At 65.6% G+C, this 54,629-nt stretch carries 55 protein-coding genes (1 of these 55 running past the window's edge); 23 read left to right on the top strand and 32 right to left on the bottom strand.

The genetic code is table 11. From position 1 onward, the window contains the following. Positions 1 to 1,052, bottom strand: partial view of an NAD(P)/FAD-dependent oxidoreductase gene (locus ACP16H_RS19140; protein ID WP_425073849.1) — the 5' portion only. 154 nt of this gene lie to the left of the window's left edge; the window shows 1,052 of its 1,206 coding nt (coding positions 1–1,052); its start codon is at positions 1,050 to 1,052; its stop codon lies off the left edge, out of view. A 102-nt stretch (positions 1,053 to 1,154) separates the two neighbouring features. Between ACP16H_RS19140 and ACP16H_RS19135 the strand changes: the two genes are divergently transcribed. Next, complete coding sequence (locus ACP16H_RS19135) at positions 1,155 to 1,643, top strand: peroxiredoxin (protein ID WP_425073848.1); 489 nt, start codon at positions 1,155 to 1,157, stop codon at positions 1,641 to 1,643. A 209-nt stretch (positions 1,644 to 1,852) separates the two neighbouring features. On the opposite strand, the gene ACP16H_RS19130 is transcribed toward ACP16H_RS19135, so the two are convergent. Next, entirely contained in the window at positions 1,853 to 2,365 is a 513-nt protein-coding gene (locus ACP16H_RS19130; protein ID WP_425073847.1) for an N-acetyltransferase family protein, read from the bottom strand. Between the two features lie 149 nt (positions 2,366 to 2,514). Between ACP16H_RS19130 and creD the strand changes: the two genes are divergently transcribed. After that, a complete protein-coding gene (gene creD, locus ACP16H_RS19125; RefSeq protein ID WP_425073846.1) occupies positions 2,515 to 3,984 on the top strand; it encodes a cell envelope integrity protein CreD in 1,470 nt (489 codons plus the stop codon). Positions 3,985 to 4,050: 66 nt separating this feature from the next. Here the strand turns inward: creD and ACP16H_RS19120 are convergent, their stop codons facing one another. From ACP16H_RS19120 to ACP16H_RS19110, 3 genes are read right to left on the bottom strand one after another with little or no spacing between them, the layout of a single operon-like run. Then, a complete protein-coding gene (locus ACP16H_RS19120) occupies positions 4,051 to 4,356 on the bottom strand; it encodes a hypothetical protein (RefSeq protein ID WP_425073845.1) in 306 nt (101 codons plus the stop codon). Between the two features lie 2 nt (positions 4,357 to 4,358). Continuing rightward, a complete protein-coding gene (locus ACP16H_RS19115) occupies positions 4,359 to 4,793 on the bottom strand; it encodes a hypothetical protein (protein ID WP_425073844.1) in 435 nt (144 codons plus the stop codon). Continuing rightward, on the bottom strand, positions 4,781 to 5,185 hold the full coding sequence (locus tag ACP16H_RS19110) for a hypothetical protein (RefSeq protein ID WP_425073843.1): 405 nt from the start codon (positions 5,183 to 5,185) through the stop codon (positions 4,781 to 4,783). Before ACP16H_RS19110 ends, ACP16H_RS19115 begins: the two co-directional genes overlap by 13 nt. A 104-nt stretch (positions 5,186 to 5,289) precedes the next feature. Between ACP16H_RS19110 and ACP16H_RS19105 the strand changes: the two genes are divergently transcribed. The 3 genes from ACP16H_RS19105 to ACP16H_RS19095 all read left to right on the top strand — a co-directional run bounded on the left by ACP16H_RS19105 (position 5,290) and on the right by ACP16H_RS19095 (position 7,945). After that, positions 5,290 to 5,850 (top strand): type 1 glutamine amidotransferase domain-containing protein, encoded by a 561-nt coding sequence (locus ACP16H_RS19105; protein ID WP_425073842.1) that lies wholly within the window; start codon positions 5,290 to 5,292, stop codon positions 5,848 to 5,850. A 220-nt stretch (positions 5,851 to 6,070) separates the two neighbouring features. Further along, positions 6,071 to 6,976 carry a LysR family transcriptional regulator gene (locus tag ACP16H_RS19100; protein ID WP_425073841.1) on the top strand — a complete coding sequence of 302 codons (906 nt, stop codon included), beginning with the start codon at positions 6,071 to 6,073 and terminating at the stop codon, positions 6,974 to 6,976. 228 nt (positions 6,977 to 7,204) lie between these two features. After that, positions 7,205 to 7,945 (top strand): metallophosphoesterase family protein, encoded by a 741-nt coding sequence (locus tag ACP16H_RS19095; RefSeq protein WP_425073840.1) that lies wholly within the window; start codon positions 7,205 to 7,207, stop codon positions 7,943 to 7,945. Here ACP16H_RS19095 and ACP16H_RS19090 read toward each other — a convergent pair. From ACP16H_RS19090 to ACP16H_RS19075, 4 genes are read right to left on the bottom strand one after another with little or no spacing between them, the layout of a single operon-like run. Beyond that, complete coding sequence (locus tag ACP16H_RS19090) at positions 7,942 to 8,859, bottom strand: OmpA family protein (RefSeq protein ID WP_425073839.1); 918 nt, start codon at positions 8,857 to 8,859, stop codon at positions 7,942 to 7,944. The two genes, ACP16H_RS19095 and ACP16H_RS19090, sit on opposite strands and share 4 nt — an antisense overlap. Further along, positions 8,831 to 9,400, bottom strand: a complete 570-nt coding sequence (locus ACP16H_RS19085) for a peroxidase-related enzyme (protein WP_425073838.1) — start codon at positions 9,398 to 9,400, stop codon at positions 8,831 to 8,833. Before ACP16H_RS19085 ends, ACP16H_RS19090 begins: the two co-directional genes overlap by 29 nt. Further along, entirely contained in the window at positions 9,397 to 10,155 is a 759-nt protein-coding gene (locus tag ACP16H_RS19080) for a GNAT family N-acetyltransferase (protein ID WP_425073837.1), read from the bottom strand. The genes ACP16H_RS19085 and ACP16H_RS19080 overlap by 4 nt, the downstream gene beginning before the upstream one ends. Positions 10,156 to 10,158: 3 nt before the next feature. Further along, entirely contained in the window at positions 10,159 to 10,881 is a 723-nt protein-coding gene (locus ACP16H_RS19075) for a competence/damage-inducible protein A (RefSeq protein WP_425073836.1), read from the bottom strand. A gap of 78 nt (positions 10,882 to 10,959) precedes the next feature. On the opposite strand from ACP16H_RS19075, the gene sfsA reads away from it, so the two are divergent. Further along, positions 10,960 to 11,670 carry a DNA/RNA nuclease SfsA gene (gene sfsA / locus ACP16H_RS19070; protein ID WP_425073835.1) on the top strand — a complete coding sequence of 237 codons (711 nt, stop codon included), beginning with the start codon at positions 10,960 to 10,962 and terminating at the stop codon, positions 11,668 to 11,670. Positions 11,671 to 11,783: 113 nt separating this feature from the next. Here sfsA and ACP16H_RS19065 read toward each other — a convergent pair whose 3' ends face one another. Then, complete coding sequence (locus tag ACP16H_RS19065) at positions 11,784 to 12,704, bottom strand: manganese-dependent inorganic pyrophosphatase (RefSeq protein WP_425073834.1); 921 nt, start codon at positions 12,702 to 12,704, stop codon at positions 11,784 to 11,786. Positions 12,705 to 13,021: 317 nt separating this feature from the next. Between ACP16H_RS19065 and ACP16H_RS19060 the strand changes: the two genes are divergently transcribed. Both ACP16H_RS19060 and ACP16H_RS19055 read left to right on the top strand, forming a co-directional pair. Further along, positions 13,022 to 13,264 carry a hypothetical protein gene (locus ACP16H_RS19060; RefSeq protein WP_425073833.1) on the top strand — a complete coding sequence of 81 codons (243 nt, stop codon included), beginning with the start codon at positions 13,022 to 13,024 and terminating at the stop codon, positions 13,262 to 13,264. After that, positions 13,242 to 13,655 carry a hypothetical protein gene (locus tag ACP16H_RS19055; protein WP_425073832.1) on the top strand — a complete coding sequence of 138 codons (414 nt, stop codon included), beginning with the start codon at positions 13,242 to 13,244 and terminating at the stop codon, positions 13,653 to 13,655. Before ACP16H_RS19060 ends, ACP16H_RS19055 begins: the two co-directional genes overlap by 23 nt. Positions 13,656 to 13,717: 62 nt before the next feature. Here ACP16H_RS19055 and ACP16H_RS19050 read toward each other — a convergent pair whose 3' ends face one another. Next, positions 13,718 to 14,866 carry an alkane 1-monooxygenase gene (locus ACP16H_RS19050; RefSeq protein WP_425073888.1) on the bottom strand — a complete coding sequence of 383 codons (1,149 nt, stop codon included), beginning with the start codon at positions 14,864 to 14,866 and terminating at the stop codon, positions 13,718 to 13,720. Between the two features lie 84 nt (positions 14,867 to 14,950). Then, the gene (gene mutY / locus ACP16H_RS19045) at positions 14,951 to 16,006 is read right to left on the bottom strand and encodes an A/G-specific adenine glycosylase (protein WP_425073831.1); all 1,056 of its coding nucleotides are present in this window, start codon (positions 16,004 to 16,006) and stop codon (positions 14,951 to 14,953) included. A 90-nt stretch (positions 16,007 to 16,096) separates the two neighbouring features. Between mutY and ACP16H_RS19040 the strand changes: the two genes are divergently transcribed. From ACP16H_RS19040 to ACP16H_RS19030, 3 genes are read left to right on the top strand one after another with little or no spacing between them, the layout of a single operon-like run. Further along, positions 16,097 to 16,651, top strand: coding sequence for a DUF721 domain-containing protein (locus ACP16H_RS19040; RefSeq protein ID WP_425073830.1), 555 nt, complete (start codon positions 16,097 to 16,099; stop codon positions 16,649 to 16,651). Between the two features lie 16 nt (positions 16,652 to 16,667). Further along, positions 16,668 to 17,375, top strand: a complete 708-nt coding sequence (locus tag ACP16H_RS19035) for a DsbA family protein (RefSeq protein WP_425073829.1) — start codon at positions 16,668 to 16,670, stop codon at positions 17,373 to 17,375. Further along, on the top strand, positions 17,372 to 18,499 hold the full coding sequence (locus ACP16H_RS19030; RefSeq protein ID WP_425073828.1) for a CaiB/BaiF CoA transferase family protein: 1,128 nt from the start codon (positions 17,372 to 17,374) through the stop codon (positions 18,497 to 18,499). The genes ACP16H_RS19035 and ACP16H_RS19030 overlap by 4 nt, the downstream gene beginning before the upstream one ends. Before the next feature lie 220 nt (positions 18,500 to 18,719). Here ACP16H_RS19030 and ACP16H_RS19025 read toward each other — a convergent pair whose 3' ends face one another. Next, entirely contained in the window at positions 18,720 to 19,754 is a 1,035-nt protein-coding gene (locus tag ACP16H_RS19025; RefSeq protein WP_425073827.1) for a TRAP transporter substrate-binding protein, read from the bottom strand. Between the two features lie 246 nt (positions 19,755 to 20,000). On the opposite strand from ACP16H_RS19025, the gene ACP16H_RS19020 reads away from it, so the two are divergent. The 3 genes from ACP16H_RS19020 (at position 20,001) to ACP16H_RS19010 (ending at position 22,790) form a co-directional block, all read left to right on the top strand. Next, positions 20,001 to 20,969: an MBL fold metallo-hydrolase gene (locus tag ACP16H_RS19020; protein WP_425073826.1), complete on the top strand. Its 969-nt coding sequence runs from the start codon at positions 20,001 to 20,003 to the stop codon at positions 20,967 to 20,969. 90 nt (positions 20,970 to 21,059) lie between these two features. Then, on the top strand, positions 21,060 to 21,761 hold the full coding sequence (locus ACP16H_RS19015; RefSeq protein ID WP_425073825.1) for a vWA domain-containing protein: 702 nt from the start codon (positions 21,060 to 21,062) through the stop codon (positions 21,759 to 21,761). 402 nt (positions 21,762 to 22,163) lie between these two features. Then, positions 22,164 to 22,790: a hypothetical protein gene (locus tag ACP16H_RS19010; RefSeq protein WP_425073824.1), complete on the top strand. Its 627-nt coding sequence runs from the start codon at positions 22,164 to 22,166 to the stop codon at positions 22,788 to 22,790. Between the two features lie 167 nt (positions 22,791 to 22,957). Here ACP16H_RS19010 and ACP16H_RS19005 read toward each other — a convergent pair whose 3' ends face one another. From ACP16H_RS19005 to ACP16H_RS18950, 12 genes are all read right to left on the bottom strand, one after another. Further along, the gene (locus tag ACP16H_RS19005; RefSeq protein ID WP_425073823.1) at positions 22,958 to 24,043 is read right to left on the bottom strand and encodes a BMP family ABC transporter substrate-binding protein; all 1,086 of its coding nucleotides are present in this window, start codon (positions 24,041 to 24,043) and stop codon (positions 22,958 to 22,960) included. Beyond that, positions 24,040 to 24,807 (bottom strand): ion transporter, encoded by a 768-nt coding sequence (locus tag ACP16H_RS19000; RefSeq protein WP_425073822.1) that lies wholly within the window; start codon positions 24,805 to 24,807, stop codon positions 24,040 to 24,042. Before ACP16H_RS19000 ends, ACP16H_RS19005 begins: the two co-directional genes overlap by 4 nt. Continuing rightward, entirely contained in the window at positions 24,804 to 25,727 is a 924-nt protein-coding gene (locus ACP16H_RS18995) for an ABC transporter permease (RefSeq protein ID WP_425073821.1), read from the bottom strand. Before ACP16H_RS18995 ends, ACP16H_RS19000 begins: the two co-directional genes overlap by 4 nt. 121 nt (positions 25,728 to 25,848) lie before the next feature. Then, on the bottom strand, positions 25,849 to 26,934 hold the full coding sequence (locus tag ACP16H_RS18990) for an ABC transporter permease (protein ID WP_425073820.1): 1,086 nt from the start codon (positions 26,932 to 26,934) through the stop codon (positions 25,849 to 25,851). A 30-nt stretch (positions 26,935 to 26,964) separates the two neighbouring features. Next, on the bottom strand, positions 26,965 to 28,482 hold the full coding sequence (locus ACP16H_RS18985; RefSeq protein WP_425073819.1) for an ABC transporter ATP-binding protein: 1,518 nt from the start codon (positions 28,480 to 28,482) through the stop codon (positions 26,965 to 26,967). Next, positions 28,449 to 29,381 (bottom strand): xanthine dehydrogenase accessory protein XdhC, encoded by a 933-nt coding sequence (gene xdhC / locus ACP16H_RS18980; RefSeq protein WP_425073818.1) that lies wholly within the window; start codon positions 29,379 to 29,381, stop codon positions 28,449 to 28,451. The genes ACP16H_RS18985 and xdhC overlap by 34 nt, the downstream gene beginning before the upstream one ends. Then, positions 29,378 to 31,810 (bottom strand): xanthine dehydrogenase molybdopterin binding subunit, encoded by a 2,433-nt coding sequence (gene xdhB / locus ACP16H_RS18975; protein ID WP_425073817.1) that lies wholly within the window; start codon positions 31,808 to 31,810, stop codon positions 29,378 to 29,380. The genes xdhC and xdhB overlap by 4 nt, the downstream gene beginning before the upstream one ends. Continuing rightward, on the bottom strand, positions 31,807 to 33,165 hold the full coding sequence (locus ACP16H_RS18970; RefSeq protein ID WP_425073816.1) for a xanthine dehydrogenase small subunit: 1,359 nt from the start codon (positions 33,163 to 33,165) through the stop codon (positions 31,807 to 31,809). Before ACP16H_RS18970 ends, xdhB begins: the two co-directional genes overlap by 4 nt. A 207-nt stretch (positions 33,166 to 33,372) precedes the next feature. Further along, positions 33,373 to 33,855: an SRPBCC family protein gene (locus tag ACP16H_RS18965; protein ID WP_425073815.1), complete on the bottom strand. Its 483-nt coding sequence runs from the start codon at positions 33,853 to 33,855 to the stop codon at positions 33,373 to 33,375. A 22-nt stretch (positions 33,856 to 33,877) separates the two neighbouring features. Then, positions 33,878 to 34,333 carry an SRPBCC family protein gene (locus ACP16H_RS18960; RefSeq protein WP_425073814.1) on the bottom strand — a complete coding sequence of 152 codons (456 nt, stop codon included), beginning with the start codon at positions 34,331 to 34,333 and terminating at the stop codon, positions 33,878 to 33,880. Next, positions 34,330 to 34,662 carry an ArsR/SmtB family transcription factor gene (locus ACP16H_RS18955; RefSeq protein WP_425073813.1) on the bottom strand — a complete coding sequence of 111 codons (333 nt, stop codon included), beginning with the start codon at positions 34,660 to 34,662 and terminating at the stop codon, positions 34,330 to 34,332. Before ACP16H_RS18955 ends, ACP16H_RS18960 begins: the two co-directional genes overlap by 4 nt. Positions 34,663 to 34,729: 67 nt before the next feature. After that, entirely contained in the window at positions 34,730 to 35,332 is a 603-nt protein-coding gene (locus ACP16H_RS18950) for a MarR family winged helix-turn-helix transcriptional regulator (protein WP_425073812.1), read from the bottom strand. A gap of 171 nt (positions 35,333 to 35,503) precedes the next feature. Between ACP16H_RS18950 and ACP16H_RS18945 the strand changes: the two genes are divergently transcribed. Next, on the top strand, positions 35,504 to 37,012 hold the full coding sequence (locus ACP16H_RS18945) for an MDR family MFS transporter (RefSeq protein WP_425073811.1): 1,509 nt from the start codon (positions 35,504 to 35,506) through the stop codon (positions 37,010 to 37,012). A 6-nt stretch (positions 37,013 to 37,018) separates the two neighbouring features. Here the strand turns inward: ACP16H_RS18945 and ACP16H_RS18940 are convergent, their stop codons facing one another. Beyond that, positions 37,019 to 37,981 (bottom strand): alpha/beta fold hydrolase, encoded by a 963-nt coding sequence (locus ACP16H_RS18940; RefSeq protein ID WP_425073810.1) that lies wholly within the window; start codon positions 37,979 to 37,981, stop codon positions 37,019 to 37,021. A gap of 157 nt (positions 37,982 to 38,138) precedes the next feature. On the opposite strand from ACP16H_RS18940, the gene dnaE reads away from it, so the two are divergent. From dnaE to ACP16H_RS18925, 3 genes are all read left to right on the top strand, one after another. Then, positions 38,139 to 41,645 (top strand): DNA polymerase III subunit alpha, encoded by a 3,507-nt coding sequence (dnaE, locus tag ACP16H_RS18935; protein WP_425073809.1) that lies wholly within the window; start codon positions 38,139 to 38,141, stop codon positions 41,643 to 41,645. A gap of 102 nt (positions 41,646 to 41,747) precedes the next feature. Beyond that, on the top strand, positions 41,748 to 43,007 hold the full coding sequence (locus tag ACP16H_RS18930; protein ID WP_425073808.1) for a hypothetical protein: 1,260 nt from the start codon (positions 41,748 to 41,750) through the stop codon (positions 43,005 to 43,007). Between the two features lie 137 nt (positions 43,008 to 43,144). Continuing rightward, on the top strand, positions 43,145 to 44,194 hold the full coding sequence (locus ACP16H_RS18925; RefSeq protein WP_425073807.1) for a potassium channel family protein: 1,050 nt from the start codon (positions 43,145 to 43,147) through the stop codon (positions 44,192 to 44,194). Positions 44,195 to 44,394: 200 nt separating this feature from the next. Here the strand turns inward: ACP16H_RS18925 and ACP16H_RS18920 are convergent, their stop codons facing one another. Continuing rightward, positions 44,395 to 44,610, bottom strand: a complete 216-nt coding sequence (locus tag ACP16H_RS18920; protein WP_425073806.1) for a SlyX family protein — start codon at positions 44,608 to 44,610, stop codon at positions 44,395 to 44,397. A gap of 158 nt (positions 44,611 to 44,768) precedes the next feature. Between ACP16H_RS18920 and hisS the strand changes: the two genes are divergently transcribed. From hisS to hisG, 3 genes are read left to right on the top strand one after another with little or no spacing between them, the layout of a single operon-like run. Continuing rightward, a complete protein-coding gene (hisS, locus tag ACP16H_RS18915; RefSeq protein WP_425073805.1) occupies positions 44,769 to 46,241 on the top strand; it encodes a histidine--tRNA ligase in 1,473 nt (490 codons plus the stop codon). After that, positions 46,238 to 47,344, top strand: coding sequence for an ATP phosphoribosyltransferase regulatory subunit (locus tag ACP16H_RS18910; RefSeq protein ID WP_425073804.1), 1,107 nt, complete (start codon positions 46,238 to 46,240; stop codon positions 47,342 to 47,344). Before hisS ends, ACP16H_RS18910 begins: the two co-directional genes overlap by 4 nt. Next, positions 47,341 to 48,036: an ATP phosphoribosyltransferase gene (hisG, locus tag ACP16H_RS18905; RefSeq protein ID WP_425073803.1), complete on the top strand. Its 696-nt coding sequence runs from the start codon at positions 47,341 to 47,343 to the stop codon at positions 48,034 to 48,036. The genes ACP16H_RS18910 and hisG overlap by 4 nt, the downstream gene beginning before the upstream one ends. Before the next feature lie 36 nt (positions 48,037 to 48,072). Here hisG and yghU read toward each other — a convergent pair whose 3' ends face one another. Beyond that, positions 48,073 to 48,909, bottom strand: coding sequence for a glutathione-dependent disulfide-bond oxidoreductase (gene yghU, locus ACP16H_RS18900; RefSeq protein ID WP_425073802.1), 837 nt, complete (start codon positions 48,907 to 48,909; stop codon positions 48,073 to 48,075). A 57-nt stretch (positions 48,910 to 48,966) separates the two neighbouring features. On the opposite strand from yghU, the gene ACP16H_RS18895 reads away from it, so the two are divergent. Further along, complete coding sequence (locus tag ACP16H_RS18895) at positions 48,967 to 49,428, top strand: YdcF family protein (protein WP_425073801.1); 462 nt, start codon at positions 48,967 to 48,969, stop codon at positions 49,426 to 49,428. Between the two features lie 65 nt (positions 49,429 to 49,493). On the opposite strand, the gene ACP16H_RS18890 is transcribed toward ACP16H_RS18895, so the two are convergent. Continuing rightward, on the bottom strand, positions 49,494 to 49,922 hold the full coding sequence (locus ACP16H_RS18890; protein WP_425073800.1) for a DUF1489 family protein: 429 nt from the start codon (positions 49,920 to 49,922) through the stop codon (positions 49,494 to 49,496). Positions 49,923 to 50,252: 330 nt separating this feature from the next. Beyond that, positions 50,253 to 51,011, bottom strand: coding sequence for an SDR family oxidoreductase (locus tag ACP16H_RS18885; protein WP_425073799.1), 759 nt, complete (start codon positions 51,009 to 51,011; stop codon positions 50,253 to 50,255). A gap of 226 nt (positions 51,012 to 51,237) precedes the next feature. Between ACP16H_RS18885 and ACP16H_RS18880 the strand changes: the two genes are divergently transcribed. Then, positions 51,238 to 53,526 (top strand): adenosylcobalamin-dependent ribonucleoside-diphosphate reductase, encoded by a 2,289-nt coding sequence (locus ACP16H_RS18880; RefSeq protein ID WP_425073798.1) that lies wholly within the window; start codon positions 51,238 to 51,240, stop codon positions 53,524 to 53,526. Between the two features lie 191 nt (positions 53,527 to 53,717). On the opposite strand, the gene ACP16H_RS18875 is transcribed toward ACP16H_RS18880, so the two are convergent. Then, positions 53,718 to 54,164 carry a hypothetical protein gene (locus ACP16H_RS18875; RefSeq protein WP_425073797.1) on the bottom strand — a complete coding sequence of 149 codons (447 nt, stop codon included), beginning with the start codon at positions 54,162 to 54,164 and terminating at the stop codon, positions 53,718 to 53,720. An 85-nt stretch (positions 54,165 to 54,249) separates the two neighbouring features. Continuing rightward, positions 54,250 to 54,629, bottom strand: a 380-nt coding sequence (locus tag ACP16H_RS18870) for a transposase (RefSeq protein ID WP_425070187.1), incomplete at its 5' end; no start/stop codon positions are given.

Here is a 54,629-nt window from a genome sequence, read left to right as displayed (position 1 = left end):
CAATGCGACAGGGACTCGCCGTCCTGACGGGTGACGATGTTGTCATAGCCGGTGTTCAGCCCGGCGATTTGCAGTTTCACGTCGTATTGGTCGGACCAGAACCACGGTTTCGCGGTGTAGTCGCGGGTGGTCCCCATGATGTTGTCGGCCACCAGTTCACCCATGTCGATGGCGTTGCCAACGGATTCGAGGCGGATGCGGCCATCGCCATGCGGGAACGACGCGCAGTCGCCTGCGGCCCAGATGGCCGGGTCGGAGGTCTGGCCCTGCGCATTCACGGCGATGCCGTTGAGGATCTCCAGCCCGGCGGTTTCCGCCAGCGCCTGCGCCGGGGTGATGCCGACGCCGACGATGACCATATCCACGTCGAGGGTGGTGCCGTCGGCCAGTTCCGCGCCGGTGACGTGATCCTCACCGAGAAGGCGGACGAGGCCCGTGCCTTCGCGCAGATCGACGCCGTGGGATGTGTGGAGGTCGCGGAACCACGCGGAGGTTTCGGGCGCGGCCACGCGTTGCAGGATGCGGTCGGCGGCTTCGACCAGGGTGACGGTCAGTCCGAGCTTGGCGCAGACGGCGGCCGCTTCGAGGCCGATGTAGCCGCCGCCGACCACGAGGACCTTCTTGCCGGACACGCAGGCGGGGCACATGGCGTCCACGTCCGCCAGTGTGCGTACGCAGAAGACGCCGGCGAGGTCACCGCCGATGGCGGCGGGCAGGCGGCGCGGGATCGACCCGGTGCAGAGCGCGAGGTGGTCGTATGCGATGGCCTTGCCCCCGGCCATGACGGTCTTTGCGTCACGGTCGATGCCGGTCACCGTCTCGTTCAGGTGCAGGTCGATGCCGTTCTCGGGATAGTAGGTGGCGGGGCGCAGATAGAGGCGTTCCTCCTCCATTTCACCCAGCAGGTAGGCCTTGGACAGGGGCGGGCGCTGGTAGGGGGGAACGGGCTCGTCCCCGATCAGGGTGATGGCGCCATCAAAGCCCTTGGAGCGCAGACGCGCCACCAGCGAGGCAGCCGCCTGACCACCGCCCACAACAACGACCTTGCTCATGGTCCCTCTCCCTGATTTTGTGCCCACGCGGGGCCTGTTCCGAGTTAGCGCGCACACTAGGTAGGGCAGGCAGGAAACGCAATTCCAAGGAGGGACGGAAAGATGGCGATTTCACAGGGTGACATGCTGCCGGAGGCAACTCTGTTGCGTATTGGCGAAAACGGGCCCGAAGGCGTGGCGCTGGGCGACTTGGCGAAGGGGCGCAAGTTGGTGATCTTTGCGCTGCCGGGGGCCTATACCGGCACCTGCACCAACGCCCATGTGCCGTCGTTCATCGAGGCAAAGGACGGGTTCACGGCCAAGGGCGTGGACGAGATCATCTGTATCTCGGTCAATGACCCTTTCGTGATGGATTCGTGGTCGCGGCACACCGGAGCGGACAAGGCGGGGATCACCTTCCTTGCGGACAGCGAGGCGGTGTTCACCAAGGCGATGGGGATGGAGTTCACCGCGCCGCCTGCGGGGCTGATCGACCGCTCCAAGCGCTATGCGATGGTGGTCGAGGATGGCAAGGTGACCGCGCTGGCCGCCGAGGAGAACCCGGGCGTCTGCACCGTGTCCTGCGGGCCGGCGGTGCTGGACCTCGCCTGAGGCTTCTGAGGGTACGTCTGGGAGCTGCGGCCCTTTAGACACCGTCTGGGGGCTGCGCCCCCGGGCCCCCGGGGAAGCTGAGATCAAGGTGAAGGCGGGAGATCTGCTTCCCCTTCATCTTGATCCAAATACCTCGGGGGGGCGCGAGGGGGACCCCTCGACGGTGAGCCGGTGCCAAAGGCGCGACATGTTCAGGTCGGCGCCGTTTTTCACGCATACGGCGCGGGCCGGTCGTCCAGCGTCAGTTGCAGGAAGGCAAGGTCGAGCCATTGGCCGAACTTGCAACCGACCTGCGGCAGCAGGCCCACCTGTCGGAAACCCAGCGTTTCATGAAGCCGGATCGACGCGGTGTTCCCGGCCTCGATCCCGGCGACCATCGTGTGTTTGCCCAGGGCACGAGCGCGCGGGATGAGGGCCTGCATCAGGGCGCGGCCGATTCCTTTGCCCCGGCCCTCTGCCGCGACGTAGACCGAATGTTCGACCGTGTGGCGGTAGCCGTCGAAGGCGCGCCAGTCGCCGAAGGAGGCGTAGCCGAGCACGGTTTCACCCTCGGTTGCCACCAGGACCGGGTAGCCCGCGCGTCGCCTGTCCGCCAGCCATGCACGGCGGTTGTCCAGATCCACGGGTGTATCGTTCCAGATCGCCGTCGTCTGCAGGACCGCGTCGTTGTAGATCGTCAGGATGGCTGGGAGGTCACTCTCGACGGCGTCTCGGATCTGCATGGTCTGCCCCCTGTCATTGCCGGTCGGGTGTGTCCTGTTCGGCGGCGTCCCGCAAGGGGCGGATCTGCACGGTTCCTGCACGACCTTGCGTCGGCTTCTGCACATTTGGCGTGCGATACCCGTCAGGAAAGTCAGACAGGAGCATTCACATGCCACAGCCGCCGGAAACACCACGCCCCGCCGCACAGCCTCGGCCCTCGTCCCCCGGCAGGCGGTTCCTGACGGTCGGCTTCCTCACCCTTCTGATGTCCGTCCCCACCTTCTTTGCCGCCGAGATCGTTGGCGCGCGGGCGGAGTACCAGGAGGCCACTGCCGCGTCGGTCGGTGAGGAGTGGGGCGGGGCGCAGGTGCTGTCCGGCCCGATCATGGTGATCCCGGTCGAAACCACCGTGACGCGGATGGACACGCGCCCGCGCCTTGACCCGGAGACCGGCGCGCAATTGCTGGGAAAGGAGGGCAAGGCGCTGTTCGAGCGCTTCGAGGAGGTCGTCATCGAGCGCAGCGACCCCGTCTACCTGCTGCCCGAGACCTTCGACGCCGAGGTTTCGACCGAGACGCAGGAGCGCGCGCGCGGCATCTTTCGCGTGCCGGTCTATTCCGGTCGGTTGACGGCCAGTTTCGATTTTGCCCCCGAGGCGGCGGTGTCACAGATCGGGCCGAAGGATCGGCTGTTGTGGGGCGAGGCCGCCCTGCACATGACGGTCAGCGACAATCGCGGCCTGCGCGGCGTGGCGCGGCTGGAGGAGGGCGGCGCGGCACTGGCGCTGGAACCGATGGCGGATCGCGCCGGTCTGGTGGCGCTGATCGGCGACCCGCGCCAACGCGCGGCTTATGCCCTGACGCTGGGTCTGAACGGCGCGCAGCAGCTGATGCTGACGCCATTGGGGCGCGAGAGCCTTGTCAGCCTGACCGGCGACTGGCCGCATCCGTCCTTTGCCGGGGCCTTCCTGCCGGACAGTTCCGAGGTCACCGAGGACGGGTTCACCGCCCGCTGGACCATCCCGCATCTCGCGCGGTCCCTGCCGCAGGCGGGGCGGTCGGACCCGGACCCGGTGGCGCGGCGCGCGGCGGCCTTTGGTGTGTCCTACGTGACGCCGAATGACTTCTATCAAAAGGCATGGCGGGCGGCGCGCTACGGGATCCTTTTCGTCGGTCTGACCTTCCTGACGATCCTGCTGATGGACCGCACGTCGGACAGGCCCGCGCACCCGGTGCAATACCTGCTGGCGGGGCTGGCACAAACGACCTTTGTGCTGCTGATGGTCAGCTATGCCGAGGCGATCGGTTTCACCGCCGCTTACCTTCTGGCCGCAGGAGCGGTCATCGGGCTGCTGACCCTCTTCGGCTTTGTCGGGTTGAAGCTGGGGGTGCGGGCACTGGGGCTGGGCGCAGTTCTGTCGGTGGTCTACGCCGTGCTCTACGTCATCCTGCAAAGCGCCGATCACGCGCTGATCGCCGGATCGACCCTCGCCTTTGCCGCGCTGGCCCTGACCATGTTCGTCACCCGCGACGAGGACTGGCACGGGCCCGAGCGCGCCCCGAAAGGCCAGGGCCCCTTGCGCCGTTGGCTGGGTGCAACAGCGACTGACCCTGTGGTCGGGCCCTCGGCGCACCCGTGATGCGTCGACCTGACGGCGGGATCAGGCAGACCAGCCTGATCCTTTCGCGCCGAAGCAGTGCCGATGTCAGCGTGAGATGACTTCTGACACGGCGCGCAGAAGATTGCCCATACGCTCGAAATCCACGGCGGTGGCGGGCCGGGCATCAGAACGCATCAGTTCGACAAGCCCTTCGAGGTCATCCTCCAGAGAGCCGACTGGCAAAGGCTGCCCCGGCTCCTCGTAGACCGCGAACATCTCGTCCGTGGGCAAGGCGAGGTAAGCGTCGTTCTGAGCCAGATCCACGTCATGCAAACCGCGCTGCTTGTAGTCCTCGACCATGCGCTGCAGCAACACTGCCAGCGTCAGAAGGTTGATCCGGTCCGTCTGCATCTTCAGTTCCCCAATACCTCGAGAGCCTCGTTGATCTTGCGCAATTCACCTTCGTGCTTCGCGATCTGCTTTTCCAGAGCCCGCGCGCGTCCATCAAATATCTTCTGGCGCGCTTCGGGGGTTGGAGCGTTTCGATAGGTTCCCTTGTTGTCCATGGACAGGGGATCACGTTTCCATTGCTCCAGCTTCTGCATGTGCTCGTCGCGCAATTTCTCGTAGCTGCTGCGAGATTTCTCCAGCTTGTCGCGCGACTGTCCGCAATACGGGTTCTTCGGGTCGCAGGTCCGCCGCGCACCCTTGCCGCCTTTGTTTCCGGTGCCACCCTTTCCGGGCTTGGCGCTGTCCGGAACCTTGGGCTTGCGCCGGAATATCTTGCCTGCGTGCCGCAGTGCTGCTTTGCCGCCCTCGACGAGAATCCTGCCGATTACGCTCCACATTGCTCGGCCACCTCCCACAGGTCGATGGGCAACTGGTCAACGTCACCATACGTGGCCAAGTAGCGGCGATACTCTTCGCGGAATCCGGCATCCAGTGCCCAGCGCGTGTCGGTCTGGAAACACAGCAGGCAGTAGCACCAGATCGCGTAATCCCCTTCGAAGCCGAAATTGCGACAATCCTCGCGGCACGCGGCAAGTCGCGCGCGGCGCCGGTCCGCTGGCATCTCTGGCCCGCAGGCCGAAAGTTCGTCGTCGATGTCGGCAAACAGCCCGTCGCGGGCGCGTTCATCAAAGTCGCGAAACTGCTGGTCTGAAATCAACAGGGCCATTGTCACCACCGCCACCGAAAGAAGCACACCAAACAGACATGCAATCATGAGGAGAAAAATCAAGAACGGGAACCAAGGCGGTCCCCTCCCCGTTATGGCTCTGAAAGCGGAGCAGCGCCGACCCGGCCCGTCCTCTGCATGGTGAAACAACGAAGAGGAGAGACCCCATGACCGACATCGCAAATGCAAAGGTCCTGATCATTGCCACCAACGGCTTTGAGCAGTCCGAACTCGAATTCCCGCGCGACCAGCTGCGGGTGAAGGGTGCGACCGTCGAGGTGGCTACGCTGGACGGCAAGGCCATTAAAGGTTGGGAAGGCTCCGACTGGGGCCGAGAGGCAGAGGCCGATCTGAAGATCGCTGACGCGGATGCCACCCAGTATGACGCGCTGGTGCTGCCGGGCGGCCAGATGAACCCGGATCTGCTGCGGGTGGAGCCGGAGGCCATCGCGCTGATCAAGGCCTTTGCCGAGCAGGGCAAGGTGATCGCCGCCATCTGCCACGCACCGTGGCTGCTGATCGAGGCCGGTCTGGTGGCCGGTCGCGAGATGACCAGCTACACCTCGATCCGCACGGATCTGGAAAACGCCGGTGCCAAGGTGATGGACACCTCGGTCGTTGCCGATCAGGGCATCGTCACCTCGCGCAACCCCGACGACCTGAAGGACTTTGTGTCTAAGATTGTCGAGGAAATCGAGGAAGGTCAGCACAGCCGCAAGGCCGCCTGATCCCTTATGAACGTATAGAATAGGCACCATGTCCCCGCTTGGGTGCCTGTCCCGGCCCCCGCCCGTCCCCTCGGGTGGGGGTTTTTTTACACTCTGTTTCCGCGTTTCCCGCTGCGCCACGGTCACGGCAGAAACCTCAAGATTGTCCCCCCCGCGCCCGAATTCGGCCCTGATTCGACGTCATCCCTTGTCAGGACAAAGGAACGACGAGGAGACGGGAATGGATCGTCTTACGGAAATGGAGGCTTTCGCCACGGTGGTGGACCAGGGGGGGTTCACCGACGCGGCCAAGAAGATGGGGATTTCCAAGTCCGCTGTCTCGAAACACGTGTCCAGTCTGGAGGCGCGGCTTGGTGCCCGCCTGCTGAACCGCACGACGCGCCGCGTCTCGCCGACCGAGATCGGTCTGGCCTATTACGACCGCGCCCGTCGCGTCCTGAACGACGCCGGAGAGGCCGACGCGCTGGTGACCTCGATGCAGTCCGCCCCCTCGGGCCTGCTGAGGATCTCTGTCGCGACCGATTTCGGTGTGAACCACCTGTCGCCGGTGCTGGGCGAATTCCTTGCGGAATTCCCGGACATCACCGTGAACATGGTGCTGAACAACCGGTATGTCGAACTGATCTCCGAAGGGTTCGACATGGCCGTGCGCATCGGCGAGCTGGAAGACTCGACCCTGCGGGCCCGCAAGCTGACAGAGACCTGCAAGCGCATGATCGCCGCGCCCTCGTATTTCGAAAAATACGGCCGTCCGGGACGGATCGACGATCTGAACGAACATAAGCTGTTACATTATAGCAACCAGTCCTCCGGTAACGTCTGGAAGCTGACCGCGCCTTCGGGTGAAAAGCGCCAGGTGCGCACGGCGGGCTGGCTGACCGTGAACGATGGCCAGTCGCTGCTGAACGCCTGCATCGGTGGCCTCGGCATCGCCTACCTGCCGTCCTATCTATACCACGACGCGATGGAGGCCGGACTGGTCGAGGACGCCATGCCCGACTTGCCGATGGAGATGCAGGGCGTCTATGCCGTCTACCCGCCGGGTCGCTTCACCCAGCCCAAGGTTCGCGCCTTCATTGATTTCCTGGTCCATGCCTTCGCCGAGAAGGGCCCGGACAAATGGTAACGATATAACAGAATACCAAGGTGACGGGCGGATTTCGGATGCCCGCCCGTCGCGGTACTTCCCCGCCTGATGCTAGGCACCAACTGGCCCCCGCCGACAGAAGTCGACGGGGGTTCTTTTCGTTGTATGATATAGCGCTGCGTTTGCTGCGGCGTCCCAGCGGCGGGGTTCAGACTTGCCTTGCCGCGGCTGCCCGTGCCTGATGGTCGCAACCACAGGGAGCGCATCATGGATCCACTCGCCGTCATTGCCGACATTCACGGAAACGCCGACGCGCTGCACGCCGTGTTGTCGGATATCGCGGCGCGGGGTGTTCGTCGGATCGTGGCGTTGGGCGACCATCTTAGTGGTCCGTTGGCGGCACGGGAGTGCGCCGACCTGCTGATGGCGCGGCAGATCACCTGCATCCGGGGTAACCACGACCGCTACCTGACGGAACAGGCGCCGGAGGACATGATCCCCTCGGACCGTGTCGCGTTCGACCAGATCGGGCCGCATCACATGGACTGGCTGCGCGGGCTGCCGCCGAAGCTGCATCTGCCGGAGGGGATCTTCCTGTGCCACGGCACGCCGGAAAGCGACACGACCTACTGGCTGGACACCCTTGGCCCCGATGGCGAAGCGCAGCTGCGCCCGCGGGCCGAGATCGAGGCCATGGCCGTGGTTCGTGTCCCGCTGACTCTATGCGCGCACACGCATATTCCACGCCGTGTCGATCTGCCCGACGGGCGCGTCATCCTGAACCCCGGCAGCGTCGGCTGTCCGGGTTACACCGACGACCACCCCGTCCCGCATGTGATGGAGGCGGCGACCTCCGCCGCCTGTTACGCCATCGTCGAGCCGCGTGCGACGGGCTGGGCCAGCAGCTTTCACCACGTTCCCTATGACACCACCCGCATGGTCGCGCTTGCCCGCCAGCATGGCCGCGAGACCTGGGCGCGCGCCATCGGCACGGGCTGGGTGCGCTAGTCGGTGGAGAGCAGCACCGCCTCGACCCGGCGGTTGGCCTCGCGCCCTTGCTCGGTGAGGTTGGTGGCGACCGGGGCCATGTAGCCCGCGCCCTCGGCCTGCAACTGGGTTGCGGCGACGCCCTTGTCCGTCAGGTAGGCCACGGCGGCCTCGGCGCGCTTCAGCGACACGGCTCGGTTGGCCTGCAATGATCCGGTCGCATCGGTGTGCCCGACGATCATCACCCGACGGTTCGGGTTGGCCTTCAGGTATTGCGCCAGCGTGTCCAGCGATCCCACCGCCCCGCCGCCCAGCGCGGCAGAGCCCGAGGCAAAGATCACGTCCGGCAGCACGACATGGCCCTCGGCTTCCAGCGCTTCGGCCAGCCCGCGTGCCTCGGCAGGCATGACCACCGCCGCGGTGGTCTTGACCGCCGCTTTCACGCCGTTGCCGGCGCGCACGATCTGGACATAGCCGTCCCGCGCGCCCCGGCTGGCAAGCACGGACACGGCACCGTCAGGCGAACGCGCTGAAATGAAATGGTAATCGTCGAGCGAAACGTACATCTGCGGCGCCGGGACGACCAAGGTGTTGAACCGGAAGTCGAACCCACCGCAGGCCCGCGCCGCGCAGTCCAGCACGATCTCGTAGCCGCTGGCCGCAAGCGCATCGCGCAGCGGCTGAACCATCTGGAAGGCGCTCAGGTCAGAGTTCGGCACCCGCCAGGCTTCGACCTCGATCCGGCCCTCGATGCGCGCGGTTGGCATCCGCCCGTTCGTCCACGCCCCCGTCGGAAGCGCATAGGCACCGGGGTCCTGCACGGTGCTCAGCGTGCGTTCGGCGGATTTCGGCAGCGACAGGTCCTGCGCCGCCACTGGTTGAGCGAGCAGCAGCGCGACCAGTGCCTTACCGAGCCTGCGCGTGATACTCGTCATTCGGCCGCATGTCGGTGGCCGAGGCCACGCGATTGGTCATGTTGAAGAACCCCGCCACGTTGGCGATGTCCCAGATGTCACGGTCGCTGAAGCCCGCATCGCGCAGCGCCTCGCGGTCGTATTCGCCGATCTTGAAGGACTCGACGGTCATCTTCTCGGCGAAGGCCAGCATGGCGCGCTGACGGTGCGACAGGTCCGCCACCCGCCAGTTCATCACCATCATCTCGCCCAGCTTCGGATTCCCGGACAGCTGTCGCACCGCCGCGCCATGAGCCGTCAGGCAGTAGAAACACTTGTTCACCGAGCTGACCACCACCGCGATCATCTCGCGCTCAAGCTTGGACAGACCCGAGTCCGCCAGCATCAGGTCGTTGTACATGGCGGTGAAGGTGTTCAGCTTGTCGATGTCAAAGGCGTAGGCCTTCAGGACATTCGGCACCATGCCCAGCTTGTCTTGGCAGACATCGAAGTACTTCTGCGTCGGCTCCGGCAGCGGATCGACGGGGGAGAGGTTCAGGGCGGTGGGATTGGTGTCACTCACGTGTCGTCGCTTTCGGTATGAAGAATGCGGTAATGGTAACGCCCTGCCACGTCCATCTGCAACGAGGTATAAAGCGCACTGGCGGCATCGTTCCGAGCGGTGGCCGCGCAACTGATCCAGCGCGCGCCTTTGGACGCGGCCCAGATTGCCGCACAGCGCATCATCCAGCCGCCCAGACCCTTGCCGCGGTGCTCTTCCTTGATGTGCAGCGCGTGGACCATCGCCGTGTCGCCGTGGATGGCGCAGAACCCCGCGCCCGCCGGACGGTCGCTGACCCGCCCGAACAGGCCGGTCTTTGGCCCCGCCGCACGGTCCATCACCCGCTGGCGCGCCTCGCCGATCTCGCCGTCCTCCCAGATCTCGCGCATGATGGCGAGCGGTTCCCAGATGGCAAAGGCCGAGACGCGCGGCAGTTTCATGTCAGTCAGGCGGTCGATGGGCGCGAGCCAAAGCTGCGTCTCGTCGGCCTTTTCGTAGCCTTGGGAGTCCAAAGCGATGTCCAGCGTTTCGTCGCCGACGTTCATGTCCGGGCGGATCATGAACAACGGCTCCTGTCCCATCAGGCGCATGGCCGTCTCGGCGGCGGTCACATCGTCCACCCGCCAGGCATCGCGGGAGGTTGCAGCGGACACGCGCTTGCCGCCGCCGCGCCCCTCGCGCAGTGTCCAGGGGCCGGTATTCACCTTGGCCGCTGCGGGCCAGGTCGCGTCAAGCGTGTCGAAAAGGCGGGGCAGGTCGGGCTTGTTCTTGATCATGGCTCAGCCCGGGAACAACGCGTGAAGGCGCGTCATGGCCGCATCGAGGCGGCCCGCATCGGTGCCGCGCACCACGAGGTTCGTGCCGTAGACACCGTCCTTCTGAAACGGGTAGCTGCCGAATTGCAGGTCGCTGAATTCTTCTGCCAGCGCGCCGAGCGGCAGCGCTACCTCGCCCTCGCCACGCATCAGCCGCAGCGTTTGAGACAGGATCGGCGCGCCGCCGGTCAGGGTGGGCAGGAGGCTCGCCACCATGGCCTCGAACACGCTCGGGACGCCCGCCATCACATGCACGTTGCGCAGCGAAAACCCCGGCGCGGCAGAGACCGGGTTGTCGATCAGCGCCGCCCCGTCCGGGATGCGCGCCATGCGCAACCGCGCCTCGTTGAGCTCGGTGCCGGAGCGGTCGTAATGCGCCTGAAGGATCGCGCGGGCGTCGTCGCGCACGCTGATCGCCACGCCGAACGCCTCCGCCACGCAAGGCGCGGTGATATCGTCATGCGTCGGCCCGATCCCGCCCGAGGTCACCACGTGGTCATAGGCCTCCGCCAGCGCCTGCACCGCGCCGACGATGGCCGCGCGGTCGTCCGAGACCACGCGCACCTCCTTGAGGTCGATGCCGTGCCGGGTAAAGGCCTGCGCCAGATGGTGCATGTTGCTGTCGCGCGTCCGCCCGGACAGGATCTCGTCGCCGATCACCAGCATGGCGGCAGTGGGATTGGGCATGTCGGTCCTCCGTCCAGTCAGGCGCAACGGGCGCAAGAAACTTGCGCGTCTCGTTGGTTAACGTATAGGGCTCGCCTCATGCGCTTTCAAACACAACTGGTGCCTGCGACACTGATACGCCGCTACAAGCGGTTCCTGGCGGATTGCAGGCTGGACGACGGGCGCGAGATCACCGCCCATATCGCCAACCCCGGCTCCATGCTGGGCCTCGCCGCCGAAGGCCAGCGCATCTGGCTGGAACCCAACGACGACCCGAAGAAAAAGCTCAAATGGGCGTGGCGGCTGGTCGATCACGGGGCGGGCCATTTCACCGGCGTCGATACCGCCGCCGCCAACCGGGTGCTGAAAGAGGCGCTGATGGCGGGCGAAGTTTCGGGACTCGATGGCTACGCCAGCGTTAAACCGGAGCAGAAATACGGTGAAAACAGCCGCATCGACTTCCTGCTGACCGACCCCGGCAAACCCGACACCTACGTCGAGGTAAAATCCGTCACCCTCTCGCGCCAGCCCGGCCTTGCCGAATTCCCCGACAGCGTGACGGCGCGCGGGACGAAACACCTCGCCGAACTGGCCCAGGTCGCGCAGAAAGGCCACCGCGCGGTCATGCTTTACCTCATCCAGCGCACCGACGCGACACGCGTGACCCTCGCATCCGACATTGACCCGAAATATGCCACCGCCTTCACACAGGCCCGCACCGAGGGCGTCGAGGCGATGGCCCTCGCCTGCCGCCTGACCCCAGAGGCCATCACCCTCGCCGAACCGCTGCCCTTCATCGACCCGCAATAGAAAAGGGCCGCCTCGCAACACGCGACACGGCCCCTGCTTCTTCTTGGTACAAATATCTCCGGGGGCGAAGCCCAGGCTCGGGGGCAGAACCCCGGTCCGGCGGTCGGTCGGTATCAGACCTTCAGGTTCGGGATGATCTGCTTCTTGCGCGACATGATCCCCGGCAGCACCACGGTGTCACCGGTGACGGTCGCGCCAAAGGACTTCTCGGCCACGGTCTTCACCAGGTCGTTGGGCACCAGCAGGGTGGCTTCCTCGTTGAGGATGTCCACCACGAACAGCAGCACTTGGTCGGCGCCGTCTTCCTTGGCCACGTCGACCATGGACGCCATCAGGCTGTCCTTGCGATCCAGCACGGTCTTCGGCGCGGTGGTTTCCAGAACGGAGACGCGGAATTCCTTGCCGTCAACGGTGTATTCCTTGGAGTCCATGCGCAGCAGCTCGGCGTCCGAGAAGGCCGACACGTCGGACTTCGCTGCGAACATCTCGGCGGCGTAGTCGGCGATGTTCACGCCCAGATCGGCAGCGAGGCTCTCGGCCACGGCGCGGTCATGCGCGGTGGTGGTGGGCGAACGGAATTCCAGCGTGTCGGAGAGGATGCAGGTCAGCGCCGCGCCCTTGATCTCGCGGGGCGCTTTCGCCATGTCCTCGGCGCCGATCAGGTCGACCATGATGGTGGCGGTGCAGGCCAGCGGGCGCACGGTGATGTCGATCGGACCCTTGGTTTCCAGACCGCCGACCAGCTTGTGGTGGTCGATGATCGCGGTGATGTCGGCGGCGTTGATGCCTGCCGGCAGTTCCGCCGGGTTGTTGGTGTCGACGATCACGACCTTCTGGCCCTCGGCCACGTCGGCGATGATCTCGGGCTTGTCCAGACCCCAGTGCTGCAGCATGAAGGCCGCTTCGGTGTTCGGCTCGCCCAGCAGGACGGGCTTCGCATCGACGCCCTTGGAGTTCAAGTACCAGGCCCAGAAGATCGGGGAGCCGGTGGAATCGGTGTCGGGCGACTTGTGGCCGAAAACGAGCGTCGTCATGGTGGGTGTCCTCACGCGGGAAATGCAATCGCGCGCGCTATAGCGCTGCAACGCGGCGTTGTCACCCCGCAGCAAGCCGGGTGCGACTTAAGGGCCATGTCGTGGCCGCTTGACGGCGTTCATCCGCGCGACGACAGTCCGCCCGTCACCAAGGGTAAACGGTCATGAAATACGGCAAGGTCAAACCGGACACAGCGCTGCGGAATGTGCAGCAGCATCTCGCCAACCGCACCGTTGAGACGTAGTGGGCCCGCATCAGCAGCGCAATTGATCGCCGCATCGCCGGGACGACCGACTACATCGGCGGCCTGGCCTTCTTGGCGCACTTTCACCTGCTCAGCGCCCACGCCACGCAGACCTCTGCAACAGATCTGTCCCAGGTCGACTGGCAGGCATGGCGCACCGGGCTGGAACTGCGGCTTTTGGACCATCGCAGCACCCTTGCGTCCCAACGGGCTTGGCAACTGTCGTCTTACGCCGCCCTGTCGGGCCACCTGCAGCTGGTGCTTGGCCTGGCGCTGACGGGGGCGTGCAGCCATGGTTCCCGCAATGCTGCGTGACATGGCCACGGCCCTGCCCAAAGAGCTGGACCGGATGAACATGGGTCGCAAACCCGCGCCAGTCCGCTTTGGCATCCTCGGGCTGTTCCTCGACCACTTCGGCAGCCCGGTGCAACGCGCCTCCCTTTCCCCGGTCCCGGCAGACGTGCCCGAGGCCATCGCCCAGCGCATCACCTATTCCACCAGCAAGGGCGCTCAGGGCAACCTGCTGCCCGCCCCCGAAGGCGATCTGGTCCCGCTGGAACTGGTCTGGTTCAACGCCACCTTGCCCGAAGTTGCCCGCGACCCACAGCTGACGGCCATGGCCAACGCCATAGCGGCCACGCAGTATCCCGAGGAAGACCCGCGCTTCGTCGATCTCGACACCCGGCTGATCATCGAAGGCTATTGACGGGTCGAAGGCTTTTCGGACGAAAAGCCTTGGTGCGCGAAGAGCTTTCGTCGAAAGCTCTTCTACCGCGGAATGGGATGCTCGGCCTTGTTGTAAGGCCGCCAGTCGTCGATCTCGGGGTAATATTGCCGCCGCCACGCCCGGACCCTGGGGTTCATCACCCGTCGCCAGGCCGGCGGGATCATCGCGAACATCGCCATCAGCGGATAACCGAAGGGTAGCTGCGGCGCCTCGTCCTCGCCATAGGTCTGCAACAGGGGAAAGCGCCGGTCGGGTTTGTAGTGATGGTCGGAATGCCGCTGCAGATTTATCATCAGCCAGTTCGTTGCCCGATGCGAGGCGTTCCACGAATGGCGCGGCAGGACATGTTCGTACTTGCCATGGCCAAGGTATTTCCGCGTCAGACCGTAGTGTTCGACGTAGTTGACCACTTCCAGCTGCCAGATCGCGACGCCCGCCTGCACGAGGAACAGCCCCACACCGACCCACCCGCCCAAGGCCCAGGCCAGCCAGATCATCGCTGCCTGCAACGCCCAGTAGCGCCAGAACGGATTGGCATGATGCGTCCAGGGCATGTTGCGCCGCGCCAGAAGCTCCTTTTCGGCGCGAAAGGCCGAATGCCACGACTCCTTCAACACGCGCGGGTAAAATCGGTGGAAGCCTTCGTTGTACCGCGCCGTCACCGGATCGCGCGGGGTTCCGACGTAGCGGTGGTGCACCAGCAGATGCTCGGTGCGGAAATGCGAATACATCACCATCGCCAGCAGGATGTCCCCCAGCCAGCGTTCAAAGTTGTTGCGCTGGTGAAGCAACTCGTGCGCGTAGACGATGCCCACAGTGCCGGTCATCACCCCGGTGCCGAACATCACGCCAAAGGTCTCCCACCCGTTCAGGTCGGAGCGCGTGACGTACCAGATCAGCCCGAAGAGCGTGACGAACTGCACCGGCACCCAGACCTGCGTCAGCAGCTTGTACCAGAACAACTGGTCTTCAGAGGTCTCAAGGTCCGCATTGGCGCTGTTCAAACCGGTGGCGACGTCGATGGCCGTGAACAGGTACCACGTCGCCAGCGGCGTCAGCAGCACCCACCAGCCGCCCAGAATTGCCCCCAGCCAGACCAGCGGGATCAGCACGAAGGACAGGAAAAACGGCAGCGCGGCGGTCAGGCGCGCCACGCGGTCTGCCGGGATCGGCTGGGCATTGGGGATCATCGTCACTGCTCCGGTTTTCACCAGTATACCTCAGGGCGGAGCCTGACCCAAGACGCCCCCACGCGCTTTGCGTGAAATCAAGCCTCAGCCGCGCGCCAGATCGAAGGCCTTGCGCATCACCGTCGGCAGATCAGAGGGGCTGAAATCGGCCAGTTCGACGAATGCCCCGCGCTCCGGCACGCGTTCCATCGGCACCAGCGCGGTCTTGACCGTCAGGATCAGGTGGAAATGCGTAAACGTGTGGCGCGCCTCGCCTGCCACGGTCTTCCACTCGGCGCGGATCGGCGGGGCCTCCTGCGGGGCATCGACAGTCACGTCCAGCCAGTCTGTTCCCGGCCAACCCAGCATTCCGCCCAGCAGGCCTTTTTCAGGTCGCGTCTCCAAGAGCCACGCGCCATCCACGCGCCGCGCCAGATAGGCCGTCCCCCGCCGCACGGGTTTGCGGGCTTTCGGCGACTTCTTCGGCAGTTCCGCCGCCGTGCCCTCGGCCCAGGCCGAGCAGGACCGCCGCCAGGGGCACAGGCCGCAGGCCGGGCGCTTTGGCGTGCAGATCGTCGCGCCAAGGTCCATGACCGCCTGCGCGTAGTCGCCGGGCCGCTCGGAGGGCGTCAGCGCCGCAGCATAGGCGGTCAGGACCGGCTTCGCCGCAGGCAGGGGCGTGTGTTCGTCGTGCAAACGCGCCATGACCCGCTCGACGTTGCCGTCCACCACGGTCTGAGCGTCGTCAAAGGCAATGGCCGAGATCGCCGCCGCCGTATACGGCCCCACGCCCGGCAGTTTCAGCAATTCATCATGAACGGCAGGGAATGTGCCACCGTAGTCTTTTGCCACCACCCGCGCGCATTTAAGCAGGTTGCGCGCCCGCGCATAATAGCCAAGCCCCGCCCATGCTGCCATGACCTCGGCATCCTCTGCCGCCGCGAGCGCGCCGACCGTTGGCCAGCGCTCTGTAAAGGCGCGAAAATACTCCTTCACCGCTGCTACGGTCGTCTGTTGCAGCATGATCTCGGACATCCAGATCCGATAGGGATCGGGCATCACCCCGCGCGCGCGATCGGCGGGCGACACGCGCCACGGCAGGTCCCGCGCGTGGCGGTCGTACCAGTCGAGTAGGTCAGAGGCTTTGGCGGGGTCACGCAAGGGTGAGCATCCTGTCATCGATTGGGGGCTGGCGCGCCGGGATCGCGCCTTTACAATAGCGCCGCAACGAAGGAGTCAATCGGCGACCTCATGACCAAGCGCAAGACCACCACCTACGGCTTTGCCCGGGCAGAGAAACTGCTCTCGGGCCAGATCCGAAAGGCCTCGGAATCGCGTGGATTCGCCGAGAGCCGCGTGCTGACCCATTGGGAGGAGATCGTAGGCCCCGACCTTGCCGCCATGACCCGCCCGATCGAGGTGAAATACGGCCGTGTCCGGCTGGACGGCAAGACGCACAACGACTACGGCGCAAAGCTGGTCGTGCTGACCAAGGGGTCGTTCGCCCCCATCCTTGAAATGCGCAAGTCCGAGATCGTGCGGAAGATCAACGCCGTCTACGGCTTCGAGGCCGTCCGCCACGTCATCGTGACCCAGACCGCGCCCACCGGCTTTGCCGAGGGGCAGGCCAGTTTTGACCACCGCAAACCCAAGGCCCTTGAGCGCGCGCCGAAACCCGAAGCGGTGGCCGAGGCGCGTTCCCTGTCCGAAGGGGTGGGCGACGAGGGCCTGCGCGCGGCGCTTGAACGGCTGGGTGCAAACGTCATATCGAAGGCAGGACGGCCGCGGCCCGGTCCTGCGAAGTAACCAAGAGGCAAGATCCATGAACAAGTACCTGACGTCGGGCGCGGTTGCGCTGGCCCTGCTCGCAGGCGGCGCATTCTACATTACGCAGGGCGCTCAGACCGCCTCTAATGGCGCGATCACCCTGCCGGGTGCAGCCAATGCGCAGGAAAGCACGCCGAACGCCGAAGCCGGGACCGAAGTCGACCCCGCATCCGTGACCGAGATGGTCATGGGCGCTGAGGACGCGCCGATCACCGTGATCGAATACGCCTCCTACACCTGCCCGCATTGCGCCAATGCCAATGAAACCCTGATCCCCGAGCTGAAGAAGAATTACGTCGACACCGGCAAGGTGAAGTTCATCTACCGCGAGGTCTATTTCGACAAATACGGCATGTGGGGCTCGCTGGTCGCCCGCTGCGGTGGCCCCGAGAAGTTCTTTGGCATCACCGACATGATCTACAAGGCGCAAAAGACCATCCTTGCTCCCGCCCGCGAAGGCAACGACGAAGGTGTCGCCGAGGAACTGCGCAAGGTCGGCCGCATCGCCGGTGTCTCCAACGACGAGCTGAACGCCTGCCTGAACGACGGCGACAAGCTGCGCGCCCTGCTGACCTGGTTCCAGCAGAACGCTACCGCCGATGGCATCGACTCGACGCCGTCCTTCGTGATCGACGGGCAGAAGTATTCGAACATGAACTACGCGGATTTCTCGAAAATCCTGGACGACAAGCTCGGCCAATGACCTCGGCCCCGCGCGGCCCGCTTGCGGGCGTGAAAGTCATCGAACTGGCCCGCATCCTCGCGGGCCCGTTCGCCGGTCAGACCCTCGCGGACCTTGGCGCCGACGTGCTGAAGCTCGAAAGCCCCAAGGGGGACGACACCCGCCAATGGGGCCCGCCCTTCATTGATCGCGGAACCGAGGAAACGGCGGCCTATTTCCACTCCTGCAATCGCGGCAAACGCTCGGAGGTGGTGGATTTCACCACGCCCGAAGGCCAGGCGCGCGTGCGCGAACTGGTGGCGGACGCCGACATCCTGATCGAGAACTTCAAGGTCGGCGGGCTGGCGAAATATGGCCTCGACTACGCGTCGCTGAGCGACGTGAACCCCGCGCTGATCTACTGCTCGATCACCGGTTTCGGGCAGGACGGGCCGTATGCCCATCGCGCCGGGTACGACTACATCATCCAGGGGATGTCCGGTTTCATGTCGATCACCGGCGATCCAGACGGGATGCCGCAACGCGCGGGCGTGGCGATCACCGACCTGTTCACCGGGCTTTACAGCGTGTCGGGAATTCTCGCGGCGCTGCATCAGCGCCACGCCACGGGCAAGGGCCAGCACATCGACATGGCGCTGCTGGACTGCGCCGTTTCTGCCATGGCCAACCAGGCTCAGAACTACCTGTCCACCGGCACGCCCCCGGCGCGCACGGGCAACTATCACCCGAACCTGACGCCCTACCAAGTCTTCGAATGCGCCGACGGGCATATCATCATCGCCACGGGCAATGACGCGCAATACCAGCGCCTGACGCGCGTTTTGGGGATGGAGGAGATGGCCACCATGCCGGAATTCCTCACCAATGCCGCACGCATCGCTCACCGCGAGAAAATGACCGAACGCCTGACCTCCGGCACCCGCCAGCTGTCCAAGGACGCGCTGCTCGCCGCCTGCGAGGCCGAAGGCATCCCCGCCGGGCCGATCAACGACATGGCCGAGGTCTTTGCCGACCCGCAGGTCTTGGCGCGTGGCCTCCAGATCACCCCCGGCGGCATCCCGGGCGTGCGCGCGCCCTTCCGCTTCTCGGACGCGGAACTGGTGCTGGACACCCCGGCTCCGACGCTGGGAAGCCGTAACACATAAGGCGCGCGCCATCCGGCGCCCCCTGCTTCTTTGGTTTTACAAATACCCTCGGGGGTTCGGGGGCAGAGCCCCCGCCGCGCAAGGCGCGACAAACGACCGCTGTATCAGGGTCGAAGGGCTCCCGACGGATAGCCTGAGCAGCAAGCTCAGGCTATCCGTGCCAAGGAAAAGGGCCGCCCGCGATGCACGGACGGCCCGGAATGTTCAGGCGTTCAGAGGATCACGATCCCTGTCCGGCCTCTGCCTCCTGCACCATCATGCGGGCGTCGTCGACCAGCTGCTGGCCGGGCAGGCCCTTGCCGTCCATGTCGGCGATCCATTCCTGGATGACCTCGTCGCCGAGCGCCTTGACCTTGGCGGTCTCGTCCTCGGACAGGGTAGCGATCTGGTTGCCCGCCGCCTCCATCACCGCCTTGCCGTCCGCATCGCCGGTGTCATGCGCGCGACCCGCCCAGGCAGAGGTCTCCAGCCCCGAGTTCGCGTCGATCACCGCGCGCAGGTCGTCGGGCAGGCTCTCGTAGACGTCCTTGTTCATCGCCCAGATGAAGAAGAGGTTGTACAGCGACTTGTCGCCCGCCACGTCGGTGTGGCTGTCGGTCAGCTCGTCCAGTTTCAGCGAGGGCGACATTTCCCAGGTGATGACGCCCCCGTCGAGAACGCCCTTGGACAAGGCCTCGGGGAACTGGGGCACGGGCATGCCGATCGGCACGGCACCCAGCTTTTCCAGCAGCAGGGTGGCGGTGCGCGACGGGCCGCGCAGTTTCTTGCCCTGAAGGTCCTCGACCGTCTCCGGCGCGTCGCCCTTCAGGTGAATCAGCCCGCGGCCGTGCATGTGCGCCGCGATCAGGTGCACGTTTTCGAAGTCGTCCATCAGGTACTTCTGGGTGAAGTTCCACGCCGCGATCGAGGCTTCCTCACCGGATTTCGACACCATGAAGGGCAGTTCCAGCGCCTCGGTTTCCGGGAAGCGGCCCGCTTGGTAGCCGGGAATCACCCAGCCGCCGTCGATCACGCCATCCTGGATCAGGTCGAACTGCTCGGGCGCGGTGCCGCCCAGCTGCATGAAGGGGTTGATCTCGATCTTCAGGCGACCGCCGGATTCCTCTTCGACCTTCTTGGCCCAGGGCTCGATGAAATACTTCGGGTTCGCCGAGTTCGGCGAGACGAAGTGCTGGAAGCGCAGGGTCACCTCCTGCGCATGGGCCATGGACGCCAGGCCAAGTGCAAGGGCGGTGGTGAAAAACAGCTTGGTCATAGGGTCTCCTTCCCCCGTGGTGCTGCATCGCAGCGACAGGGCGGAAGTAATAAAGTTGCGCAGGCTGTACAAGAGAGGGAATGCCGTAGCGTCACACCCAAAGCTGCGCAAACTGTCGCATTTAGTGGACAAATGGTCGGTATGAGGGAATTTCTGCCGAGTTCTCCCCCCGTGCGGGTTTCGGTGGATTCCGCCGCGCCGCCTGCTACCATCGCATTCGAATACATGCATGAACGGGAGGTCTTCATGTCCATCATCCGACCCACACGCCGCGAGATCCTGACCATGGCCGCCGCAGCCCCTGCACTGGCGCTGCCTGCCATCACCCGCGCGCAGGCGCTTGGCGCGCCCGCCACCGGCAACCCGGCGCATTTTTCGTTCACCCTTGGGGAGGCCAAGCTGACAGTGGTGTCGGACGGGCGACTGGAAGTGCCCGCCAACGGTCTGGGGATCAACGCCGACCCCGAGGAGGTGAAGGCCTTCCTCGAAAGCTATTTCCTGTCGACCGAGACCAATTACAGCCACACCAACCACCTGGTGATCGAGATCGGCGATGCCAAGGTGCTGGTGGACGTGGGGTCGGGCGACCGGTTCCTGCCCACGGCGGGCGAGCTGATGACCAACCTCGAGGGTGCCGGTATCGACCCGGCCTCGATCACCCATGTGGTCATCACTCACGCGCACCCCGACCATGTCTGGGGCATCCGCGACGACTTCGACGAGGCGATCCTGCCCGACGCGCAGTACTTCATCGGCGCGGCAGAGCACGAATTCTGGTTGCAGGATGGTCTGGCGGCGCGGATGCCGGTGGAGATGCAGCAATTCGCCGTGGGGGCGGTGAACTCGCTCCAGACCGAGGGGGCGGATTGGCAGTTGCTGAACAATGACGGCGAGGTCGTTCCGGGCGTGCGGGTGATCGACACGCCGGGGCATACGCCGGGCCATGTGTCGGTGGTGGTCGAATCCAACGGTCAGCAGCTGATCGCGCTGGGTGACAGCATGAACCACGCCTACATGAATTTTGCCCGCCCCGGCTGGTACAACAATTTTGACATGAACGGCGATTTGACCGTGACCACGCGGGCAAGGCTGCTGGACATGGCGGCGACGGACCGGATGGCGGTGCTGGGCTACCATTTCCCGTTTCCGGGGGTGGGCCATGTGATGAAGGATGGAGATGCCTATCGCTTTGTCCCTGCTTTGTGGCAATGGTGAGAGGGTAGGGGGCGCAGCCCCCGCCGCCCCTGCAAAGCGCCCTGAGGGGCTTGGGGCGGGACAATGCCGGGGGCAGAACGGGAGGACGGGATGCGCCATGTGATCTTGGCCGGAGTTTTGGCCCTGTTGCCGGTGGTCGCCGGCGCGGGGGACGATTGCACCGAGGATGCGATGATCGTCTTCGATGGCTCCGGATCCATGGCCGAGATGGGGTTCAATGCCATCGGCGCGCCGCGCATCGGTGAAGCGCGGGACGCGGTGCGTCAGGCCCTGCCGCAGATCGCGGCGATGCGGCGGCTGGGCCTGGTAATCTATGGACCGTCCGGGGACCGGACCTGCCGCAACGTCGAGTTGAAGCTGGAACCGCAATGGCAGGCGGATGGGCCGATCATTGCGGAGGTCGAAGGGCTCGATCCGGCGGGTGGCACGGCCCTGACCGAGGCGGTGCGGCTTGCGGCGGAAACCCTGAAATATCGCGAGAAGCCCGGCGCGGTGGTGCTGGTCACGGATGGCAAGGAGACCTGTGGCGGGACACCTTGCCAGATGGCGGCCGAGTTCGCGCGGGAAGCACCGGGCCTGACGGTGCATGTGATCGGCTTCAAGGTGCGCGGCGATCATTGGGATTGGGGCAACCCGGAGGCTGAAGGCGTAAGCGTGGCGCGGTGTCTGGCCGAGGACACCGGCGGGCAATACGTCAATGCCGAGAGCGTGGACGAGCTGGTCGCGGCCTTGCGGGTGACGCTCGGGTGCAACGTTTTTGGTGCCTTGACGACTGATCCGCGCCTGCGCTGAGAACGGGTCTGAGGGCTATACAATAGTATTGATCGGCGCTGCTTTTCGGTAGTACGGTCAACTAAAGTGCCCCCGAAGGTTGATTCAGGCCCGAAGTTCGGAGGCTACGGCATTTGAAGACGACCATTGTGGATATCTGACCGGGGCATGTTCGGCGCCGGGTGTCGCGCGGGGCAGGGCCCGGCGCTGTGTTTCTCAGGGATCATGCAATGGACCCTCCCGTGCGCTTGTCGCGCTTGCGGGTCTGATTTGGGCGTTTGATCGCCCGGGCATTTGGATGACGCCCTCGCGAGGGGTGGGAAGATCGGAAGGACTGGATTTTGCAATGTCGCCCTGTCGGGAGCGACCGGGCGGAGCTTTGCCGGGTGCGCAGGTGGGCGACGGTCTGTGCGGGAGGGCGTGATGAACCTTGGACGGTGGAGCAGGGCGCAATGGGAGCGGGTGCTTCCGGAGAAACCGGGGCGGGTGGTCTGGCCGCATCCTGACGGTGCAGGCCAAGTGAAACCGTCGAGGCTGGCGTCGATCGCGGCAGAGATCGACAAGGCGCTGGATGCCTTTTTCGACGGGGCGGGGTCCTGGCGGGTGACGCTGCACCTCGCGCTGGCACGGCGGCTGATACGGGGCGTGCCGGGCGATGGTGACCTTGATTTCCAGGCGTATGGCCGGGATCAGAGGCCGCAGATGCTGAACCTGCTGCGGGAGATCCAGGAGGTGCTGGAGATTCTGGCACAGGGCGACAAGGACGACATCCGCTGGAAGCTGCTGAACGCCCCGGAGGGGGAGGTTTGCCGGATAGACACGGGGATGGGGCCGGTGGGGCCGGGGTTCGACGGGCTTGTCGCCGCACTGGAGGCGGATCCGCGTGTCTGGGGCGTCGAGTGGGACAGCGGCTATCCCTACACGACGGGCGAAAGTTCCGGCACTGCGCATGTGCTGGCGGCGGAGGGCGCAACGGAGATGGGATTTGTCAGGGCGCAGTGTCTGGCAGCGGATTACCCGGAAATTTCGGGGCTGGTGGCGCGCAGGTAGGCTTGGCGCACGCAGGCTGGGCCCAAGTAGGCCGGGCGATGTCCTGGAAGGACATCGGAGCGGAAACTTTAAAAGTTTCCGGCGGGTCCCCGTGGATGCGGGGAGGACAATGAAAAACGCCCCCGCAAGGATCGCGGGGGCGCTCTGGACGGTCATTTCAGTCTGGCTTACTGCGGAATTTCCGCGTCGAGGCCTTCGACGTAGAAGTTCATGCCTGCCAGCGTGCCGTCATCGGCGGTTTCGCCTTCGGCCAGCCATGCGGAGCCGTCTGCCTTGTTGAGCGGGCCGGTGAAGGGGTGATATTCGCCCGAGGCGATCTGGTCCTTCAGCGCCAGGGCTTCGGCCTTCACGTCCTCCGGCACCGCGTCAGTGATCTCGCCGATGCCGACCATGCCCGCGCCGATGCCGTCCCAAGTGTTGTCGCTTTGCCAAGTGCCGTCCATCACCGCCTGAACGCGGTTGATGTAGTAGGGTGCCCAGTTGTCGATGATCGACGAGACGCGCGGCATGGGGGCGTATTCGCTCATGTCGGAGGCCTGACCGAAGGTGATTACGCCGCCTGCTTCCTGTGCTGCTGCCTGCGGCGCGGTGGAGTCGGTGTGTTGCAGGATCACGTCCGCGCCCTGTTCGATCAGTGCCTTGGCGGCGTCGGCTTCCTTGGCCGGGTCAAACCAGGTGTAGGCCCAGATGATCGAGAATTCGACGTCCGGGTTCACCTTCTTAGCGTGGATGTAGGCGGAGTTGATGCCTCGGATGACCTCGGGGATCGGGAAGGAGGCAATGTAACCGATCTTGTTGGTCTTGGTCATCTTGCCCGCGATGTGGCCCTGGATCGCGCGGCCCTCGTAGAAGCGCGCCGAGTAGACGCCCACGTTGTCGGCGGTCTTGTAGCCGGTGGCGTGCTCGAACTTCACGTCCGGGAATTTCGCGGCGACGGCGACGGTCGGGTCCATGTAGCCGAAGGAGGTGGTAAAGATGATGTCCGCGCCGGACAGGGCCATCTGCGTGATGGCGCGCTCGGCGTCCGCGCCTTCGGGAACGGATTCCTGGTAAACGGTTTTGACCTTGTCGCCGAAGTGCTCTTCGACGGCGAGGCGGGCGTGGTTGTGCTCGTAGGTCCAGCCGCCGTCGCCGATCGGGCCGACGAAGATGAAGCCAGCGGTGACGGGCTCGCCGCCATGGCTTTCGGCGAAGGCCGCGCCGCCCAGCGTCAGGGCGAGGGCGGCGGTGGTCAGAAGGGTACGTCTTTTCATAGTTTTCTCCCTTGGTGGTCGTTGGTTCGTTGATCTTGGGGTTTGGTGGGTTCCGGCGCGGACATCAAGGCAGAGGTGATGACCCCCGCGGGAATGGCGACGATGCCGAGGCCGATCATCAGGACCCCGGCGGTGAAGATGCGCCCGCCCACGGTGACGGGATATATGTCACCGTAGCCCACGGTCGTCAGCGTGGCGAGGGCCCACCATAGCGCATCCGGGATGGAGGCGAAGGCTTCGGGCTGGGCGTCGTGTTCGAACTGGTAGATGCCAACGGCGGCGATGAACAGCATGATCCCGGCGAGGAAGACCGCGAGGATCAGCTCGTCGCGCGAGGTGGAAATGGCGTATTCGATGCGGGCGAGGGCACGGCGCATCCGCAGCAGTTTCAGCATCCGGAAGACGCGCATGATGCGCAGGGTCCGAAGCACCTGCGCGTTTGGGAACAGGAACAGCAGCGCGGGCAGGATCGCCATGAGGTCGATGAGGCCCCAGAAGCTGGTGGCATACCGCCAGCGGTTCGGGGCGGACCACAGGCGCAGGATGTATTCAACGGTAAAGATGGCCAGGACGATGCCCTCGATCCCCATCAGGGCGCCTTCGAGGCCCGGCGAGAGATCGGGCAGCGATTGCAGGGTGATGACCACTGCAGACAGGAGGATCAGCAGGTAGAGGGCTGTCGACACGCGCCGCGCGCCCGGCGAGCCTTCGCCGTCGAGCAGGTCGTCCAGGCGGACACGAAGGGGGCGCGTGTCGCGGCTCATGAGGTGGCGTGGAACGGTCGGCCAAGAGAGGCAGGCGCGGCATGATGGCCACGGGCCGAGATGACGACCAGCACGAGGATGGTGATGAGGAAGGGCGAGGCGGACAGCAGCGCCACGGGGACGTTGGCTCCGGCGGCTTGCAGGTTCAATTGCAGCACGTTGACGCCGCCAAAGAGGTAGGCGCCGACGATGACCATGGCGGGCCGCCAAGAGGCGAAGACCACGATGGCGAGCGCGATCCAGCCGATCCCGGCGGTCATGCCCTCGGTCCATTGCGGCACGCGGACGAGCGAGATGTAGGCGCCGCCGAGTCCCGCGCAGGCCCCGCCAAACAGGATCGCCGCAAGGCGGATGCGCTGGACCTTGTAGCCAAGCGCATGGGCGCTGTCGTGGCTTTCACCCACGGCGCGCAGCACCAGACCGGCACGGGTGTATTTCAGGAAGGCCCAGACGCCGGCGACGAGCAGCAGCGAGAGATAGACCATGATGTCGTGCGAGAACAGCATCCGCCCGAGGACAGGGATGTCGGACAGCGGGCCAAGGTCGAGCTTCGGGAGCGTTGCGCTTTTCATGCCTTCGTAGGGTTTGCCGATCAGCGCGGACAGGCCGAGACCGGTCAGGAACAGGGCCAGGCCCGTGGCAACCTGGTTCGACAGCAGGAACTGCGTGAGGATGCCGAAGAACAGGGACAGGAGCGCCGAGGCGAGGCCGGCGGCGGCAAAGCCCAGCAGGGGGCTGCCGAAGGTTACGGAGGTGACGAAGCCGACCACGGCACCGGTGATCATCATGCCTTCGACCCCGAGGTTGAGGACACCGGATTTTTCGACAACCAGTTCGCCGATCGCGGCAAAAAGGATCGGCGTCGCCGAGACCATCAGCGAGGCGATCAGCAGGACGGGGTTGATGGCGCTCAGGTCCATGGCGTGTCCTTTGCGGCAAGGGGGCGGGGGCGCTGCCCCCATCGCTCCTGCAGAGCGATTCCCCCGAGGGTATTTGTGAAACCAAAGAAGCGGGGGCGCGCGCCCGGGGAGGATGGGGGGATCATGCAACTGTCCTTCCGGTCAGGCGGAGGCGGAAGTTGGTGAGCACGTCCATCGCCAACAGGAAGAACAGCAGCATCCCCTGGAAGAGCTGGATGGCGGCGGCGGGCAGGCCGAGCATGAGTTGCGCGAGTTCGCCGCCGATGTAGGTGAGTGCCATCAGCAGGCCCGCCAGCAGGATGCCGATGGGGTTCAGGCGGCCGAGGAACGCCACGATGATGGCGGTGAAGCCGTAGCCCGAGCCGAAGTCGATGCTGATCTGGCCCGCGGGGCCGGTGACCTCGAACAGGCCCGCCATACCGGCGAGCGCGCCCGACAGGCCGAGGCAGAACAGCACCATACGGGCCGGGTTCACGCCCGAGAAACGCGCCGCGCGCGGCGCTTCCCCGGTCAGGCGGACCTGGTAGCCGAGGATGTGACGGGAAAGCAGGACATAGGCGAGGATGACGGCGATGAAGGCGGCGATGACGCCCCAATGCGCGCCGGTGTTGGCGATGATCTCGTCGTTGAAGGCTGCGGGCCATTGCTTGAAGTTGCGCGATCCCGGGAAGCCCATGCCCTCGGGGTTGCGCAGAAGCCCGGTGGAGACGGAGCCGAGAAGGTTCTCGGCCACGTAGACCAGCATCAGCGAGACGAGGATCTCGTTGGTGCCGAGTTTGGTTTTCAGGAGCGCCGGGATCATGCCCCAGGCCCAGCCACCAAGCGCGCCCGCGAGGATCATAAGCGGGAAGATCAGTGGCGATTCAGAAGGGTAGAAGGCAAGGCCCGCTCCCGCGCCGCAGATGGCGCCCATGATGTATTGCCCTTCGGCACCGATGTTCCAGATGCCCGCGCGAAAGCCGATACTGAGGCCGATGGCGATCAGGATCAGCGGCCCGGCCTTCACCAGCAATTGCGGGCGCGAGTAGGCGGCGAACTGCGGGTGGAACAGCGGGTCCCAGAAGAGGGTGCGGATGGCTTCGAAGGGGTTGGCTCCGAGCGCGGCGAACAGCAGTCCGCCGGCGGCCATGGTGAGCAGAACCGCCACGACGGGCGACAGGGTCGACCAGAGGCGCGAGGGCTGGGGGCGTTTTTCGAGGCGGATCATCGCGGGGCTCCGTTCGATGCACCGGGTGCGTCAGGCATGCGCCACCTCCATATCACCGGCTCCACCCATCATCAGGCCGATCTGTTCGATGTCCAGTTCGGTCACGGGGCGGATGGCCGAGAGGCGGCCCTCGTTCAAAGCGCCGAAGCGGTCGGAGACTTCCATCAGTTCGTCGAGGTCCTGACTGATGACGACCACCGCGCCACCACGTGCGGCCACATCGAGGATCTGCTGCCGGATAAACGCGGCGGCTGCAGCGTCGACGCCCCATGTCGGCTGGTTGAGGATCAGCACGTCGGGGGTCTGGGCGATCTCGCGCCCCACCACGAACTTTTGCAGGTTGCCGCCGGACAGGGCGCGCGCGGCGGTGCCGGGGCCGGGGGTGCGGACGTCGAATTGCGCGATGACCTCCTCGGCAAAGGCGCGGGTCCTGGCCCAGTCGATGAAGCCGTTCGTGACCAGCCCTTTGCGGTGGGCGGCGGTGAGGACGGCGTTTTCAGTCAGGCTCATGTTGGGGGCGGCGGCGTGGCCGAGGCGTTCCTCGGGGCCGGACAGCAGCCCTTCGGCGCGGCGATGTGCGGGGCCGAACTGGCTGACGTCCTGTCCCTTGAGGTGGATCGTGCCGGTGGGCGCCGAGCGTTCCCCCGACAGCGCATCCAGCAGTTCGTCCTGACCGTTGCCCGCGACGCCGCCAAGACCCAGGACCTCGCCTGCCTGCACGGCAAAGGAGACGTTGCGCAGCGGTGTTCCAAAGGCGCCCGGCGCGGGAAGGGACAGATCGCGGACCTCCAGCAGCACCGCGCCCTTTTCCGTGGCGCGCGCCGTGGGCGTGGCAAAGCTGCTGCCAACCATCAGTTCGGCCATCTCGCGGGCCGTGGTGTCGCGTGGGACGCAGGTGCCGACATTCTTGCCCAGCCGCAGGATCGTGGCATGGTCGCAGAGCGCGCGGATTTCCTCGAGCTTGTGCGAGATGTAGAGGATCGAGGTGCCTTCGGATTGAAGTTTGCGTAGGGTCTTGAAGAGGATCTCGACCTCCTGGGGCGTCAGTACCGAGGTCGGTTCGTCCATTATCAGGAGGCGCGGGTCCTGCAACAGGCAGCGGATGATCTCGACCCGCTGGCGTTCTCCGGCAGACAGGGTGCCGACCGTGCGTGTGGGATCAAGCGGCAGACCGTAGGTCTCTGATACTTCGCGGATCTGGCGGGCGAGGTCGCGCAGCTTGGGCGGGTTTTCCATGCCCAGGGCGACGTTCTCGGCCACGTTCAGCGCGTCGAACAGCGAGAAGTGCTGGAACACCATCGCCACGCCTTTGGCGCGGGCCTCGGCGGGTTTGGCGGGGCGATAGGGCGTGCCGTCGAGGGTCATGGAGCCGCTGTCGGGTTTCACCAGCCCGTAGATCATCTTGACCAGCGTGGACTTCCCCGCGCCGTTCTCGCCTAGAAGGGCGTGAATCTCGCCGTGTCCGATGTCGAAGGACACCTGATCGTTGGCGATCACGCCGGGGTAGGCCTTTGTCAGGCCAGCGATGCGGAGGAGGGGATCGGCCAAGCGTCACATTCCTGTCTGTCGAGCGTGAGTATCTGGTTGGCAACGCCTATGGCAATGGCTTGGGGGTGCTTCCCAAGTGCTTTTTGCCCAATCGGGCAGCAGATGCGTTGAATCTGGGCGTCGGTGTGACCCAAGGCGCGCAGGCGGCGAGAGAAGCGCGCCCACTTTGTGTCCGAGCCGATTAGCCCGCAAAAGGCAAAGCCGCGGTGCAGGGCGGCATCGCAGAGCGCGAGGTCCAGGGCATGGGAGTAGGTGAGGATAAGGTGTTCGGCTTGTGTCGGCGCATGGGCCACCAGCAGGGCCGGGTCGGCGGCGGGGACCTGCATGACGTTGTCCGGAATATGGTCCGGGAAACGCTCAGGCGCGGTATCGACCCACGTGATGTGAAGGTCGGGCAGGGGGGCGAGGGTGATCACCAATGCGCGCCCGACATGCCCTGCGCCCCAGATCCATAGCTGGCGCGTGGGGGCAGTGATCGGCTCGACCATCCACTGGCCGACGCGCTGCGGAGCAGGCATCGCGCCTTGCGCCCGTGCGCGGTCCAGCAGGCGGTGAACCTCCAGCGGCATCTCGCCGGGACCACGGGCAAAGGGTCTGTCCGCAGCGGGCAGGGTGTCGGAGGTGAAGACCTCGGTCAGCAGTGTCACCGCCCCGCCGCAGCACTGGCCCAGGTCGGGGCCAAGCGGATGGCGGGTGAACCCCCGGCGGTCAAAGGCCTGCCGCGCGGCGTCCAGTTCCAGCGCGCCGCCGCCGATGGTGCCCGACTGGCCACCGGTCCAGACCAGCATCGCCGCGCCGACCTCGCGCGGGGTCGATCCGGCGGTCTCGGCCACCACGACCCGCGCCACGGTGCCATGGGCCGCACAGGCCGCGCGCAGGGCATCGAGGTCGAAGGTCATGCTGCGCCCCCCAGCGCCCGCATCAGCCGTTCCGGCGTTGCCGGGGCGTCCAGCGCGGGGTAGGCCGTCCCGCAGGAGGCCAAAGCATCCGACAGCGCCATGAAGGCCGAGATGCCCAGCATGAAGGGCGGCTCGCCCACGGCCTTGGAGCGGCCCACGGTTGGGACGTGGTTCTCCCCCTTCCAAAGCGCCACGTTGAACACATCGGGGCGGTCGGAACAGGCGGGGATCTTGTAAGTGGACGGCGCGTGGGTGCGCAGGCGACCGGTGTCGTCCCAGACCAGTTCCTCGGTCGTCAGCCAGCCCGCGCCCTGCACGTAGCCACCCTCGATCTGGCCCACGTCCAGCGCCGGGTTCAGCGAGGCGCCGCAGTCGTGAAGGATGTCGCAACGCAGGATGCGATTCTCGCCGGTGAGCGTGTCCACCACCACCTCGGTCACGGCGGCGCCATGGGCGAAGTAGTAGAACGGATGGCCGCGCCCGGCCTGGCGGTCCCACGAGATATCGGGTGTCTTGTAGAACCCGGTGGCCGACAGGCTGACCCGCCCCTGGTGGCACAGCGCGGCGGCCTCGGCGAAGGACAGGCGGTTGTTGACAGCTGTCAAGTGACCGTCCGCAAAGGTAACCTGATCTTCAGGAACACCCCAATGCGCCGCCACATGCGCCGCCATCCGGTCGCGGATGGCCGCGCAGGCCAGCGCCACAGCCGCGCCGTTCAGGTCCGACCCGGACGAGGCCGCCGTGGCCGAGGTATTTGGCACCTTCGCGGTATCCGTGGCGGTGATCCGCACGGTTTCCAGCGGTATGCCAAGGGTCTGCGCCGCCACCTGCGCCACCTTCTGGAACAGGCCCTGTCCCATCTCGGTGCCGCCATGGTTCAGGATCACGGAGCCGTCATGGTAGACATGCACCAAGGCCCCCGCCTGGTTGAGATGAGTCAGTGTAAAAGAAATCCCGAACTTCACCGGCGTCAGGGCGATGCCGCGCTTCAACACCGGGTTGGCGGCATTCCACTCCGCCACCTGCGCGCGCCGGGTGTGATAGTCCGAGCGGTCCACCAACTGGCGCGTCAACTCGGGCAGGATGAAGCCCTCGACCGGCTGACCATAGGGCGTGGTCTGCACGCCGCCCGGCTCCGCAGGCACCACGCCCGCGTCCCGCGGTCCGCCGCGCGAGGTCAGCTCTCCCTCAGGGTCAGGTAATGCTTCTGGCACCGCTTCGGGCTTCTTCTTGGTCGAAATCCTCTCGGGGGGGCTCGGCGCAGCCGAGCGGGGGGCAGACAGCCCGCCTCCCGCGTAATAATTCCGCAGACGCACCTCGAGCGGGTCCAGCCCCAACACATGCGCCACGTGATCCACCACCCGTTCGATCCCCAGCACGCCCTGCGGCCCGCCAAAGCCGCGATAGGCGGTGGCGCTCTGGGTGTTGGTCTTCAGCCGGTGGCTCTCGATGCGCACTGCGGGCAGCCAATAGGCGTTGTCGGCGTGCAGCATGGCGCGGTCGGCGACGGGCAGGGACAGGTCCTGCGCCCAGCCGCAGCGGGCGTATTGCGTGAAATCCACCCCCAGCAGGTGGCCCTGATCGTCAAAACCCGCGGTGTAGTCGATGCGGAAGTCGTGGCGCTTGCCGGTGATGGTGAAATCGTCGTCGCGGTCGTAGCGCATCTTGGCGGGGCGGCCCGTGGCCTGCGCGACAACGGCACAGGCGATGGCGAGCGCGTTGCCCTGACTCTCCTTGCCGCCAAAGCCGCCACCCATGCGGCGGGTTTCCACGCGGACGTCGTGCATGGACAGGTGCAGCGCGTGGGCGACCTTATGCTGGATCTCGGAGGGGTGCTGGGTCGAGGCGTGCACATGCAGCCCGCCGTCGTCCATGGGCAGGGCGGCTGCGGCTTGCCCTTCGAGGTAGAAATGTTCCTGCCCGCCCATCTCGATGCTGCCCTGCACGCGATGGGGGGCCGTGGCGATGGTCTCGGCGGCGTCGCCGCGCGTCCATGTGATCGGCCCGGATTCAAAGCGGCTGTCGGCGGCGAGCGCCTGTTCGATGGTCAGGATCGGCGTTTCCGCCTCGGTCTCGATCACCGCCAGCCTTGCGGCGCGGCGCGCGGCGTCGTGGCTGGTGGCCGCGACGAGGAAGACCGGCTGGCCGAGGTAATGCAGCGTACCGTCGCTGAGCAGCGGCTCGTCATGGGCCGAGGGCGAGCAGTCGCAGTCGGACGGCAGGTCGTCGGCGGTCCAGACCTGCACAACGCCGGGGGCGGCGCGCACCGGGCCAAGGTCCAGCGCGGTGATCCGCCCGCGCGCGATGGGGGACAGGCCAAAGGCCAGATGCAGCGCACTTGCGGGCAGCGGGATGTCGTCGAGGTAGCGAGCCTGTCCGGTGACATGCAGCGTGGCGCTGTCGTGGGGGAGGGGTTTTCCGAAGCTCATGGCGTCACCTCCAGCACGTTGGTGGCGGTGCCGGTCGTCTCGAACATGGCGCGGCGCAGCATGTTGCGGGCCGCGTCGAGGCGGTAGCTGGCCGAGGCGCGCATGTCGCTCATGGGCTGGAAGTCCTGTTTCCAGACGTCATGGGCGGCGGTCAGCGTCGCCTCGGTCCATGGCTGGCCGATCAGGGCCTCTTCGACATGGGTGGCGCGTTTCGGGATGCCCGCCATGCCGCCGAATGCGATGCGGGCGGCGGTGACGGTACCGTCTGAAACGGCGATGTTGAACGCTCCGCAGACGGCGGAGATGTCCTGATCGAAGCGTTTCGACAGCTTGTAGACGCGCAGCGTGTCGGGCTGGCGGGGGAGGGTCACGGCCTCGACGAACTCGCCCTTGGCACGGTCCTGCTTGCCGTAATCGAGGAAGAAGTCCTCGAGGGCCAGCGTCCGGCGGGTGCCGCCGTGGCGCAGGTGCAGCGTGGCGCCGAGCGCGATCAGCGCGGGCGGGTTGTCCCCGATGGGCGAGCCATTGGCGATATTGCCGCCGATGGTGGCGGCGTTGCGCACCTGCGTCGAGCCGTAGCGGCGGATCATCTCGGCGTAGCTTGGGTGGTGGTCGGCCATCAGGGCGCGGACGCGGTCCATGGTGACGCCCGCGCCGATACGGATCTCGGACTCGGTGACCTCGACGGTTTGCAGGTCGGCGCAGCGGTTGAGGAAGATCGTGGTGCCGAGCGCGCGGTGCTGTTTCGTCACCCAAAGCCCCACGTCGGTGGCCCCGGCGACCAGCGTCGCGTCAGGATGCGCGGCATAGAGCCTTGCCAGCGCGTCGGCGCTGTCGGGGGCGAAGCTGTTCGTCGCGGGGGAGGGGGGCGTGTCGGTCATGTGGACCGGGGCGGGGTCCTTGCAGGCCGCCTGTGCCGCCCGCACGATGGGGGCGTAGCCGGTGCAGCGGCAGAGGTTCCCGGCCAGCGCGTCGTCATGCGCTGTGTCGCCGTTCAGGTGCGCCGTGGCCATCGACACCACGAAGCCCGGCGTGCAGAACCCGCATTGCGAGCCGTGGTGATCCACCATCGCCTGTTGCACCGGGTGCAGGGTGCCGTCGGGGGCGGCAATGCCTTCGACGGTGCGCACGGCCTTGCCGTCCAGTTGTGGCAGGAAGAGGATGCAGGCATTGAGCGTCCGCGCGCCGTGTTTGTCCGTGACCATGACGGTGCAGGCGCCGCAGTCGCCTTCGTTGCAGCCTTCCTTGATTCCGGTCAGTCCACGGGATTCGCGCAGCCAGTCGAGCAGTGTCCGGGTCGGGGGGACGTCGGCGAGCGCCACTTCTCTTCCGTTCAGAAGAAAGGTGATGTTCATGAGGTATACCCGCCGCGATACCGATGGGTTGCCCCGCGGCGGATGTCCGCCGTGCGCGCCCTCGATGCGGCGTAGAAGGCGCGCGGAATTGCCGTTGTCGGGACAAGGCTAGGCGGGGCGTGCGCAACTTGGCAAGCGGAAACTGGTCCCCGCTTGCCCGGTGGTTGGGCAACGCTGCGGCAGGTGCCTGCGTTTTGGGCGTTGGCGTCAGAGGGTCTTGGCCAGCTCTTCGAGTTGCGCGGCGGCGGTGCCCCAGCCGTCGTGGAAGCCCATGGTCTCATGGCTTTGCCGGGTTTCGGGGTCGTTGTGCAGCACCTCGGCGCGATAGAGCGTGCCGGCGCCGTCCGGTTCAAAGGTGAGGACGGCAGTCATGAAACCCTTGCCGTTGGGGCGGTAGTCCGCGCGCAGGGCGTCGGTGAATACGAGGCGGCGCTCCGGGATCACGTCGAGAAAGCAGCCCTCGGAGGCATTGCTGCCCTGGGTGCCGTCGGGCAGCGGGCCCTCCATGGCGGTGAAGAACGCGCCGCCGGGGCGGAGGTCGATGCGGGCCTCGGTGGTCTGCCACGGGGCAGGGCAGAACCAGCGTACCAGCAGGTCCGGATCGGTCCAGCAGCGCCAGACGTTCGCGGGCGACGCCGCGATGCGACGTTCGAGGGACAGGTCGGTTTCAGGGGAGAATTGGAAGGTCATGGAAGTGTGTCCTTGCGTGGGGTCAGGCGTCGGCTGTCTCGGCAGTCAGACGGGAGAGGTTGTCGAGCGCGGCGGTCCAGCCCTGGGCGTAATCGGCGAACAGTTCGTCCCCGGCGTAGCTGGCGATCTGCAGCGTGACGGTCAGCTGCGTGCCGCCGTCCTGCGCCGCGATGTCGTGGGTGCACAGCGAGGTCGACAGAAGCTGCCCGCCGATCACGAGGTTTTCCGTGGAGGCCATGCAGTCGCGGTCGACCTTGTGAAAGGTGGTGTGGATCTGGAAATCAGGAGCCTCCTTCGGGCCGCAGCGGGTGCGTTCGGTGCCACCGGGGCGGCAGTCGAATTCGTCGATGATGACCATCGCCGTGTCCGAAGGTGCGCTCCACGCGGCGCGGCCGTCGCGGGTGGTGATCAGGGTAAACACGCGCTCCGGGCTGGCGGCGATCTGGCGGTTCAGGGTCAGGGTTTTGAAATCGGTCACTTTTTATCCTCGCGTTCCAATTGTTCTGCCAATAGGGCGAGGCGGTCGAGCCGCCCCTCCCACAGTTTGCGTTGCCGGGCGAGCCAGTGTTCGGCCTGCGCCAGTGGCGCCGGTTCGATGTAGGCCGTGCGGGTGCGCCCGGTCTTGATCGTGCGGATGAGGCCCGCCTGTTCCAGCTTGTTCAGGTGCTTGAGGAAAGAGGGCAGGGCCATGTCGTGCGGTTCGGCCAGTTCCGACACCGAGGCCGGGCCTGTCACCAGCCGTTCGATCACCGCGCGGCGGGTGGGATCAGCGATGGCGCCGAAAAAGGTATCGAGTTGGTTAGCCATGAGGCTAACCTTTCACGCCGCGCGAGTCGGCGCAAGAAAAACCTAGCCTGCTGGCTAGGTTTTCTGTTCACTCTGCGGGGGTGAGGTCGTTCAGGGTCTCGCGCAGCTTGGCGATTTCGTCGGTCACCAGCTTGCCGGGGCAGGCGGCGGTTTCGGACCACTGGCTGAACCGTTCGAGAAGCGGCAGGAATGTCGCGATTTCTTCGGTCGTCCAGTTTTGCAGGTAGCTGCCCAGGACGAGGAACTTGTAGGTCCGCACGGCCTCGACGATGCGGATGCCTGCGGGCGTCAGTTCCAGCACGGTGCGGCGCGCGTCGGCCTGGCTGACAGCGCGTTGCAGCAGGCCGCGCCCGATCAGGTCAGAGGTCATGCGCGAGGCGCGCGACGGGTCGATGTTCAGGCGCTGGGCCACGGTGGAGACCATGGTCTCGTCCTCGGCGTCATGGCCGAATTCGTTGGCAGGCGCCCAGACGGCCATGAGCACATCCAGCTGAGCAAGGTCGATGGGCAAACCCAGTTCATCGAGCGCGCGGTAACCCAGCTCGCGCTTGAACACGCGACGCCGCCAGACCTGCAGTATCGCGTCGATGTCGAGCGCCGCCTGAGCGTGCTCGGGATCTACACCCGCCGGGGCCAGCTGTTTCTTCAGAATTTCGTCGCGTTCCGCCATTTCTCAACTTTCACTCTGCGCAATTGCGCGTATCGGGCAATTGCATGACGTTGACATGCAATTGCCACCGACACATATTTAGCCTCAAACCCGCATCATTTCAACGGCGACCTTTTGGGGGCCGCCCCGGATCGCCGGGATTAAACTCTGAATACTCAAGGAAATGTCTTTATGTCACTGAGTGAAACTGCCGCCGATTATGAGGACGCTCCCGACAGCGCCATGATTCGGCTCACCCTTGGCGCTGTGGCGGCGACGCTGCTGTTCGCCTCGCTGGGGCAAACCATCGTCTCGACCGCGCTGCCGACCATGGTCGCCGATCTGGGCGGGATGGATCATATCACATGGGTCATCACGGCCTATCTGCTGGCCTCGACCGTGGCTGCGCCACTGGCGGGCAAGCTGGGGGACATGTACGGGCGCAAGCTGGTGCTGCAATCGGGGATCATCGTCTTCATCATCGGCGCGATCCTCTGCGGGGTCGCCTCGACCATGGGGATGGTGATCGGCGGGCGCGCGATCCAGGGGTTCGGCGCGGGGACGCTGATCGTGACTTCGATGGCGACGGTGGGCGATCTGCTGCCGCCGCGTCAGCGCGGTATGGCGCAAGGGATCATGGGGGCGGCCTTTGGCGTGTCGACGGTCATCGGGCCGCTCATGGGCGGCTTCATCGTGCAGAACCTCAGCTGGCACTGGATCTTTTTCGTGAACCTGCCGGTGGGGGCGCTGGCCTTTGTCATCCTCGGGATGGCGCTGCCACGCCGCACCGACCTGTCCAAGCGTAAGGTGGACTACCTTGGTGCGGCGATGCTGGCGACGCTGCTGGCTTCGGTCGTGCTGCTGCCGAACGCGGCCGCCGAGGGTGGCGGCTGGACCAGTCCGACCGTGACTGGCGTTGCCGCCACCGGGTTGATTGCGCTTGCCGTGTTCATCTGGGCCGAAACGCGCGCCGTCGAGCCGATCCTGCCGATCAGCCTGTTCCGCAACAACACCTTCGTGGTCATCAACACGGTCGGCTTCATGGTCGGCACGGCGATGTTCGGCACGATCACCTTCCTGCCGCTGTTCCTGCAGGTGGTAAAGAACGTGTCGCCTACGGGGTCGGGCCTGTTCCTCGTGCCGATGATGGGCGGGCTGATCTTTGCATCGACAATGGCCGGGCGCGTGATGTCCAAGACCGGGCGCTACAAACTGATGCCGACGCTGTCGACGGGACTGCTGGCGCTTGCGATGCTGTCCATGACCTCCCTGTCGATGGAGACGCCGCTTTGGATGATTGCCGGGTCGATGGTGCTGATCGGGCTTGGCCTCGGGCCGGTGTTCTCGGTCGGGGTGGCGGCGATCCAGAATGCCGTGCCGCGCAGCCTGCTGGGGGTCGGCACAGCCAGTGCCAACATGTTCCGCCTGATCGGTGGCGCGCTGGGCACGGCCGCCTTTGGCGCGGTGTTCAGTGCCGGGCTGACGCGTAACCTTGCAGGCCATATCCCCGGCGCGGCCGAGGGCGGTCTGCGGTCACTGGGCGCCGAGGCGGTGCACGCCATGCCGATCGAGCAGCAACTGCTGGTCATGCAAGGCTTCAGCGCGGCACTGCACCCGGTGTTCTGGATCGCGTCGGGTGCGGCTGTTCTGGCCTGCCTTGTGTCGATGCTGCTGCACGAACTGCCGCTGTCGAATTCGTAACGGTTTCTACCGTGTCTCCCCCTGCGCGTAACGCGCAGCACTGCCGGTCTCTTCACTCGAGGAGGCCGGCTTTTTCGTGTCGGTCATGAAGGCGGTGATCGCGGCCACGGCGCCCTTTACGTTCAGGATGGCGTTGTGGTCGCCGTGGTCGAATTCTGCCAGCGTAGCGTGTTCGGCCAGCTTGACCATCTGGCGCACGTCCTCGACCGGGGCGGCATAGTCGTCGCGGGCGTGGACCGCCAGCAGGGCCTCGTGCCGTTCGGCGGCGATGGGCTGCCACGGGTGGTTCATGTGATACGGCGCGTTGAAGCTGTCGAGATTGTCGAGGAACTTTGTCAGGCACCGCCCGTCCAGCCCATATTGTCGCCCGCCGCTTTCCATCAGGCGCCGCAGATCCAGCGGCGCCGAGACCAGCGCGACGCGCGGACAGTCCATGCCGTGATCGAGTGCGTAGAGCGCCGCATTGGCCGAGACGCAATGCGCCACCATCCCGTCGTATGGGCCGTGCTCTGCCACGGTGCGGCGGATCGCGTCGACGATGTCGGACATGCTGCACAGGCCGTCTTCATGGCGGGCATGTCCGGGAAGGACCAGAAGGTCCGGGGCTGTGCCGGCGGTGTGCAGGCTGCGCAGCAGGCGGGTGAACTGGCGGTAATGGCCGTCGTGCCCCGGCACCACGAGGATGCGGCGTTGCCCCTGACGCGGGGCTTTGCCGGCCAGCCGCAGGACAGGCGGTGCATTCGCGGAGTCGATGACGTCGAAGCGGTGTTTGCCGTGGGGCAATTCGTCGAGGTAGCCGTGCGCCGAGGACAGGTAGCGCCGCGCCAGCATCTCGGCTGTACGGTCGGGGAACAGGCAGGCGGCCGCCCGCAGGGCGGAGCGTCTGACCCGTTGCCGCAACGTCAGGCGCGGTCCCGGCAGGTCCAGCGCCGTGTCGATCCGGTCGTTCAGTCGCGTCAGGTCGGTCATCGGGGTCGGGTGAGCCTTGGTTTGCGGTCAACTCTACTTGTTAACTTATTGGACGATAATGGCGCGATTTGGGCGCGATTGTTGTGGTGATGTGCCTTTGACAAGGTGCCGCAGGATCGGTCTTTCGCGCGGGCGCGCGGGGCTTTAGGGTGCGTCCATGGCCGATCCTCGATTCATCCACCTCCGCGTCCACACCGAATATTCCCTGCTCGAAGGGGCCGTGCGGCTGAAGAAGCTGCCGGGCCTGATTGCCGACATGGCGATGCCCGCCGTGGCGGTGACGGACACCAACAACCTGTTCGCCGCGCTGGAATTTTCCGTGGGCGCAAGCGGTGCGGGCGTGCAGCCGATCATCGGCTGCCAGATGGATTTGCGCTATGTCGATCAGGTGCCGGGTGAGCGGATCAAGGACCCCGCTCCGGTGGTGCTGCTGGCGCAGACCGAGCGCGGCTACGAGCACCTGATGAAGCTCAACAGTTGCCTCTACATGCGGCGCGACAACGAGCTGGCACATATCACGCTGGAGGAACTGGCCGAGCATTCCGAGGACCTGATCTGCCTCACCGGCGGGCCGGACGGGCCGCTGGGGCGGTTGTTGCGGCTGAATTCGCGCTCTGCAGCGGACATGCTGTTGCGGCGCATGGCGGATATCTTTGGCGACAGGCTGTATGTCGAATTGCAGCGCCACCCGGAGGAAGACGGCCAACTGCCCGAGGCCGAGCGCCTGTCCGAGCGCGGCTTGATCGAGATGGCCTATGACCTGTCGATCCCCATCGTGGCGACGAACGACGTCTATTTCCCGAAAACGGGCATGTACGAAGCCCACGACGCGATGATCTGCATCGCCGAGGGCGCCTATGTCGACCAGATCGAGCCGCGCCGCAGGCTGACCGCGCAGCATTACCTGAAGACGCCCGAAGAAATGGCGGTGCTGTTTGCCGACCTGCCCGAAGCGCTGGAGAACACCGTCGAGATCGCGAAGCGCTGCGCCTTCATGGCCTATCGCCGCAACCCGATCCTGCCGAAATTCGCCGACGACGAGGTGGCGGAACTGCGGCGCATGGCGAACGAGGGCTTGCAGGCGCGCCTCGCGGTGATCCCCCATGCCGTCAGCGTCGAGGAATACCAGGAGCGGCTGGATTTCGAACTGGGCATCATCGAGGGGATGGGCTTCCCCGGCTACTTCCTGATCGTTGCGGACTTCATCCAGTGGTCGAAGGACAACGACATCCCGGTCGGTCCGGGGCGGGGGTCGGGTGCGGGTAGCCTTGTGGCCTATGCGCTGACGATCACCGACCTTGACCCGCTGCGCTATTCGCTGCTGTTCGAACGCTTCCTGAACCCGGAACGGGTGTCGATGCCCGACTTCGACATCGACTTTTGCATGGACCGTCGCGAAGAGACGATCCGCTACGTGCAGGAGAAATACGGCCACGACCGTGTGGCGCAGATCATCACCTTTGGTGCGTTGTTGTCGAAGGCGGCCGTGCGCGACATGGGCCGGGTGTTGCAGATGCCTTATGGGCAGGTGGACCGCCTGTCCAAGATGATCCCGGTGGAGGGGGTCAAACCCGTCTCGATCGAGCAGGCCTTGCGCGACGAGCCGCGTCTGGCGGAGGAGGCCCGCAACGAGGAGGTCGTGGACCGCCTGCTGAAATACGGGATGCAGGTGGAGGGTCTGCTGCGCAGCGCGGGCACACACGCGGCGGGGGTCGTCATTGCCGACCGTCCGACCGACGAACTGGTGCCGCTCTACCGCGATCCGCGCTCCGAGATGCCCGCGACGCAGTTCAACATGAAATGGGTCGAACAGGCGGGGCTGGTGAAGTTCGACTTCCTCGGCCTGAAGACGCTGACCGTGGTGCAGAACGCCTGCGAGCTAATCTACAAGTCGGGCCGCGACCTGCATATCGCGGCAGATGGCACGGAGCTGTATGAACCCGCCGAGGGCGGCAAGAACCAGATCAACCTGATCCCGCTGGACGACGAGAAGACGTATAAACTGTATGCTTCGGCCAAGACGGTCGCCGTGTTCCAGGTGGAAAGCTCGGGGATGATGGATGCGCTCAAGCGCATGAAGCCCACCTGCATCGAGGACATCGTGGCGCTGGTGGCGCTCTATCGTCCCGGCCCCATGGAGAACATCCCGACCTATTGCGAGGTGAAGAACGGGCTGAAGCCGATCACCTCGGTTCACCCCTCCATCGACCATATCCTAGCCGAGACGCAGGGCATCATCGTCTATCAGGAACAGGTGATGCAGATCGCGCAGGTCATGGCGGGCTACAGCCTTGGCGGCGCGGACCTGCTGCGCCGCGCCATGGGCAAGAAGATCAAGGAGGCGATGGACGCCGAACGACCCAAGTTCGAAGAGGGCGCGGCCAAGAACGGGGTTGATAAAAAGAAGGCCAGTGAGGTCTTCGACCTGCTGGAGAAATTCGCCAACTACGGTTTCAACAAGTCGCACGCGGCGGCCTATGCGGTGGTGTCCTATTACACGGCGTGGCTGAAGGCGAACCACGCGGTGGAGTTCATGGCGGGCGTCATGAACTGCGATATCCACCTGACGGACAAGCTGGCCATCTATTTCGAAGAGGTCCGCAAGGGGCTGAAACTGCCGTGGGTGCCGCCTTGCGTGAACCGGTCCCTGGCGACCTTCGACGTGGTCGATCAGGAACTGGTCTACGCGCTGGGCGCGCTGAAGAACGTGGGTCTGGAGGCGATGAAACTGGTGGTGGCCGGGCGGGGAGACAAACCGTTCACCACGATGTTCGATTTTGCCCGCCGGGTGGACCTGAAGAAGGTCGGCAAGCGACCGTTGGAGATGATGGCGCGGGCGGGATGCTTCGACGTGCTGGACGGGAACCGGCGGCGCATCTTCGACTCGCTTGATGCACTCGTCGCCTATTCGGCGGCGATCCACGAGCAGAAGGCCAGCGCCCAGGTGTCGCTGTTCGGCGAGGCCGGGGACGACCTGCCCGAGCCGCGCCTGTCGCCCGTGCCCGACTGGCTGCCCGCCGAACGGCTGGCAGAGGAATTCAAGGCGGTGGGCTTTTACCTGTCCGGGCACCCGTTGGACGATTACATGCCCGCGCTGAAACGGCAGGACGTGGTGACGCTGGACGAGGTGACGGCCAAGGCCGAGCGCGGGCCGCTGGTGGCCAAGCTGGCGGGCGTGGTGGCCGGGCGGCAGGAGCGTAAATCGGCGCGGGGGAACCGCTTTGCCTTTGCGCAACTCAGCGACCCGACGGGGGCCTACGAGGTTACGATTTTCTCCGAGACCCTGGAGAAGTCTCGCGAATTCCTTGAAACCGGGTCGAAGGTGGTCGTCACGGTCGAGGCCACGATGGAAAGCGACCAACTGAAGCTGCTGGCGCGGGGCGTGATCCCGGTCGAGATGGCCACCGGCGGCAGTCCCGGTGCGCCTTTGGGGATGCGGATTTTCGTCGAGGACCCAGGCGCGTTGAAACAGATCGCCACGGTTCTCGGCGATGCGGCCGAAAAGATGCCCAAGGCCGCGCGCGGTCCGATCTACCTGCGCCTGTCCTCGCCCGGACTGCCGGGAGAGGTGGAAATGGACCTTTCCGAGCCTTTCCCGGTCACGCCCGAGATCAAGGGCGCGGTAAAATCGCTTGCTGGCGTAATGGCGGTCGAGGATTGCTGACCACAGCGGCCTTCCGCCGGGGCCTGTGACCTGTCCAAAGGGAGTGTGGACCTCGCCCGCCCTGCTGCGCTAGGACGGTGGGAAACCGTGCGGGGAGTAGGTATGCGCAAGCTGTGTCTGGGTCTGGGGATGGTACTGGCCGTATCGGCCTGCGGTGACCCGATGCGCAATGTCCCCCGTCTGTCCGAGGTCGAGGTGGCCACGGAGGCCGGTCAGGCGGACGTGCTTGCGCCAGAAGATTCGGGTGAGGCTCTGCCTCAGGTAGCGGCCTCGGGTGAAGCTCCGAAACGCGGGCTGTTGGGGTTCCTGAAGCGCAAGGCCGATGCGGCGACAGCGCCGGACCCCGCGGCGGACGCAATCACCGCCCCTGTGGCTGGCGAAGGTGCTGCGATGGGCGCGGAAGGCGCCGACGAGATCGTCATCGCCGTGTCGGATGATGCCCCTGCGGCTGTGCCGGAAAAACGCGGGTTGTTCGGTTTTTTTGGGGGGGGCGGCAAGGCTGAGGCGGAACCGGTCGCTGCTGCTTTGGGCTCTGCCGTCCTCGTGGATGCCGACACGCCCGCTGTTGAGTTGACCGACGTGGACGTTGCCGAAAGCGCCCCGGAAATGGCCCCGACGGCTGAGGCGGAGATCGCGCCCGAGGTTGCCGCAGAGGCCGCTCCTGCAAAACGCGGATTGTTCGGTTTCCTTCGCGCCGGGGCTGCTGCCGAGGGCGTTTCTGCTGCGCAGCCGACCACCCAAAGCGAAGCAGAGCCAGAGGTCCAGCTGGCTGTTGCCGTTCTGCCAGAGGAAAAACCCGCCCAGCGTGGCGGATTGTTCGGCGGCGGCAGACCCCGCGCCAAGGCTGGTGGTGCCCCGAAGCCCGGCGCGCCCGATTTCAAAGAGGTCGCCTTTGGCACGACCGTGCCCTATGGCCAGATCGCGCGTGTTTGTGGCGTTTCGGAATCCCAGCTGGGTGCAAAGACGCAAAGCTGGCCGGAGCGTGGGCGGGGATATGAACTGCGCGATAGCGCACCCGGGAGCACATCGGCGCGCAGCTATTATCTGACCGGGTTCAAGGACGGTTGCGCGCGGCAATTCACGGCTGCGCTGGTGATGTTCGGCTCGCCCGAAACATGGGAGCAGATCCACTATGGTCCTGCCGGGTCATCTCTGCCGGTGCTGTCTACCGACCGGGCGTTCGAGGACATCAAGGCGCGGATCTGCCGGGTGAAGAAGGGCCAGTCCTGCGGGTCGAAGATGTCGACGCTGGAAAAGGATACGGTGTTCGTGTCGTTCTACGAGCGGTTCGAGGACAACACCCGCTGGACCAACATCCTGTTGCACGACGGCGAAGTGGTGGCCCTGGACGGCAAGCGCTGAGGGCGGTGCCAAAACCTGGTACGGAGCTGGAAAGGCATTCCCCGGGTGCGGCCATGGGGCCGCATTCCACCTTGGCGCGGCAAGAGCTAACCTGTTGACCGGACAGGCAGCACAGGAGCGCGCGGGAGGCGCGGACCATGGATATCTTCCATTCCCCCGGCCGGACCCTGGCCAGCATCGTGATTTACCTGTTGGCCGTGGTGGCCATCGCGACCGGTGCCTACATGGCCGCGGGTTGGAGCCTGGGGGACAGCATCTACATGGTGCTTATCACGGTCTACTCGGTTGGCTACAACGAGGTGCATCCCGCAGACACAGCGTATTTGCGGGCGGTGACCGTTGGCACGATGATCTTTGGATGCACCGGGACCATCCTGCTGACCGGTTCTCTGGTGCAGGTCCTGACGGCGTCTCAACTGGACAGGATTTTCGGGAGGCAACGCATGACGCGGGAAATCGATCACCTGAAGAACCACGTGATCGTGGTGGGGCTTGGGCGAACGGGCATGATGCTGGCGCGTGAACTGCGGGCCGGGGGCGCGCGATTCGTTTTGGTCGACCGCGATCCGCAACGGATTGAGGCGGCAGAAGCGATGGGTTTCCTCTGTGTGCAGGGTGACGGTACCACCGAAGAGGTGCTGAAGGAGGCGGGTATCACGCGGGCGCGGACATTGGCGACTGTTATCCCCAACGACGCGGCCAACGTTTTCATCACGCTTTCGGCGCGCAGCCTGAACCACGAGATCAGTATCGTGGCGCGTGGCGAACTGCCGACGACCGAGGGCAAGCTGCGGCAGGCCGGTGCGGACAATGTCATTCTGCCCGCACACATTGGGGCCGAGAGGGCGGCGGAAGTGATCTTGTATCCAGACACGCAGAAGAGCCCGAGCCAGGCGGCTCTGCAGCAGGCGCGCGAGCGCGTGTTGCGCAGCATGGGGCTGGAGACCGACGTGGTCATTGCCCCGGAGGGAGGGGCTATGACCGGCCTGACCGTGGCCGAGATCGAAGCGCGTGCCGATGGACGGTTCCTCGTCGTGCAGCTGATGCGTCAGGGTGGCGAGGTGCTGCCCCGGCCGGACCCTTCGCTGAGCGTGGAGCGGGGCGACGGTGTCATGATCGTCGGGCGCAGCGTGGCCGGGATGCGCTGCCTCTTCGACGCTCCCGACGCTGAAGGGCTGGCTGTCTGATCTGTCCGTAGTGAGATCCGTGCCGACTCGAAGAATGAAAAACGACTGCGTACGTCCTCGACCGTCCTACCAAGGATGGAGGGGGTGGAGGCTTCGGGCAATTCGCTGAAAATGTGCTTCCGGGACGCCGCGATTGTCCCGGCTTTCGCCGTGGGGAGAAGCGCCGGAGTACCTGGCTGGCACTGAAGAGCGTGGTAGGTTCAGTAGTGTGGCGGGCGTTCGTCGCCTATAATGACGCCGCCGGGGGCGTCGGCTTCGCGTTCGGCCTCGCGGCGGATCAGCATTTCCATGCGCCGGGTGAGGGCGCGCAGTTCCGCGTCCTGTCGGGCCACGACGTCCGAGAGCTCGTCGACCGTGTTGTGCAGGTGGGCCACGCGTTCCTCGAGGATGCGGTTGGTCTCATTGGTGTCGGACATGGCATTCCCTCGCGGTTGGGCGTGGCGTGGTGATGTCCCTGAGTATTTGGCCCAAGGAGAAGCTGCAAGGGGCGGGGCTGCGACACGGGCTTTGCTTGCTACCTTGCGGGGGGTTCGGTAGAGGGAGCGCGACGGAGAAAACAGCCGGACGTTGACCAATGGCCAAAGACAAGAAAGCCCCGCGCCCCAAGGCAGAGACGCCCAAGGGATTCCGCGATTACTTTGGGACCGAGGTGACGGAGCGCACCGAGATGCTGCGCGCCATCGCGGCTGTCTACCATCGCTACGGGTTCGAGGCGCTGGAGTCCTCGGGCGTGGAGACGGTCGAGGCGCTGGGCAAGTTCCTGCCCGATGTGGATCGCCCGAACGAAGGTGTCTTTGCCTGGCAGGACGAGGACGAGAAGTGGATGGCGCTGCGCTATGACCTGACGGCGCCGCTGGCCCGCGTCTATGCGCAGCATCGCAACGATCTGCCCTTGCCCTATCGGCGGTTCGCCATGGGACCTGTCTGGCGCAACGAGAAGCCCGGGCCGGGGCGCTATCGCCAATTCTACCAGTGCGACGCGGATACGGTCGGCGCGGCGACGGTGGCGGCGGATGCCGAGATCTGCGCGATGCTGTCGGATTGCCTTGAGGTGCTGGGGATTCCGCGCGGCGACTACGTGGTGCGGGTCAACAACCGCAAGGTTCTGAACGGCGTGCTGGAGGCCATGGGCGTCAGCGACGAGGGGCGGGCGGCGGACGTGCTGCGCACCATCGACAAGTTCGACAAGGTCGGCGAGGCCGGGGTGCGCGAGCTCTTGGGCAAGGGGCGGCTGGATGCCTCTGGCGCGTATATCGACGGCGTGGGGCTGCGCGACGAGCAGGCGGAGCCGGTGGTGGCCTTCCTGACGTCGAAGCGCGAGACCAACGAGGCGACGCTCGAGGCGCTGCGCGCGGCTGTTGGCGCGTCGACGGTCGGGGCCGAGGGGGTCGATGAACTGGCCGAGATGGCGTCCCTGCTGGCCGCGCAAGGCTATGGCCCGGACCGGATCGTGATCGACCCGTCGGTGGTGCGTGGCCTCGGCTACTACACCGGACCGGTGTTCGAGGCCGAGCTGACCTTTGAAATCCTTGACGAAAAGGGCCGCAAGCGGCAGTTCGGCTCGGTCGCGGGCGGCGGGCGGTACGACGACCTAGTGAAGCGGTTCACCGGGCAGGCGGTGCCGGCCACGGGTGTGTCCATCGGCGTAGACCGCCTGCTGGCGGCGCTGCGCGAGAAGGGTCGCATCGGTGGCACCGAGCAGGGGCCGGTCGTGGTCACGGTGATGGATAAGGCGCGCATGGCGGACTACCAGGCCATGGTCGCCGAGCTGCGTCAGGCGGGCATCCGCGCCGAGGTCTACCTCGGCAACCCGAAGAACTTTGGCAACCAGTTGAAATACGCCGACAAACGCCTGTCGCCTGTCGCCGTCATCGAGGGCGGAGACGAGAAGGAGCGCGGCGTGGTGCAGATCAAGGACCTGATCCTTGGCGCGAAGCTGGCCGAGAATGCGTCCTTGGAGGAGTGGAAGGACCGACCCTCGCAATACGAGGTGCCGCGTGGCGATATGGTGCAGAAGGTGCGCGAGATCCTGGAGTTGTACCAGTGACCTTGGCGACAGTCCGGGCCAAGGCGGCGGCGCTGAAATCGCGGTTCGAGGCGGCAGGGGCGGTGTCGGTGGACTGTGCCGTGCTGCAACCCGCAGAGGTGCTGCTGGACCTTTACGGCGAGGACGTGCGCACGCGGGCCTTCGTCACCACGGACCCGGTGCGCGGCGAGGTCATGCTGCGCCCGGACTTTACCGTGCCGGTGGTGCAGATGCACATGGCCGAGGGGGCGGAGCCCGCGCGGTATACCTACGCGGGCGAGGTCTTTCGGCGGCAGGAGGAGCACCCCGAACGCGCGCCGGAGTATTTCCAGGTGGGCTACGAGGTCTTTGACCGCGAGAGCGCCGCTGCGGCGGACGCCGAGGTTTTCGCCCTGTTTTCCGAGGTTTTGTCGGACTACACCCTGCGTCCGGTGACGGGGGACATCGGTATCCTGACGGCGGCGGTGCTGGGGTTGGAGACCTCTGCCCCGCGTCGTGCGGCGCTGATGCGGCACATCTGGCGGCCCCGCCGCTTCCGGGCTTTGCTAGACCGCTATTCCGGGCGGGCGCCGATGCCCGCGTCCCGCGCGGCGCTTTTGGCGTCGGAGGATCCGATGGCTGCGGCCGGTCCGATGATCGGCCTGCGCGACGAGGACGAGGTGCTTCAGCGGGTCGAAATGCTGCGGCTGGACGCCTCGGAACCGATGCTGTCGGGCGAGCAGGTGGACCTGATCGACGCCCTGCTGAAGGTGTCCGAGATGTGCCCCTATGCCTTGGAGCACCTGCGCGACATCGCCGTGGACATGCCCGCGATTTCCGAGGCCGTGGAGGCATTTGAGGCGCGCTGCGAGGCGCTTCAGGCACGGGGCGTGGACGTGTCGCGACTGGCCTTCGAGGCCGGACACGGGCGGTCCTCGATGGAGTATTACGACGGCTTCGTCTTTGGCTTTTACTGCCCGCAGCGGGCGGATTGGCCAGCCATCGCCAGCGGCGGGCGCTACGACGCGCTGACCCGGCAGTTGGGCCGGGGCAAGGAAATCCCGGCGGTGGGCGGCGTGATCCGGCCCGGCCTGCTGGTCGAGATGGACGAGAAGGCCTGCTGCGCTCAGGAGTCCAAGGCATGACGATCAAGCTGGGGGTGCCGTCCAAGGGGCGGCTGATGGAGAAGACCTTTGACTGGTTCGGCGCGCGGGGCGTCGGGTTGGCGCGCACCGGGTCCGAGCGGGAATATTCCGGCGAGGTCACGGGTGTCGAAGGGGTCGAGCTGGTGCTGCTGTCGGCGGGGGAAATCCCGCGCGAACTGGCGGCGGGACGCATTCACCTCGGCGTGACGGGCACCGACCTCGTGCGCGAGAAGCTGGTGCAATGGGAGCAGAAGGTCGCGACGCTGGCGGAACTGGGCTTTGGCCACGCTGACCTAATCGTGGCGGTTCCGGCCTGCTGGGTGGACGTGGATACGCTGGACGATCTGGACGCGGCGGCCTCGGCCTTTCGTGCGCGGCACGGGTTCCGGATGCGGATCGCGACGAAGTATCACCGGCTGGTGCGGGCCTATCTGCACGCGGGCGGTGTGGCGGATTACCAGCTGGTGGACAGCCAAGGCGCGACGGAAGGGACCGTCAAAAACCTGACCGCCGAGGCGGTGGCGGATATCACCTCGACCGGCGATACGCTGCGGGCCAACCACTTGAAAGTGTTGCAGGAAGAGCCGGTGCTGCGCAGTCAGGCGACGCTGTTCCGGTCGCGTGTCGCCGAGATGAGCGATGAGGAGCGCGCGACGCTCCGGACGCTGGGCGAGATGCTGGGCGTCGAGTGACGTGGCAGGGCGGGGATGATCCCCGCCCTTTGTCGTTCAGGCGTTCAGCGCCGCGTCGATGTCTGCCGCAGAGTGGCGATTGGCGACAAAGCCCTCGCCGGTGCGGTTGACGATACGGCCGCGCTGGACGGCGGGGCGGGCCTTGAGCGTGTCGGCCCAGCGGATGACGTTCTTGTAGATGCCGACGTCGAGGAATTCACCCGCGTCATAGCTTTCGCCATGCACGGTGCGCCCGTACCACGGCCAGATCGCCATGTCGGCGATGGTGTAGTGATCGCCCACCATGAATTCGTTTTGCGCCAGATGGCGGTCGAGAACGTCCAGCTGGCGCTTCACCTCCATGGTGAAGCGATTGATGGGATATTCCATCTTTTCAGGGGCATAGGCGTAGAAGTGTCCAAAGCCGCCACCGAGGTAGGGGGCGGAGCCCATCTGCCAGAAGAGCCAGGAGAGCATCTCGGAACGGCTGTCCTTCGGGCCGAGGAAGGCGTCGAACTTCTCGGCCAGGTGCAACAGGATCGCGGCGGATTCGAAGACGCGGACGGGGGAGGCACCGGAGCGGTCCATCAGCGCGGGGATCTTCGAATTGGGGTTGATGTCGACGAAGCCGGACCCGAATTGGTCGCCGTCGCCGATCTTTATCAACCATGCGTCATACTCGGCGGCGTGACCGGCGGCGAGCAGCTCCTCGAGCAGGATCGTGACCTTCTGGCCGTTCGGCGTGCCCATGGAATAAAGCTGGAACGGATGATCGCCGACGGGCAGATCGGCGTCATGGGTCGGACCGGCGATGGGGCGGTTGATCGAGGCGAAGCTGCCGCCGGAGGGCTTTTCCCAGGTCCAGACTTTGGGCGGGGTGTAGGTATCGGTCATGGTATCTCCTGTCGCTTGGCGGCAGGTTAACGCATCGCGCGGTGGAGGGAAGGGCAGATGGAACAGAGGTCCTGTGCGCTGGTGCTGGGGGCGAAGGTGGTTGACGGGCGCGCCTCGCCCGCGCTGCGGCGGCGGGCGGAACATGCGGCGCGGCTGTGGCTGGGGGGGCGCGTGGGGCGGATCATCTGTTCCGGGTCGGACCGCTGGGGCGGGCCGTCCGAGGCAGCGGTGGCGGCTGCGGTCTGTCGCGAGATGGGCGTGCCGGAGGCGGCGCTGGTGCTGGAGGAACGCGCGGCGAATACCGAGGAAAACCTGCGGTTTTCCATGGGGTTGGTGGGGGACGCGCGGGTTGTCGTGGTGACGGATCGGGCGCATGGCGCGCGGGCGCGGTTGTTGGCGCGGCGGATGGGATGGGCGGTGGAGGTGTCCGCGCCGCCCTCTCCGCCGTGGTCGCGGGCGCGGGTGAAACGGGTGCTGCGCGAGGGGGTGGCGCTGGTTTGGGTTTGGGTGCGGGGGTGAAGGCTTTGCGTCGCAAAGCCTTGGTGGGGGAAGACTTTTCGGTCGAAAAGTCTTTGGATCAGGCGTCAGAGGATGCCGATGTCGGCGAGGGCGCTGGCGAGTTCGGGCGGAAGCGGTTCCTCGGCCTTGCGATGCGCGGGGAGGTCCGTGGGCGCGTCGGCGGGCGCGAGGTAGCGCCAGCCCTGAAACGGGCGTTTCGGCGCCGTCGTCGTGCGGATCAGGTCTCGGTCCAGAACGATGGCGCAGCGGTCGATGCCGTCCTGCCCGGTAACCTTTTCGAGCCGCAGGATTTTCTGGCGTGCCTGCACCAAGCCCTTGATAACCCAGAAGATCGAGCCGCCGTTCAGCACCTCTGCCTCGCGCTTTGGCCACATGCGGGTGACGTGGCGCGGCAGCCCTTTGGGCCAGCGCGGCGCCATGGAGGCCTGCCACGCGGCGAGGTCCTCGACCGACTCGGTGCCGACGGAGAGCTTGATGAGGTGGGTGGTGGTCATGGGCAGTCCCCGTGGTGGAGAGGCAAAGGATAGGGGCCTTGGCCGGGCGCTTCAAGGGCAGGGGTTAACGTGGGCCGATACGGTGTTTCTGACCGGAGCGCGCGCTGGGGTTAACCGGGCGACCGGTCTTTGGACCTACCATATATTGTGTTGCGCCGTCAGATGGCCACCGCGGGTTACCGAAACGTGAACGGATTTCGGCCCGCGTTAAGGTGAGTCGCGGCCGGTTTTCGGGGGTAAACCGGCCGGTTGTTAACTTTTGTGCCCGCTGTTCCGGGCGAACCCCGTTGCGTGGAAAGAAACACCGTTAACCCGCCTGGAAACGTCACGTCACACGGTGGAGCGGCTGTCGCCGTCGATGGGGAAGGTCTGGCCGGAGATCGACCGCGCGGCGGGGCTGGCGAGGAAGAGGCAGAGGGCGGCGATCTCTTCGGGCGGGACAAAGCGTTGCACCGACTGGTTGCGCAGCGCGCCCGCGCGTTCCTGTTCCAGCGTGGTGCCGTTCTGCGCGGCGCGGCCTGCGAGGACGCTTTCGATGCGGTCGCCTGCCACGGCACCGGGCAGGATGGCGTTGCAGGTGATGCCGTCGGGGCCGAGCTCCATCGAGAGGGTTTTCGTGAACCCGACGAGGCCCCATTTCGACGCGGCATAGGCGGCGCGGTTCGGGTAGCCGAAGCGGCCTGCGAGCGAGGACATGACGACGATCGCGGGATCGCTGCCCCGGCGCAGATGCGAGATGGCGGCGGCGGTGACGGCGAAGGTGCCGGTCAGGTTCAGGTCGAGCACGGCGCGCCAGTCGGCCAGCGGGTAGTCTTCGACCGGCGCGGTCGGGCCAAAGGCCCCGGCGTTGTTCACCAGCACATCGAGGCCGCCGAGCCGGGCGACGGCCCGTTCCACGGCGTCGGGCAGGGTCCCTGCCTCGGCCATGTCGGCGCGTGCGCCGGTGATGCCGTCCGTTGTCGTGATCTGGTCCAGCGCCGCCTCGTCGATGTCGAGCACGTCGACGCGGGCTCCGGTGGCGGCAAAGGCCAGTGCGATGGCGCGTTCGATGCCGTTTGCGCCTGCGGTCACAAGGATTTTCCGGGTCATGTCGCGTCCTCCTGCGGGGCAGGGTGCGCGGGTTCGGGAGGTGGCGCAATGGGCTGTCTGACGCAAGGGCAGGGCGGTTGCAGAGAAACTCCGCTGTTCAGCCGAAGGGCAGGATGTGGTATGGGTCGGCTTCCCGTCCTCCGAAATCTGGGGTGTGACGGGTTGTGGAATCACATCGGGGCGGGGTAACTGACCGCTCTTGCCGACAACTGGAGTCTTGCCGCTCATGACCCGCTTTGCTGCCCCCATCGCCGAACAGATCTGGGATATGAAATATCGCCTGAAGGAGGCCGACGGCACGCCGGTCGACAAGTCGGTGGAGGACACCTGGCGGCGGATCGCGCGCAGCCTTGCGCAGGCCGAGGCGAAGCCGGCGCTGTGGGAAGAGAAGTTCTACCACGCGCTGGAGGATTTCAAATACCTGCCCGCCGGGCGGATCACGGCGGGGGCCGGGACCGACCGCTCTGTCACGCTGTTCAACTGCTTTGTGATGGGGACGATCCCGGACACGATGGGCGGCATTTTCGACATGCTGAAGGAAGCCGCGCTGACCATGCAGCAGGGCGGCGGGATCGGCTACGATTTCTCGACCATCCGGCCGAAGGGCGCGCCGGTGGCGGGCGTGGCGGCGGATGCCTCTGGCCCGCTGTCCTTCATGGACGTGTGGGACGCCATGTGCCGGACGATCATGTCGGCGGGCTCGCGGCGCGGGGCGATGATGGCGACCATGCGCTGCGATCACCCCGACATCGAGCAGTTCATCGCGGCCAAGGCGGACTCGGCCCGCCTGCGCATGTTCAACCTGTCCGTGCTGGTCACCGATGACTTCATGGAAGCGGTGAAGGCCGATGGTCCCTGGGAGCTGAAGTTTGGCGGCGTGGTCTATCACACGCTCGACGCACGCGACCTGTGGAACAAGATCATGCGGGCGACCTATGACTATGCCGAGCCGGGCGTGATCTTCATCGACCGCATCAACAAGGCGAACAACCTCAACTACTGCGAGACCATCGCGGCGACGAACCCCTGTGGCGAGCAGCCCCTGCCGCCCTATGGTGCCTGCCTGCTGGGATCGATCAACATGGCGCGGCTGGTGGCGGAGCCCTTCACCGACGCGGCGCATCTGGACGAGGACAAGCTGTCCGATCTGGTCGCCTGCGCCATCCGCATGATGGACAACGTGGTGGACGTGTCGCGGTTCCCGCTTCCCGCGCAGGAGCAGGAAGCGCAGAACAAGCGCCGCATCGGTCTGGGCGTCACCGGCTTGGCGGATGCGCTGCTGATGTGCGGCCAGCGCTACGGGTCCGAGGAAGCGGCTGTCGTTGCCGAGGGCTGGCTGAAGGCCATCGCGCGGGCGTCCTACCTGGCCTCCGTGGATCTGGCGAAGGAGAAGGGCGCCTTCCCGCTGTTCGACGCCGAGAAGTACCTGGCCTCGGGCAACATGATGCAGATGGACGACGACGTCCGCGAGGCGGTGCGCAAGCATGGCATCCGCAACGCGCTGGTCACGTCGATCGCGCCGACCGGGACGATTTCGCTCTATGCCGGGAACGTGTCCTCGGGGATCGAGCCGGTCTTTGCCTATGCCTACACCCGCAAGGTGTTGCAGAAGGACGGCACCCGGACCGAGGAAGAAGTGGTCGATTACGCGGTCAAGATGTACCGCGAGTTGCACGGCGAGGGCGATCTGCCCGACTACTTCGTCAACGCCCAGACGCTTGCCCCGCTCGATCATGTGCGCATGCAGGCGGCGGCGCAGAAGTGGGTCGATTCCTCGATCTCCAAGACGATCAACTGCCCCGAGGACATCTCCTTCGAGGACTTCAAGGAGGTGTATCTGGCCGCCTATGAATCCGGCTGCAAAGGGTGCACGACCTACCGCCCGAACGACGTGACCGGGTCGGTCCTGTCGGTGTCCTCGGAGGAGAAGAAGGCGCCGGAGGTGGTTGCCAACGACGACGCCGAACCGCAGCAGCCCCATGGCGACGTAATCTACATGGCGGAGCCGCTGGACCGCCCGGAGCACCTCGAAGGTAACACCTACAAGTTGAAGTGGCCGGATTCGGAACACGCCATCTACCTGACAATCAACGATATTGTTGTCGCCGGGCACCGTCGGCCCTTCGAGGTCTTCATCAACTCCAAGAACATGGAGCACTACGCCTGGACGCTGGCACTGACGCGAATGATCTCGGCCGTCTTCCGTCGCGGCGGCGACGTATCGTTTGTGGTCGAGGAACTGAAAGCCGTCTTCGACCCGCGCGGCGGTGCTTGGGTGAAGGGCAAGTACATCCCCTCGATCCTCGCGGCCATCGGCGGCGTGATCGAGCAGCACCTTGTGGCGACCGGGTTCCTGGAGGGCGAGGGCATGGGCCTGAAGAGTGACCCTCAGGCGAAGGTCGTGGGTCTCGACGCACCGCGCGGTAAGGCCTGCCCGTCTTGTGGCCAGTTCTCGATGATGATGGTTGAAGGGTGCATGACATGTTCGTCGTGCGGTCACTCGAAGTGTGGGTGAGTTGAGGGGTCTGAACTGTAAGCCAGAAAAAGGAGAAGCGTGCGCAAAGAAAATTTAAGAGCTTGCGCAACACCTCGGTTGGCGATGAATTTCCGAGGCTGTCTCTACCTAAGATCCTGTAATTAATGTAAAATGGAGCAGCATTTCTGCTCCACTTTTGCTTCCGCATAGGTTGTTTTGACCTGTCCCTTTCAAAGGTCTTCAGGGATCTCTGACCGGAGGTATAGGCTGCCGAAATCGGCACCCTCCGGTGAGAAGGCCTGGATTCCACGGGCACGAAGTCTGGACGACAGCTGTTGCCACGACATGCCGTAATGAACCGACATGGTCCTGAGCGTGAAGAAGCGCACGTGAAATTCGGCGGCGTCGGTTTCGGAGATGTAGTCCTGGCGTGCGTGTGTCCGCGGGTTCATCATTTGGGTGGAAGGAGTATGCCCGTCGGTGATCAGACGCTTGAGTATCGTTGGATTGCCAATTCCAACGGATTTGGCGAACCGCTCGATGGTGAGCGCCGAAGCACTATCGTTCGAAAGCAGCGCCACGACTTCGTCATGGTCTACGTAGATGGCAGCGAAACCGTCGAAATCTGCATGGTTGCCCACACGGCGAATCTGGCCTTCGAGAATAGCGCGTACCACAGCACCTGGACGGATCTTGAGCCTTGCAGCGGACTCTGTTGCACAAAACCGTCTCTGAGCGGAGTTCCCCTTTCCCCGGACGGATTTATCCCACGACTTCTGTGACAGGGATTCCAAGGGCGGTGTAGCCGTTCAGAACGGCGATACGGACCTGAAGCTCAGCGACCTGTCGGTCGAAGTCCCGCGCCATGAGGCGCTGCCCCAGCAGTTTAACGCAGTGCATCTTGGTCTCGACGCGGCTTCGGCGGTGGTATCCGCTCCAGTTTCGCCAGATAGCGCGGCCGAGGTATTTCGAAGTTCGCAGGGCCTCGTTTCTGGCCACCGCACCCGCGGTGACGGCCTTCCACGACTTAGCGTTTTTGCGGGGTGGGATGACGGCATGGGCACCGCGGTCAGCGATGGCGTCGTGGCATTTGCGGGTATCATACGCACCGTCTGCGGTGACGCTGCCGATCGCCTCGTTCG

Origin of the sequence: Sagittula sp. S175, assembly GCF_049800975.1 — a bacterium.
In the GTDB taxonomy this organism is placed as follows: Bacteria; Pseudomonadota; Alphaproteobacteria; order Rhodobacterales; family Rhodobacteraceae; genus Sagittula.
The sequence above is the reverse complement of the archived record's forward strand: the minus strand, read 5'-3'. Positions and strand labels throughout refer to the sequence as shown.

What these genes read in the sequence shown, in the direction of transcription:
- ACP16H_RS19130 (WP_425073847.1), bottom strand. Translation starts at nt 2,365, where the DNA reads ATGCAGATCCGAGACGCCGTCGAGAGTGACCTCCCAGCCATCCTGACG.
- ACP16H_RS18945 (WP_425073811.1), top strand. Translation starts at nt 35,504, where the DNA reads ATGTCACTGAGTGAAACTGCCGCCGATTATGAGGACGCTCCCGACAGC.
- ACP16H_RS19115 (WP_425073844.1), bottom strand. Translation starts at nt 4,793, where the DNA reads ATGTGGAGCGTAATCGGCAGGATTCTCGTCGAGGGCGGCAAAGCAGCA.
- ACP16H_RS18965 (WP_425073815.1), bottom strand. Translation starts at nt 33,855, where the DNA reads ATGACCTTCCAATTCTCCCCTGAAACCGACCTGTCCCTCGAACGTCGC.
- ACP16H_RS19080 (WP_425073837.1), bottom strand. Translation starts at nt 10,155, where the DNA reads ATGATCAAGAACAAGCCCGACCTGCCCCGCCTTTTCGACACGCTTGAC.
- ACP16H_RS19105 (WP_425073842.1), top strand. Translation starts at nt 5,290, where the DNA reads ATGACCGACATCGCAAATGCAAAGGTCCTGATCATTGCCACCAACGGC.
- ACP16H_RS18930 (WP_425073808.1), top strand. Translation starts at nt 41,748, where the DNA reads ATGCGCAAGCTGTGTCTGGGTCTGGGGATGGTACTGGCCGTATCGGCC.
- ACP16H_RS19040 (WP_425073830.1), top strand. Translation starts at nt 16,097, where the DNA reads ATGACCAAGCGCAAGACCACCACCTACGGCTTTGCCCGGGCAGAGAAA.
- ACP16H_RS19000 (WP_425073822.1), bottom strand. Translation starts at nt 24,807, where the DNA reads ATGAGCCGCGACACGCGCCCCCTTCGTGTCCGCCTGGACGACCTGCTC.
- ACP16H_RS19100 (WP_425073841.1), top strand. Translation starts at nt 6,071, where the DNA reads ATGGATCGTCTTACGGAAATGGAGGCTTTCGCCACGGTGGTGGACCAG.
- xdhC (WP_425073818.1), bottom strand. Translation starts at nt 29,381, where the DNA reads ATGACCTTCGACCTCGATGCCCTGCGCGCGGCCTGTGCGGCCCATGGC.
- hisS (WP_425073805.1), top strand. Translation starts at nt 44,769, where the DNA reads ATGGCCAAAGACAAGAAAGCCCCGCGCCCCAAGGCAGAGACGCCCAAG.
- ACP16H_RS19095 (WP_425073840.1), top strand. Translation starts at nt 7,205, where the DNA reads ATGGATCCACTCGCCGTCATTGCCGACATTCACGGAAACGCCGACGCG.
- ACP16H_RS18990 (WP_425073820.1), bottom strand. Translation starts at nt 26,934, where the DNA reads ATGATCCGCCTCGAAAAACGCCCCCAGCCCTCGCGCCTCTGGTCGACC.
- ACP16H_RS18955 (WP_425073813.1), bottom strand. Translation starts at nt 34,662, where the DNA reads ATGGCTAACCAACTCGATACCTTTTTCGGCGCCATCGCTGATCCCACC.
- ACP16H_RS18925 (WP_425073807.1), top strand. Translation starts at nt 43,145, where the DNA reads ATGGATATCTTCCATTCCCCCGGCCGGACCCTGGCCAGCATCGTGATT.
- ACP16H_RS19005 (WP_425073823.1), bottom strand. Translation starts at nt 24,043, where the DNA reads ATGAAAAGACGTACCCTTCTGACCACCGCCGCCCTCGCCCTGACGCTG.
- ACP16H_RS19090 (WP_425073839.1), bottom strand. Translation starts at nt 8,859, where the DNA reads ATGACGAGTATCACGCGCAGGCTCGGTAAGGCACTGGTCGCGCTGCTG.
- ACP16H_RS19120 (WP_425073845.1), bottom strand. Translation starts at nt 4,356, where the DNA reads ATGCAGACGGACCGGATCAACCTTCTGACGCTGGCAGTGTTGCTGCAG.
- ACP16H_RS19025 (WP_425073827.1), bottom strand. Translation starts at nt 19,754, where the DNA reads ATGACCAAGCTGTTTTTCACCACCGCCCTTGCACTTGGCCTGGCGTCC.
- ACP16H_RS19035 (WP_425073829.1), top strand. Translation starts at nt 16,668, where the DNA reads ATGAACAAGTACCTGACGTCGGGCGCGGTTGCGCTGGCCCTGCTCGCA.
- ACP16H_RS19030 (WP_425073828.1), top strand. Translation starts at nt 17,372, where the DNA reads ATGACCTCGGCCCCGCGCGGCCCGCTTGCGGGCGTGAAAGTCATCGAA.
- ACP16H_RS19010 (WP_425073824.1), top strand. Translation starts at nt 22,164, where the DNA reads ATGAACCTTGGACGGTGGAGCAGGGCGCAATGGGAGCGGGTGCTTCCG.
- ACP16H_RS18895 (WP_425073801.1), top strand. Translation starts at nt 48,967, where the DNA reads ATGGAACAGAGGTCCTGTGCGCTGGTGCTGGGGGCGAAGGTGGTTGAC.
- hisG (WP_425073803.1), top strand. Translation starts at nt 47,341, where the DNA reads ATGACGATCAAGCTGGGGGTGCCGTCCAAGGGGCGGCTGATGGAGAAG.
- ACP16H_RS19055 (WP_425073832.1), top strand. Translation starts at nt 13,242, where the DNA reads ATGGTTCCCGCAATGCTGCGTGACATGGCCACGGCCCTGCCCAAAGAG.
- ACP16H_RS18880 (WP_425073798.1), top strand. Translation starts at nt 51,238, where the DNA reads ATGACCCGCTTTGCTGCCCCCATCGCCGAACAGATCTGGGATATGAAA.
- dnaE (WP_425073809.1), top strand. Translation starts at nt 38,139, where the DNA reads ATGGCCGATCCTCGATTCATCCACCTCCGCGTCCACACCGAATATTCC.
- xdhB (WP_425073817.1), bottom strand. Translation starts at nt 31,810, where the DNA reads ATGAGCTTCGGAAAACCCCTCCCCCACGACAGCGCCACGCTGCATGTC.
- ACP16H_RS19065 (WP_425073834.1), bottom strand. Translation starts at nt 12,704, where the DNA reads ATGACGACGCTCGTTTTCGGCCACAAGTCGCCCGACACCGATTCCACC.
- ACP16H_RS19075 (WP_425073836.1), bottom strand. Translation starts at nt 10,881, where the DNA reads ATGCCCAATCCCACTGCCGCCATGCTGGTGATCGGCGACGAGATCCTG.
- yghU (WP_425073802.1), bottom strand. Translation starts at nt 48,909, where the DNA reads ATGACCGATACCTACACCCCGCCCAAAGTCTGGACCTGGGAAAAGCCC.
- ACP16H_RS18940 (WP_425073810.1), bottom strand. Translation starts at nt 37,981, where the DNA reads ATGACCGACCTGACGCGACTGAACGACCGGATCGACACGGCGCTGGAC.
- ACP16H_RS18950 (WP_425073812.1), bottom strand. Translation starts at nt 35,332, where the DNA reads ATGGCGGAACGCGACGAAATTCTGAAGAAACAGCTGGCCCCGGCGGGT.
- ACP16H_RS18970 (WP_425073816.1), bottom strand. Translation starts at nt 33,165, where the DNA reads ATGAACATCACCTTTCTTCTGAACGGAAGAGAAGTGGCGCTCGCCGAC.
- ACP16H_RS19050 (WP_425073888.1), bottom strand. Translation starts at nt 14,866, where the DNA reads ATGATCCCCAATGCCCAGCCGATCCCGGCAGACCGCGTGGCGCGCCTG.
- ACP16H_RS18920 (WP_425073806.1), bottom strand. Translation starts at nt 44,610, where the DNA reads ATGTCCGACACCAATGAGACCAACCGCATCCTCGAGGAACGCGTGGCC.
- ACP16H_RS18885 (WP_425073799.1), bottom strand. Translation starts at nt 51,011, where the DNA reads ATGACCCGGAAAATCCTTGTGACCGCAGGCGCAAACGGCATCGAACGC.
- ACP16H_RS19135 (WP_425073848.1), top strand. Translation starts at nt 1,155, where the DNA reads ATGGCGATTTCACAGGGTGACATGCTGCCGGAGGCAACTCTGTTGCGT.
- creD (WP_425073846.1), top strand. Translation starts at nt 2,515, where the DNA reads ATGCCACAGCCGCCGGAAACACCACGCCCCGCCGCACAGCCTCGGCCC.
- ACP16H_RS19020 (WP_425073826.1), top strand. Translation starts at nt 20,001, where the DNA reads ATGTCCATCATCCGACCCACACGCCGCGAGATCCTGACCATGGCCGCC.
- ACP16H_RS18995 (WP_425073821.1), bottom strand. Translation starts at nt 25,727, where the DNA reads ATGGACCTGAGCGCCATCAACCCCGTCCTGCTGATCGCCTCGCTGATG.
- sfsA (WP_425073835.1), top strand. Translation starts at nt 10,960, where the DNA reads ATGCGCTTTCAAACACAACTGGTGCCTGCGACACTGATACGCCGCTAC.
- ACP16H_RS19015 (WP_425073825.1), top strand. Translation starts at nt 21,060, where the DNA reads ATGCGCCATGTGATCTTGGCCGGAGTTTTGGCCCTGTTGCCGGTGGTC.
- ACP16H_RS18890 (WP_425073800.1), bottom strand. Translation starts at nt 49,922, where the DNA reads ATGACCACCACCCACCTCATCAAGCTCTCCGTCGGCACCGAGTCGGTC.